Here is a 51969-nt window from a genome sequence, read left to right on the forward strand (position 1 = left end):
GTCCTCCCACCAGCTCCAAATCCTTTTTAATAAAGGATCAAGGAGGAGTTCCCGAGTGGCCAAAGGGGACGGACTGTAAATCCGTTACTTTATGTTTCGGTGGTTCAAATCCACCCTCCTCCACCAATAAAATTTACAGAATAATAAAAAAATTACCTATATGCGGGTGTAGCTCAGTGGTAGAGCCCCAGCCTTCCAAGCTGGTTGCGAGGGTTCGATTCCCTTCACCCGCTCCAATTAAGCACCTATAGCTCAGCTGGATAGAGCAACGGACTTCTAATCCGTGTGCCGGAGGTTCGAATCCCCCTAGGTGCGCCAATAATAGTGGGGTGTCGCCAAGTTGGTAAGGCACAAGACTTTGACTCTTGCATTCCACAGGTTCGAGTCCTGTCACCCCAGCCAATATGGTTCATTAGCTCAGATGGTAGAGCACCTGACTTTTAATCAGGGTGTCCCGGGTTCGAGTCCCGGATGAGCCACCAAATGTGGAGAGGTATCGAAGTGGTCATAACGAGGCGGTCTTGAAAACCGTTTGGGGGCAACCCCGCGTGGGTTCGAATCCCACCCTCTCCGCCATTTTAAATTACTTTATTTAGGAGAAATACTCAAGTGGCTGAAGAGGCTCCCCTGCTAAGGGAGTAGATCCTTAACGGGATGCGAGGGTTCAAATCCCTCTTTCTCCGCCAAGAATATAAGATTTATTCTTGGGCCTTTAGCTCAGTTGGTTAGAGCGCCCGGCTCATAACCGGTAGGTCCCGGGTTCGAGTCCCTGAAGGCCCACCAATTTATTTCTTGATTTATTCAAGAAATATTTTTTTATAATATTGAAATCATTTCCTAAATAAAGTACGTGCCCAGATAGCTCAGTCGGTAGAGCAAAGGACTGAAAATCCTTGTGTCGCTGGTTCGATTCCGGCTCTGGGCACCAAGGGGATTAGTTCAGTGGTAGAACGTCGGTCTCCAAAACCGGATGTCAGGGGTTCAAGTCCTCTATCCCCTGCCACTAAAAGTAGTAAGCGAACACGCTTTTAATGTTGATAATTCAACGTTTACTTGTGTGTTGCTTGCTACTATTTTTTTTATTAAAGTTTGGATAACTTTTTTTTGATGTTTTCTATCTTTAAACAAGTTGTTTTTATTTATATAAAAATATTCTCTTACTTCGTCAAGTGTGATGTGTTCTTTTTCAGTTATTTTTGATAGATTAAATTTGAGTTCTTGTTTTTGTTGTTCTAGTGAATTTACTTTTTCAATTATTTGATCACTTATTAATCCTTTTGCTATTGCTTTTGAGTACTGATCTATTTCTTTGGTTATTTCTTTTATTTTGTTTTCTAATACTTCTTTTTCATTGTTGTCTTCTGTAAAATCATTTATTGATTGGTATGTTGCTTGTATAAATTGTTCAATGTTATTTTTGTAGAAGATTATATCTGTTAGAAATTCACAAATTTGTTTTTCTAATTTATCTGCGCGTTCCCAAGTGTTACAGTGTTTGCACTTATAATAATAATATTTACGTCCACCTTTACCACGTCCAGATGATCCAATCATTTTATGAATTGTTCCATCTTCGCACTTGTGGTAAATAATTCCAGATAGGAGATAGTCGTAATCCGATTTTTTGCTTGATCTGATTTGTTTTACTTTCATAATTTCTTGCACCTCTTCAAATGTTTTCGCATCGATTATTGGGTCTATTACATTTTCTGCAATGAATTCTCTTTCTTTGCCTAGATTTTTAACGTAATCGCCTTTGTAAAGACGTCTTTTTAATATTGAATATATTACTGAGTTGTTTGTAAATTTGTTGCCTGTTTTTGTTCTGTATCCGTTTGTGTTTAGATATTTCATAATATCTGCATATGTGTAATGTAATAGATACATTTCAAATATCTTTTGTACGCCTTTTGCTTCTTGCTCATTTATTGTATATTGCCCGTCGACTATATCATATCCATAAGGGACGTTTCCACCTATGAATTTATAGCTACGCATGTTTTCGTCGATTCCTTTTTTTACTTCACGTGATAGGTTAGCGGAGTAGTATTCTGCCATACCTTCGAGGACTGATTCCATTATGATTGATTCAGGGGAGCCGTCGATGTTTTCTAATACGCTGAGTAGTTGTTTGCCATTCTTTTTGAGTTTTAGTTTATAGCTTGCGCTATCGTATCTATTTCTTGCAAATCTATCTAATTTGTGAACTATTACATAGTCGTATTCTTTGTATCTGCTTTCTTTAATCAGTTTCAAAAACTGTGGTCGATTATCCGTTGTAGCGCTTTTTGCGTGGTCTTCGTATGTTTTTATTAGTTTGATGTTATTTTGTATGCAATACACGTCTATTGCTCTTTTTTGTGCTTGTATTGATTCTTCTCTTTGTCCCGCGCTTGAGAATCTAACATAAGCCACTGCTGTTTTCATATTTTAACTCCTTTTTATTTTAATTAAAGAGCATACGTGATATAATAAGTTTGTGAATTGTGAGTATATCATGTATGCTCAGGTGCCCCTTACATTTATTGTGAGGGGTATTTTTTTATTTCTTCATTTAATCATTTATTAAATGCTTAAATATTGTTAGTACGAAAAAATGTAATATGGCGTAATAAGCGTTTAATTGTCTTGTATTATGTATTGAATGATGTCTTCGTTTACTTGTAGTAGTTTTGCGTATTGCTGTGCTGTGTATTGGTATATTGGATCTATTTGTTTTCCTAAGAGTTTGAATGCGAAGTAGTCGGCTTCTTTTTCTGTTTGGGTTTTGTGTGTGGTTAGTTTTGAATACTGGATTATTTCATGATCGTGTAATACTGCGTGTCCTATTTCATGGGCAAGTACGAAATCGTGTAGTTGTTCTGGGATTGTTTCAGATATGTAGATGATTTGTTTGCCGTTGTGGTTGACGTATTCTGTAGTATTACTGCGTGTGATTAGTTTGATGTCTAGGTATTCTAGTATGTCTTTGAGGTTGTTTGTTCCTACTACTTCAACTAATCCTTGTACTATGAGGTCTATGTCTTGTTTAGTCATCTTCGAAGTCTTCCTTGTATTTTATGTATAGTTGTTCTAGTTCTTCATCTGTCATGTCATAGATTGATTTCATGTCGCCATAGGCTGCACGCTGGAACTGTTTGAGGTAGCAGATCATTTCATCACGTGATATAACGGGGTATGCTTTGGAGATGTTCTTGGCTGTTGTGAGTATTATTATTTTTCCTTGTGTATTGGAGTTGTTGTAGTGTGTGATTAGTTGTTCTTGGTCTGTTGTTAGTTTGTTTGTGTTAGTTTCAATTTTATCTTCTATTAAATCTGATTTGTTAACGTTAAAATAATTAGCTAACATTTCTATCTTATCTATTCTTGGGTATGTTTTAGCGTTAATCCAATCAGAAACAGTCATGTATTTAAATCCTAAGTCATCACATAATTTATTTCTATTAATACCAAATTTATTCATGTAAAATTTTAAGTTAGAAGAAAAAACTTCTTTATTTTCTAATGATTTCATTATTGCTCCTCCTTGGTGAAAATATTATAGCACTAAATCACGATAAAAACAAGAAAATTTGAAAATATTTCAAATAATCACGGAAAAAATAAAAAAAATATTGACAACACGGTTAAACCGTGATAAAATAAAATCATCAAGTACAGGAGGTGAGAAAAAGGTGAGCGAAGAGCAAGAAAAAAAGAAGTCTGATGAAAATCTAATCAAATTGGCTTTAATAACTGCAATTATTAGTCTAGCTGAAAAGATTATAGATTTAATCATCAAACTTCTAGATATGTGGGGGAGTTAATCCTCCACAGGCTATTAGCTTATCTTTATTATATATGAGAAATAGGTATAAGGCAATAAAATACGTACTGGTAGCTATTATAATCGTGGATTTGATTTTGATAGCTTTGAAACTGGTTAGGTAGGAATGGGGGTGATGAATGTGAGTGAAGAAAAAGAGCGTACTTTTATTCTAAAAGAAATAAAAAATGAGATATCAAACTTGGTATCTATTAGTAAGTTAATGACGGTGATTTTAATCATACTATTGTCGCTGAAACTGCTAAAACTATAGGTTTTGATTGGTGGAAATTGTATGAATAGAGAGGGGTGAGATGATGGATTTAAACATTAATAAGGTTCTTCATTTCGATGAAGTTGGAGCTGAGGGTGTTTCATTAGAAGATAATGAAAGCAATTATTTAAAAGATGATGTCAAGGAAATTATTGTGGAAACTGATGAAAATGACCCTAAAACCATTGCTATAATAAGCGATGTGCTTAAACCAAGTAATGGTTATAGAGTCAGAGTCAAGTTTAAATACGATTAATGGAAATTGTATAAATAGAGAGGGGTGAGTGTATGGATAAAGAAATTATTGTCAAATTTGATTTAAAAGAGCAACTAACTCAATTCGATCTAGAACGATTAAAAACATGTTTTAGCTTGGTTGAGATGATTGAAAAAGAGTACAATGACCATTGTACTCAGATTCATATAAATATTGAAATTTAATATAGATGAACATTTTGTCCGTTTTCTTCTATATCTCCAGTACTTAACTCTGTAGCTAAAACTTTAATAAAGGTTGCTACTTTCTTTGCATATTCTTCTTCTGAAGTAGCACCATTAGCAAGTCCGTTCTGAATAGCTATGGGAGCTAATTCCTTCGCTAAGTTTAACGCAGCATTCTTATTATATGCTAACATGTTGCTCATAATTTATTCACCTCCTTTACTTATTATTATACCATATATAGTGGTAAATTCACATAAAAAGGAGATAGATATACAACATGTTGAATTTATTAATTAGATTAAGAAAAGAAAATGGATTGAGTCAATCCGATTTGGGAAAACTTGTTGGAAAGAATCAAAGAACAATTAGTAAATATGAGTTAGAAGATGGCGAACTTCCAGTCAGTGTAGCGAAAAGGATTGCGAAATTGTTTGATGTTGATTGGTGGAAGTTATATGAATAGGGAGGTGAGTGTATGAAAAAAACAGATTTAATTGAATTTTTGGAATTTAGGAGTAAATTCACAAATAGAGAATGGAATGAGATTAATAGATGTGTTGAATTTCGTGAGAGAGAAAAAGCCGCCCAAACTAAATTGGACGACTTAGATAAGAAGATCATTCTTGAAAGAATAAGATTTTAGTTTTATTCTTCAACAATTTGAATGAATATAGGGTTGATACGATAGTCTTTTCCTTTAAATTGGATATGGACGTAATCTAACTGATAGAATGTATTCGGTTCTTTTACTGATGGAGAATATATTCCTGCATTTTCTTCGTACCATTGATTTGCAGAAACGTGATCTTCTCCTATAGTGGCAGTATCATCAGTAGATAGATTAACCCAATTACCAAGTAAACAAGCATAGACGTTTTTCATAATATAATCACCTCCTTTACGGTGATTATAGCACAGATAAAGAAAGGGGTGAGGGTATGGAGAATGACTTCAAAATTACGTTGAAAGCTTTAAGAGCAAATAAAGGGGTAACATTGTCGCAAGCGGCAAAAGATTTAAATGTTTCGAAAACTACTTTATCTAGTTGGGAAAATGCGATAACTTATCCTAGAGTTAATGAATTGCCAAAGATAGAAAAATACTACAATATGAAGTATGATAAAATTAATTTTTTAATTAAAAACACGGTTAAACCGTAATAAATAAAAGGAGAAGTACTATGAATGATTTACAAATTTTTAAAAATAATGAATTTGGAGAAGTAAGAACAAAAGTAATAAACAATGAACCTTATTTTAGTCTTACTGATATTTGTAGGATTTTAGAGATTAACAATCCAAGAATGGCTAAGACTAGACTTAACGGAGACGGTGTCAGTACTACTGACATAGGGGTAGTAACTGGTAAAAAAGCAGATGGATCGGATGCTATTCAAAATGTGAAGATGAACTTCATCAACGAGTCCAACCTCTATAAATTAATATTTCAAAGTAGAAAGCCTGAAGCAGAAAAATTCAGTGATTGGGTTACATCAGAAGTACTCCCAACAATCAGAAAGCACGGGGCGTATATGAGTAGTGATGTCATCGAAAAGACTTTAAGTGATCCAGATTATCTTATACGTCTTGCTACTAACTTGAAGGAAGAAAAGGCGAAGAGGGCGTTGGCAGAGGCACAAATCGAAAAAGACAAGCCGAAGGTGTTATTTGCTGATACTGTATCTGCTAGTAATAAGTCGTGTTTGGTTGGTGAATTGGCGAAGTTGATTAGTCAAGAGGCTATCAGACGTGGTGAGATTAACAAGAAGATTGGTCAAAATAATTTGTTTGCTTGGATGCGTAGTAATGGATATTTGTGCAAGAGTGGTGAAAGAAAAAATCAACCGCTGCAACAATATGTTGAACAAGGGTTGTTTGAGCTTAAGAAGGGAACTTATGTTGATGGCAATGGTGTAAATGTTCTGACTACTACGACGAAGGTTACGGGTAAGGGGATTATTTACTTTATAAACAAATTTTTAGGAGCGTAGGTATGAACAAGGAAATAGTAATAAATGACATAAATTTGAATGAACAAGCTATTAAAGAGGTTAGCAAACTAATTGCTATTAAGTTTATGGAAGATAGGGCAGAAAAAAGAAGAGAAGAGGTAAGAAGGGAGTTAGGTTATGGAAAAGAGAGTATCAGATTTTGATGACAAAAGTTATTTTAATTTCAAAAGACCAAAAAGAGAAAAAAGAAGTATTGGAAATAGCAAAAGAACTAAGAGAAAAAGAATTGAAAAAGTAGACAAACTTGATGATATGAGAGTTCTAGGAAGTATGTGTATCATGATTTTGAAGTTTTTCGTGTTGTTGAATGTTTTAGTAATAACTTCGAGGATGTTGTAATGGTAGAAATATTTCACGATAATTTTCAGAACTTTAAAAGATACCATATACCAAAAGCACAACTTGTTATCGCTGATATTCCTTATAATTTGGGAGTTAAAGCATACGGAAGTAATCCAACTTGGTATGTTGGAGGGGACAGAAAAAACGGAGAGAGCAAGAACGCAAAATCAACGTTTTTTAATGGTGACGGACAATTCAATTTGGCAGAATACATGCACTTTTGTAACAATATGCTGATAAAAGAGCCGAAGGAAAGAGGGAAAGCACCTGCAATGATTGTGTTTTGTGCATTTGAGCAAATACCAACGATTGTACATTACGGCAAGAAGCACGGATTTAAGAATCATTATCCTATTGTGTTTATCAAAAATTATAGTCCACAAGTTTTGAAAGCAAATATGCGAATTGTCGGAGCTACTGAATACGCGGTTGTACTTTATAGAAATAAACTACCAAAATTCAACAATTACTACAACGATAAAACGAATATGATTATGAATCATTTTAATTGGGTTAGGGATAACAAAAATGTATATCCAAAAATACATCCTACTCAAAAGCCTGTTAATTTGTTGAAAGAACTAATAAAAATATTCACTGATGAAAATGATGTTGTTATTGATCCAGTCGCTGGCAGTGGTTCAACTTTAAGAGCTTGTCAAGAACTTAATCGTGTAGGTTACGGATTTGAAACTTCGTTGAAATTCTATAAGGAAGCAAAAGACAAGATGATTGTAAGTGATGAAGATTTAAAGCTTGATGATATTTTAAGCTACAAGAGACCTGAAAAGGAGTTGAAAAATGCAAGAAAACAAGGATAGGTACATGATAAATAATGAAAATGCTATGAGGACAATTATTCTTTTTAGCAATATCAATAATTGCAAGGTTGAAGACGGTTTTTATTTATGTAATACGTTGAAATATTTAATCAGATACAACGATAAAAATGGATTAGACGATTTATTAAAAGCTAAAGACTATTTAGAAATGTTGATATGCTACTTGAGCAACGCAGACGAGGTGTAAATGGCTAATTGGTTTAAATATACAGCAGAGCAAGGTCAATTTTTGGTTGACAATATAGAAGTAACAAACAAAAAATTAGCAATACTATTTGAAGAAAAATTTGGTATAAATATCACCACAAAATATTTAGCTAATTTTAAGTATAGAGTTAGCAAGAAAACTATAAATACAACTAAGTTCAATACAAAAATTGGAGAAAGTTATGTAAATAAGGATAGTAGGTTATCAGAGGAGATACCAAAAGATATAAAAGAAAATGCTAATTTATTTAGAGAAATGGCGAAAAGAGGAGTGAAGAAATGAAATTTAGGGCGACGATTGATTTTGACATTACAGATGAATGTTTAGAATACTTTTACGATAATTCAGTATATAAGCTAAAAGGAGAATTAGATGAGTATTTCAAACATAGAATTGTGATTGATTTTCAAAAGAGTGAGGGTATGCAAGGTTATTACAGAGGAACGGATATAAAAGAGTTATAAAGGCAAAATCGACTGTAAACAAGCACGAATACAGCCGATAAAAAAATATTATTCAATGTGATTATATCACGAAATTAAAGGAGTGTATATATGCTGTTAGATGAAATAAATAGAATAAGTGAAAAGATTGAGCAGTTAGCAGATAGTGAGGATTTAGAATTTCAGTTTAGCACAGGGCAGTTTCCAATTACTTGTACATTTACTAGAAAACCTAATAATCAGATGTCAATGATTGAACATGAGTTGATAGCTGGAGGACAATTAGTATTTATATTTGATGAAGAAATGCAAGTTGCTATTAAAGATGATTTTAAGATTAATGATGATAAATTGAACGCATTAAAAAATAATTGCAAGAAGTTGCATTACACGTTCTTGCAAATATATTTTATGAACAATAAAGAAAAGGAGAATTTAAATGATTAGTTCAAGGCAAGAAATAGTGTATACGTGTGCTGATGGTGAAAAGTTTTATACAAAAGAGGACGCAGTAAATCATGAAGTCAGATTACAAATAACAACGTTGTTACAAGGTAGTTTGTATCAATACGAAAACACTTTAGATAGTGTAGTAGATTTTGTTCTTAAAAATTTAGATGAAATAAATAAAATTGTGGGGTACGAGTATTAATGAATTTATTTGAACTAACTGAAAATTATGTGAAGTTCTTTACAATGCTTGAAGAAGCAGATGAAATCACCGAAGAACTAGAAGAAATGGCAAATAATCTCAACATTGCTATTGAAGAAAAAAGCGATAACTATGTGAAGATGATTAAAAACCTAGACGCTGATGTTGAAGCTTATAAAAATCAAGAAAAGATATTCAACAAGAAAAGAAAAACTGCCGAAAATAAAATAGCTTGGTTGAAGAAAAATCTACAAGCAAGCATGGAACAAACAGGGCGTAAAAGAGTTGAGACTGAATTATTCACTATTAGTATCCAAAAGAACACACCGTCGCTTGATATAACGAGCGAAGATAACATAGGTGATGAATACTATAAGGTTGAACGCACACTCAACAAAAAAGACCTCTTAAAAGACATTAAAGAGGGTTTGATTATAGACGGTGTAGGTATAAAACAAACAGAAAGTTTGAGGATACGTTAATGTCAAATTTAATACTGATATTAGGTCAATCGGGTACTGGGAAAAGTACAAGTATAAGGAATATGAATAGTGAAGACACATTCATAATTCAAGCAGTAAACAAGCCACTACCATTTAAAGGTTTTAAGAAAAACTACCCGATTATGGATAAAGACGGAAAAGGCAAAAGACTTGTTAGTGACAACTACGATAAAATTATCAGTTGTTTAAAGTATTTGAATAACAATAAAGACATCAAGAACATCATCATAGACGACTTCCAATATGTAATTAGTAATGAGTTTATGGTACGTGCAAAAGAAAAGGGATTTGATAAGTTTACAGAAATGGCACAACACTATTACATGATTATTGATGTTGCAAGCAGATTAAGGGAAGACTTAAATATCTTCTTTTTAAGTCACAATGAACAAAAAGAAGATGGAACAAGCAAGGTGAAAACTATAGGTAAATTACTTGACGAAAAAATTACCATTGAGGGATTGTTCACAATAGTATTAAACACAGTAATTCAAGATGGCAAATATTATTTTGAAACACAAAATAGCGGATTTAATACAACAAAAAGTCCGTTAGGAATGTTTGATGAAAGATTAATAGAGAATGATTTGTTGCAAGTAACAAACAAAATAAATGAATATTACGGAGGATAAAAGATGTTTACAATTAATGATGATTACAATAATGAAGAGTTGAAGTTTAGCAGCGCAATTAAAAAAAGTGGCGTATATGTGATGAAATGCACAAGAGCAAAAATATATAAGAGCGCGAATACAAATTCTGAGAGTTTGGGATTGACGTTTGAAGATAAAGATGGTCTAAAAGCGTGGTTTAACGTTTGGTACAAAAACAAAAACGGCGAAGATGTTGAGTTTGCAACACGACATATCAATCATTTGTTGGCTTTGTGTAAGATCACTAAAAATAATTTGAATTGGGACAAGGACGGCAACGTGGTAAGTCTTATAGATAAGTATGTTGGTGTTATCGTTGAGGTTGATAAGGGATTGGATTATAACGACAACTCAAAAGAGGTATACGAATATAAACTTCAAGGATTTTACGATTACAACACAAACAAGACGATTAAGGAATTGAGAGATAATGCTCCAGCTGTAATTGTCAATAAGATGATTGAAAAGTACAAGGACAGTGAAGAGGTTGTATTAAATAATTCAAATAGCAGCAGTAAACATAATGATATGGGAATGACTGAAACATTTGATAGCAATCTTCCATTCTAGGAAGTGATTAGATGGCTTACGGATGGATTAGTATTCATAGGAAGATTCAAGACAATTTAATATGGGAAGACAAACCATTTTCAAGAGGACAAGCTTGGATTGATTTGTTGTTGTTGGCTAATCATGAAGATAGGCAAGTATTATTTAACGGGAGTGCTATCCAGGTCAAGAGGGGCGAAAAAATAACGTCCCTCAGACAATTATCCGAACGCTGGGGATGGAGTATAACGAAAGTAAAAAAGTTTTTGAATTTGTTAAGTGATGAAAAAATGATTAGCTATAAAAGTGACAGTAAAAAAACGGTCTATAATATAGTAAATTACGAGGTTTATCAAGATAGCGAAAACACAAAAAGTAACACTGAAATAACACTGAAAGAAAACAAAAAGAAAACAGAAATAAATCAAAAAGAAACAAACAATAATATAAATAATTACAATAATGTTAATAATAATAACGGTGTTGATCAATCAGAATTGAATTTGGATGATCCAAAGTTGGCTGAGCTAATAAAACTGTACGAGGATTGTGGTTTTGGTTTGATATCTCCTTACAGTGCTAATATGCTTAGAGATTATATGGAAATGTATAGTTTTCAGTGGGTAAAAGAGGCAATACAGATTGCAGAGCAAAATAATATTAGAACATTAGCATATATCAATGGAATTTTGAAGAAAAAGAAAGCAGGAACGAATAAACCAAGAAACAATTATGGGAAGAAACAAACATATTATAGACCAAAGCAGGACGATGAATTATCTGAGGAATCAAGAAATTTAAACAATAAAGTTCTAAATAGTTTTATTGAGAAAATGAAAAAAGAAGAGGTAAAAAATGGCGAGACGAAACAAGTATAATGCGAAAAAGACCGTAGTTGATGGAATTGAATTTGACAGTATACGAGAATCAGAAAGATATCGTGAATTGAAGTTGTTGGAAAAAGCAAATGAAATTAGGAATCTGGAATTACAACCTAGATTCCTTTTACAAGATAAATTCAAGGATAAACAAGGGAATACACATAGAAAGATTGAGTATGTTGCAGATTTTATGTATATCGACAAGGACGATAAAAAAATCGTTGAAGATGTTAAGGGCATGATGACTGGTGTATATAAGCTGAAAAAGAAACTGTTTTTGAATTTGTACGACAGTGAATATGATTTTAGGGAGATAAGATGATGAAAAAATACATTTACGGAATGAGATTGAGAGGTTGTAGTATTGGTACACAACCAAATGGATTTGAAATTATAGAAAACACGATTGAGGACAAGTATTATGATTTGTTAGCTTATGACAGAGTATTGACCGATGAAGAACTTAAAAAATATGAACTAGACTATATTGGAGTTATGGGAAATGGCGAAATGGACTAAAGAGGAGACAAAAATTCTTGAACAAACAATTATTGAAAACGAGGGTATAGATTTCAACGGTTTTGTAGACTTGTTAGCAGAAAAAATTGATAGACCGAAAAAAAGTATAATTGCTAAAACTAACAATGATGATAAAACTAAGAGATTATTAAGGGATAATAGGATAATACGAAAAACGATAAAAAAAACTGCGAATGTAGTTGTTGCTAATGAGATTATAAAGAAATTCAAACGTGGAAACAGTTATGAGTTAAGTAATTATGGAAAAATGAAGAACATGGGACTTGATAATTGGACTAGACGTGCTAAATTGATTAGCAAAACAGATAGGTTTGGTGTATTTGATTTAGGAAGCAGAAAAGAGTGTTTTTTGTGGACTTGCTACGGAATTGACTGGAAAGTTAAGGGGATAAGATGAAAGTTAAAGACTTAATAAAAGAGCTGGAATATTTTTATTTGCAAGATGAAGACAGTGAAATATTAGCTTATTTCTATGATAAAGAAAGTGACGTAGAGTATGAATGTGACTTTAAGGTAGATGGAGACATAATTCCTTTATTGAATTTGGAAGAAATTAGGAGATATTAAGATGAGAATTAAAAGTAATAACACTTTTAGAGTAAACAGAAAAAAACTGTTGAAAAATGCTGATAATATAAGGCTTGAATTTGAAGAATGTAATCAAGGATTAAGAGCTATTCGAGGCTATGGAGATAAGGAAAGTTATAAGTTTGGAAGCAATAATTCACTAATAGCAATCTTAAATGACAATATTCTAAAATTGTTGTTATCAAGCTATGGCGATATATGTGGATTTGAATTTGAAAAAGGAGACTTGTTTGGCAAAAAGATTGAATGTTATGGCGACGTGTACGACTGTATGCTCATGATGGACGTGTTGAAACTGTTAGACGGTTGCGTTGTGGAGGCGGAAGATGAAGACTAAAGAATTTATTAAAAGAGTTGATATATTAGGATTTAAAATATACAAAAATAATTACTGTGATGGCACAAAATATTTTGTAATACAAAACTCATTTGATGTAACAATGTGCTATGTTACGATAAATAAACTTTTTGAAATGGATATTCGTTTTAGTGAATATATGAGCGAAACACTTGTTGATTTAATTGTTGAGTATGCAAAAACACCTGTAGAGGACAGAGAAGAAGAGAAGAAGTTTTATTTGAGACATAGGTTTTTAACATCATTATTAAGGGATATGAAATACTCATTTATAAATTACGACACTAAGTATAATGACATATATTTATCCAGTAACGAAGCGTTGGATTATGTAAAAACTAAATTTACCCTAAAAGAGATTGAAGAAATCAAAGAAAAATTTGATACGGATTTAAGCGATTTTGAATTGGTAGAGGTGGAAGATGAAAAAGTTTAAAATACATTTTGAGTTTGAGCCTTATGATTACTGGACTAAAAATGATGTGAAAGAGATGATTGAAACAGTCATAGACCCTATATATCATTTAGGAGATTCAAGTATCAGTGAAATAAATATAGAAGAAATCGAGGTGGAAGATGACGCTAAAACCAACTAAAGATATTAAAGAATATGAGAAATATGGATTTAAAAAGTGTAAAGGTAGTTATGGCAAAAATGGTTGCTATTACTTATGTGTAGCTAAAGGTTGCAAAATGATTTTTCTAAGTAAAGCGATGATTGATATTATAGATTGGTCCGATAGCGACCCAAGAATACACAAAAGACCGAATTGTAGATATAGCGATACAAGGACAGCTTTAGATATTGTTACAGGTCTTGCAATTGATGACATGATTACAACAGATTTTCGATTATAGAATGGAAGGTAAAAAAAATGAAAGTTTACATGGTTATTGAAATAGATGATGGTGGCTCTGGCGGTTGGGGAGAATATGTTAGATTATGTGGAATTTATACAAATGAGCATGAAGCTTATAGAAGAAAACAAGAATTAGACGCAACAATTGATGAAGAAGGATATCTAATAGAAAAAGATGAAGAGTTTCTTAACGATACAAGATATATGTATGTTGTTATCCCTGTTGAAGTTAATAAAGATATAGATGAATTGTTAGGAGGGTATGCTGAATGATGAGGGATAAACAATATCAATTTAATTTGACGGAAAAACAGGTTGATATAATAAATGAATTGATTAAGAAAGAATTCCAAAATGAATTGGTAAATAATAGAGAGGAACTTATATCTTTAGGGTGTCATCTTAATTTTGAATTAGGTTTTAATAAAGGTATTGAAGAATTTGGGAGGATAGACAATGACGACTAAAATTAAAATTGTATTTAAAGATAATCAGGAACGTGTGTTTGATGCTAATAGATTTACTTTTAATAAAGACGGATTTTGTGATTTAGAATTTTATGAAGATAATAAAAAAAGACTTGATGCTTGTGTAGCAATGGATGAAATTAAATATTTGAGGTTTGTGGAGGTGGAATAATGGCTATTTGGGTTACTTTTTACTATGGGATAGCAGCAGGCATGAAAGATTATAAGGAGCATAAAAATAAAGAGGAAGCAGAAAAGTATTTTAGGGAAACATATAGAAATTATTTTTCTTTGGATACAGGTCTTGGGAATTTAAAACCACCTTGTTCTTATGGATATCCTCATAGAAAATATTATTTAATGACTAAATATAAGTTCAATAAGTGTTTTGAGCAAAACTTCAAAAATGAGGTGCATGAATGACAATCAAAGAAGTTGAAAAATTGCTTTTAGCTTGTGAAGTTGATTTTGAGGAATTAGAACAGAATATTTTTAGAAATCAATCAGACGCTAAAAAAGACGATAGTGCAGATATAAATGCAATGTTGATAAACAGGATTAGGAAAAATATTAATTCAAGATTATACAAGATTGAAAATGGGAGATATAGATGAGTAACAGATTAAAATTCAGATTAGCTATATGTGTATTTTGGTTTATTTTGATTTTAACAGGTACAGATTATAACAGTATTATTTTATCAGTCGTGTTAGTTAGTTATATAGAATATATTTTTGATGAAGAAGAGAGGAGAAAAAACAATGAATTTTGAAGAATTAAAAACAAACGTAGAAGAATGGGCAGATGATAAGGATTTATTACACAGTGAAAACGCAGACAAACAATTTATGAAATTTATTGAGGAAGTTTTTGAATTTAAGAGCGAGATGGATATCTTAGTTAGATACAGAAACTATTACAGAGAAAATCCACAAAAGAAGATTCCGAAAGCTGAACACGAAAGAATAACAAAAAAGGCTGAGTTGGAGTTGGGCGATATTATCGTTACTTTGATTGTGTTATCTAAACAACTAAACGTAGATATTGCAGAGTGCTTGAACATGGCTTATGAGAAGATTTCGAAGCGTAAAGGTAAGACTGTTAATGGATTATTCATAAAAGAGGAAGACCTATAAACGATGACTAAGAAGGAATTGCAACGAATCTATTTATTAGATTTGAGAATTAGTGCGGATATAAAAGAGTTGGAGAAGTTGAACTCTCTTAAATATTCGATTAGATCACCTTCCGCTTTTGGAGAAAAGGTGCAATCAAGCGTAAGAGATGACAATGATTTGATTGAAAAGATTGTGGATTTGGAAAGCAAAATCAATAGAAATATTAGTGAGCTAATCAATCTGAGAGAGGATTACAAGAAAAAAATTAGCAGTGTGGATGGAGAGTTTGGGATTCTATTGAATTTGAGATACATTCAATGTTTGAAATGGCATGAGATTGCGAAGATTATGCATCGAAGTGTAGAAATGATATACAAAATGCATGGAAAGGCATTAAATATCATCAAGGATATGTAAATTGGACAGTAAATTACAGTAAATTACAGTATGAATTATGATATAGTGATATTGAAAAGAATTGAGCAAAAATAATTTTTTGTTTAGTTTCATATTCACTCCGATTTAATTTATACATAAGAAGGTCGATACGCTGGTATCGGCTTTTTTATTGGAGTTAAAGAAAATGATTTTATTTAGGATTATCTAATTGTGGATAGTCCTTTTTATTTGGAAAGCGAGGTGATGTGCTTTGAAGAAATTGACAATTAAACAGAATAAGTTTGCTGATGAGTACATCATCAGACAACGCATCTGGGCTTGCATGGAGTTAGCAAAGCGATACATGATGGGTTATGATTCAATTCCTGAAAGTTTAGCTTCAGAATGTAAAACAATTATAGCTAGCAAAGATACGAATTATATGCAAAAATTAGCCGCAAAATCAATATTACAAATAAAATATGGAAAAATTGAAACTAATAATATTATTGAAGAATATGCAATAGTAACAGACAGAAACGATTCTTTAGTTGCGAGATGGGTTAAAAAAGTAAAAAAACGTGATAAAGTATGTCAAATCTGTGGCTCAGACAAAAATTTAGTTGTACATCATATTAGCCATTGGGCAGATGACCCGATTAATAGAATAAATGTAAATAATGGTATATTGCTTTGTGCTAAATGTCATTCACTACAACACCCCGATTTACCGTTAGGTTTATTTATGGAGGTGAAAGATGAATAATAGACAACAATTGTTCTGTGAAGAATATTTGAAGGATCTTAATGCAACTAAAGCAGCCATTAGAGCTGGGTATAGCGAAAAAACGGCATACTCACAAGGACAAAGATTGTTGAAGAATGTTGAAATTAAAAATAGACTTCAAGAAATAAGAGAAAAGATACAAGACGAAAATATCGCAACAATAAAAGATATAGAGGAGTTTTTATCGCTTTCACTTAATGGTGAAATGGAAGAAGAAGTTATTTCAGTAGTTGCCGAAATAGAAGGTTCCTCAAAGGTTGTAAAAACAAAAAAACAAATATCTTTGAGAGACAGAATAAAAGCGGCGGAACTTCTTGGCAAGAGGTATGGTTTGTGGACTGAAAAACAAGAGGTCGATATTAATTTACCTACTTTTATCGATGATATTCAAGAGGCTGATTAGTTTTGGGTGCTATTCGTGTTTCAAATTTGATTGGTCAAGGATATAACGAGTTTTGGAATTGTAAGAAGTTTTATAAAGTGGTCAAAGGTAGTAGGGGTAGTAAGAAATCCGTTACTACACAGATAGAAATTATTTATAAGATGATGAAATATCCCTGGATGAATGTTATTGCTGCTAGAAGGTATCAAAATACCTTGAGAGATAGTGTGTTTGTAGGATTGAAGAGTGCCACGAATAGATTAGGAGTTCAAAATTTATGGCAATTTACGGTTAGCCCAATGGAAGCAACGTATATTCCTACTGGTCAGAAAATACTATTTCGTGGTTTTGATGATGCTTTGAAAATGACTTCAATTCAATTAGAGAAAGGATCTATCACTCATTTATGGCTAGAGGAAGCTTATGAGTTAGAGAGTAGGGATAAATTGGATACCGTTGTAGAAGGTATGAGGGGCATTTTAGAAGACAAAAATGCATACAGGCAGGTTATACTTACTTTTAATCCTTGGAGCGAAAATCATTGGTTAAAAAGCGAATTTTTTGACGCTAAAGATGATGATGTATTTACTCTAACTACTACATACAAGCTTAATGAGTGGTTAGATGAGCAAACTATAAAAAGATATGAGAAGCTCTATAAAACTAATCCTAGACGTGCAAAGATTGTGTGTGATGGCGAGTGGGGAGTGTCTGAGGGTCTTGTTTTTGAGAATGTAGAGTATAGACCGTTAGATAAGGATTTTCTAGCGAAACAAAATTACGAGCTAATAGTTGGGTTGGATTTTGGTTTTACTCATGATCCAACTGCTCTTGTGGTTTCTTGGCTTGATAGTGAAAATGGGATTTTGTATCTGATTGATGAGCATTACGAAACTGGTATGCATACTAATGAAATTGCTAGAATGATTAAATCTAAAGGGTATTCCAAATCTCTTATTATTGCTGACTGTGCCGAGGACAGATTGATTTCTGAGCTGAATAATGATTACGGTCTTCGAATAAAGAAGTCTAGGAAAGGCAAGAGCAGTGTTAACCAGGGGATTGATAAGTTACAAAGTTTGAAAATTATTTGTGATACATCCCTAGTTAGCTGCAAAGAAGAGTTTTATAGTTACTCATATAAATTTGATAAGGTTATGGGGAAATTTACTAATATTCCAGAAGATAAAAATAACCATTTAATGGATGCTTTACGATATAGTTTACAGTCTGCATCTGATAAGGTTAGTGTCCAATTGTTTAGGGGGATAATTTAATGACAACACATGTTACAGAGACTATTAATTTAGTTAACGATTCAATAGATAAGGAGTTTACTATTTCTGAGGATTCTGGAATGACTCCAGAATTGCTGGATAAATTTATTCAAAGACATAAGAATAATATAGGTCACTATCAAAAGTTAAAAAATATGTATGAGACTGTGTATCCTATTTCTTTTAAACCTAAAAAGGAGGATAGCTACAAGCCTGACAATCGACTATCAGTAAACTTCGCAAAGTATATTGTAGATACTTTTAATGGGTATTTTATTGGAAATCCTATAAAATCAACTCATGAAAACAAGAAGGTTAATGATTATTTAGATTTTTTGGATAGTTACAATAATCAAGATGATAATAATGCTGAATTGTCAAAGATTTGTAGTATATATGGACACGGATTTGAACTTATTTTTAATGATGAGAACGGAAGAATCGGATTAACATATTTGAATCCTATGCAAGCTTTTTTGGTGTTTGATGAGAGCATAAGAAGAAAAGTGCTGTATTGCGTTAGATATTATAAGAACTCTGATGGAAAGATTGAGGGTACTTTTTCTGATGATAAGAAGATTACTCATTTTATGTACACAGATCATGGGTTAAAGTTTATTTCAGAAGAAGAACATTATTTTAATGATGTGCCAGTTGTTGAATATGTTGAGAATGCAGAGCGTAAGGGGATTTTTGAGAGTGTTGAGAGTCTTATTAACGCTTTTAATAAATCAATTAGTGAAAAAGCTAATGACGTGGACTATTATGCTGATGCGTATATGAAAATATTAGGTGAAAAGTTAGATGAAGATGTTATCAAGAATTTAAGAGACTATCGAATTATTAATGTTAGCGGAGAAAATTCTGAGAAAGTGGTAGTTGATTTCTTAGCAAAACCTAATAGTGACACTACTCAAGAAAATCTATTGAATAGACTAGAGCGTTTGATATTTCAAATTTCAATGGTGGCTAATATTTCTGATGAAAACTTTGCTCAATCAACTGGAGTGTCTTTAAAATACAAATTACAAGCTATGGACAATTTAGCAAGAACTAAAGAGCGTAAATTTACAGCTGGACTTAACAGGAGATATAAGATAATTTCCAATTATCCTGGTAGTCCTTTGGATGGTGATGATTGGGTTAAGATTAGGTATAAATTTACTAGGAATGTTCCATCTAACTTATTAGAAGAAACAGAAATAGCACGTAATTTAAGTGGTATTGTATCGGAAGAAACTCAAGTCAATGTTTTAAGCATTGTGGATAATGCAAAAGATGAGATTGAAAATAAGAGAAAAGACATTGAAGGTTCTGATGGTTTTATGAGGGTAGTAAATGAAGAACCTAAACCAGTATAATGAATACTCAAGTAAAAGACAAAAAGAGTTATGGGATAATTTGGAAAAAGATGAGGCTAAGTTAATCGAAAAACTTACTCAATTTTACAAGGAAGAATCTCATAAGCTTGGCAAAGAAATTGCAGAATATTTTGCCAGGTATGGTAAGGATAATGTTATTGAATACAGATCACTCTTAGCTAGACTAAGTAGTGTTGACAGAAAATTATTATATGAAAGATTTGATGATTTTATTGAAAAATACCCACAATACAAGCACTTAACTGATGTAAGAAAGTCTATTTATAAGTTGACAAGGCTAGAAGGACTTAATGAGTCTATAAAGTTGCAGCAATTAGAAATTGGTGCTAAAGAAGTTGATAGATTACATGATTATTTGGTGGATTTATACGGAGATACTTATTATGAGATGGCGGATAGTATGGGATTTGGAAGAACTATGCTTAGTTTTGATAAAGAGAGTGCTGAGCTATTAATTAATAAGAAATGGACTCAACAAAAAGATTACAGTGATAGAATATGGGAAAATAAAAATAAGCTTATTAGTTACTTAACTAATGATTTTAAGACGTCTATTATAAGAGGTGACAGTTTCAATAGAGTTGTAAAACAAATGTCTGAGAGGTTTGTTGATCGCTCAAGAGCAGATATTAAGAGAATTGTACGAACAGAAGGTACAAGAATCAATAATGAAGCTATGATGAAGACATTTGATGATTCTAAACTATATGATGAGTATGAGTATGTAGCAGTTATAGATAGAAAAACAAGTGATGTGTGCAAGGATTTGGACGGGGAGATATTTAAGCTCAAGGATCGTGAGGTCGGGATAAACTTTCCGCCAATGCATGTTAACTGCCGTAGTAGTTTTAGCGTGGTTATACCAGATGATTATGTAGATAGGTATGAGAAACTGTATGGCGATTATTTTGAATCAACTGAGATAGCAGAAAATGAAATTAATAAATTGAAACCTTATGAGAAAAACATTACATCTATACTTAAATCAATAGAACATGATAATAGATCAAAATTAGTAGGTTTAGATTTTAGGTTTAAAAGCATAGAAAGCTTATCCCGTAAGATAATCGCAGATTCAAAAGAAAAAGAAATTTCTTTGGAAGATGCAGCAAAAGGAATCAATGATAAATTAAGATATACTTTTGTTAGTAAGGAGAAAGATTTTACTAATAATTATTTCAAAACTGTTGGAACACTAAGGAATAAAGGGTATAATATAGTTAGAGTAAAAAACACTTTTGAACAAAATGTTGTTTATAAAGGAGTTAATACTTTAGTCGAAGATAACAACGGGGTAATATTTGAATTACAGTATCATACTGATAAGTCTTATTTTGTAAAAGAACACGGATTACATGAAATATATGAGCAACAAAGAGTGTTAGACAGAAATAAGAATAATATGAAATGGGATAATTTAACCAAAGAAATGATAAAAATTAGTAATAAAATTCCAATACCCAAGTATGTAGAAAGGATTAAATGATTATGAAGTTTAAAACGCCAACTGTATATTATTATTGTCCAGACTATAAAAAGTATGTTAAACGTGAAGGTGGCATGTATTATTGCATAAAAGATGGTAAGGAAGTATTTAATGATTTCTATTCTAAAATTGATTTGGGGTCGATATATACAGAAGATATAACAAAGGAAGAATATTATGCTCAACTATCTTAGAGCCTTTTTTATTATGTTGAATGCACATAAAGGTCAAAAAGATAAAGGCGGACACGCATACTTTTTACATCCTTTAAGAGTTTCTAAGAAAATAAGTGACAGGCGATATAAGATAGTTGCACTGTTGCACGATGTTTTAGAAGATTCTGACAAATACACAATTAATGATTTTGACTTTCTTGACTCTGAACAAAAAGATGCTTTGATTAAACTTACGCATCCAGAAAATGTAGCATACATGGATTATGTAAAAAATATAAAAAGTAACAGCATTGCAAGAAAAGTAAAACTAATGGATTTAGAAGATAATATGAATTTAAACAGACTGAAATGTCTTACAGAAAAAGACTTTAAAAGAGTTGAAAAATACAAGAAAGCTAGAGGTTATCTTTTAGCATAAAATTAATAGCACACTAACTAATTACAGCTGTAATGGGTTAGATGTGCTTTTTTAGTACAAATTTTTAGGAGTAAAAAATGAAAAGTGTAAAAATAGGCTGGAAAGAGTATGAAATAGTAGAAGCAGAAATAAATACTGCCATGATAGAGAATCCTAAAGAATGCTATGGTGAAATAGATTACAACAAATGTAAGATATATTTAAATGCAAATTACGGTGACGATATAAAGCAAGAAACACTACTGCATGAGATTCTTCATGGAATATCTGATATGTATGATTTAGATATGAGCGAAAATTTTGTAACTAGATTATCAAATGCAATATTTACAATGATTAAAGACAATAATTTAAGCATATAATTAGGTGAATGCTATAAAAAAAGATTTTTAAATAAAATAAAAAATAAAGTCAGACAAGAAATATCACATTCTTTATGACTAGACCTAGATAAGTCTATAAACTGTCTATTTTTTAATGCACTCAACTAGCTGAGGTTAAAGCTAGAACATATATAAATTCATGAACTTACATGTAAAAAAGGAGAAGAAAATGGAAGACATAAGAAAAATACCTTTGAATTTGCAACTATTTGCAGATGAAGAGGCAGAAACAGAAGTGGATCAAGCAAATGTTGATGCTGAAAAAGAAACTGAAAAGACTTTTACACAAGATGAGGTTAACAAGATTGTTCAAGACAGATTAGCTAAGGAAAAAGCTAAGAACGAGAAAGCACAGGAAGAAGCTAAAAAGCTTGCAAAGATGAATGCGGAGCAAAAAAACCAATATATGGTGGAACAACTTCAAAAAGAGTTAGAAGAATACAAGAATAAAGAAGCTAAAAACGACATGATAAAGGAAGCTAACTCTATGCTTAAAGACAATGATATAACCTTGCCTGATGAGGTTGTGGCTATGCTTATCGGCGATAATGCAGAGGACACTAAGGTTTGTGTGGATAGTTTTTCTAAGGCTTTTAAAACGGCTGTGGAGAGGGCTGTGAATGAAAAGCTAAAAGGAAAGACTCCTAAGCAAAAATCTGTTGCTGGTTTAACGAGAGAGGATATTTTATCGGTGAAGGATAGGCAAGAACGTCAACGTTTGATTAAAGAAAACGAAGAATTATTTATGTAAAAAGGAGAATTTTAAAATGGCAGATGCAAATTTAATTAAAAAACAAGATTTAAAATACCCTATTACGGTTGATGTTACTAATACATTTCAAGAAAATGTAAGCAAAATGTTGGAGTTATTAGGGGTTACTAGAAGAATATCATTGACAAATGGTTCTACTATTAGAATTTATGATAAATACGATGTTACTTTGGCGGATGGAAATGTAGCAGAGGGTGAAACTATTCCTTTGTCTAAGGTTACTAGAAAAGAAAAGACTACAAAAGAGATTACACTAAAGAAATACAGAAAGGCAACTACTGCGGAAGCTGTTCAAATGTATGGATCTAATGAAGCGGTAACAAATACTGATGATGCACTTGTACAAAAGTTACAAAAAGAAATTAGAAAAGACTTTGTTACTCTTTTAAAAACTGGTTCTACTACTCAAAAAGCTTTGGGAAATGGACTTCAAGGTGCGGTTGCTAGTGCTTGGGGTAAGTTACAAGCACTGTTTGAAGATTTTGGATCACAAAGATGCATTATATTTGCAAATCCATTGGACATTGCAAAATATTTGGGTAACGCTAATATTACTACTCAAACTGCATTTGGTATGACTTTTATCAATGCATTTACGGACACAACTATTATTTCTACTACTGATATTGCAGAAGGCGAAATTTGGGCTACTGTTCCTGAAAACATTGTATTAGCATATATCAACGCTACTAATTCAGAAATGGCTAGAGAGTTCGGCTTAAATGGTGTTGGATTGGGTTATATAGGTATGACTCATTTCTTGGATCATACGTCTGCTACTACTCAAACATTATTAATGAGTGGAATGTTAATGTATGTTGAGAGATTGGACGGTATTGTAAAGGTTAAAATAACAGAACCTGCTCCAGCAACTGTAGGAGCGTAGATAGCATATGGGAGCAATAACAGAAGACAATTTAAAAGAGTTGTTAGAGAGAGTGCAAACAAGAATTAAGCCTTACAATGTTGTTGCTACTGATGACAATTTGAAAGAATTAATCACTACTATCGCTGACCGAATTTGTTTGCGTGTTGGCGATAGTGTATTAAGTGGTTTATTGTATTCAATAGCAGTCGATGCAACTGTGAAAATGGTTAGAAGGATTAACTACGAAGGTATTAATTCTGAGAGTGTGGATACTATCTCCACATCATTTGTCAGTGATGTATTGAGTGAATATGATGATGAGTTTAGATCATATATTTATATGAACTCTAAAGATGATAGTAAGGGTAAAAGGATGATTCGCTTTTTATGATGTATTTAAGGCTGTACCCTATTTTCAAAATTCAAAATGGGCAAGACGAATTAAAAAATAAGATGTATGAGGATAAGGTAAGTGAAAACTATTATCCTTGTAGAATTACTAACTGGACTAGAGATGATATTGAAATTTTCGGACGTGATGTTACCAAGAATTCAAGAAAAATGTTTTGCAATGGCTTTGATATTAGCTTTGCCAAGAGTTTGGAGAAGGTGAAAATCGAAGACGAGGTTTATAAGGTAATTGAAGTCAAGGACATCGGAAGATGGATATTTTTTATCATAGAAAGGGTAGGTAAATGAAATATTCGTTAAAGGGCGATAAAAGACTTGAACAAGCTCTTTATAAAAAGAGTAAGGCTAGGTTTTATGGTGTTGCTAATAAGAGTTTAGTGGAAATATTTAACAGAGCAAAAAGACCTCCTGGAACTCCGAGAGATAACGGAGATTTGATTAAAAGCCGTAGGTTAAGAGAAGCTATTCCAAGTACAAGATTTAAAGGTATTTTTTATTATACTGAAGAGTACGCACCACATGTAGAATATGGACATGATGTTGGTAAAAATGGACACGTTGATGGTCAAAGATATCTTAAACGAAATGTTAGTAAACAGGGGAGAATATATATGAATGATTTGATAAAGGAACTGAAAAAATGATTAAAAAAGTTGGTATTGTAGACTTTATTAAGATAGTTCAGGATTTAATTGAAAAGAATACTCTATTAAGGGCTTACGACTATGTTCCAGTGGATGAAAAGCCTCCGTTTGCTTATGTGGAATTGTACGATAAGAGGGCAGAAAACACGAAATCAATGTGGGGCGAAGTATTCAATATATTGGTTCATATCGTTGCTGAAAAATCTAATAGCAAAGTCGAAATGTACAAGCTTATTACAGAGATTGAAGAGGCTTTTACAGAAGAATTGAGGTTTGAAGATAACAATATTTCTGTTATTAGGCAAGACGAAATCGGATTACAATCGTTGGAACAAGAAGAAACAGGTTCATGGCATGCTATTTTAGAGTTTGAGATTAAGCTTTGTTATGGATTTAAGGTCAAAATTTAAAAAAGGAGATTATTATGGGAGATTTAACAAAAGCGTTTGAAAATAACTTATATTGTGATTTTACTAGCTCTGCTTCAAAAGCTGTAGCTGGAAAAGATATTTTGTTGGCTATATTTAGTGCTGATGGTCAAAAACTATTGGGAATAAGTGGTCAACAAGGTTTAAAGATTAATAGAACGAGTGATTCTATTGAGGTATCTAGTAAGGATACTGTTGGTGGATGGAAATCAAAGATCGCAGGTATGAAAGAGTGGTCTATTGATAATGATGGCTTATTTGTACCTAGTGATGAGGCACATAAAGCTTTATCCAAAGCGTTTGAGGATTCAGACCTTGTTTGTATTAAGGTTGTGAATGTTAAAGAGAAAAAAGGAATGTTCGGAGGTCTTGCGGCGGTAACGGATTATTCTATAGAAGCTCCATTTGATGATGCTATGACTTATTCTATTTCACTTGAAGGTAATGGGGCGTTAGTTGATTTAACTAGTGGTGATAAGAGTGCTAATGCAATGCCTGGGGATAAAGTAGGTGTATAAGATGAGTGATAAAGCGATAATAAACTTAAACGAAAAGAAGTATGAGTTAAAGTTCAATTTAAAAGCGTTAGAAAACATTGAAAGAGCTATTGGAAGTTCTTTGATGGGAGAATTGTCAAAGTATAATGCTATGCTACCATTAACGACTTTGAGAGTTCTTTTTTCTCATTCTTTATATCAAATAGATGCAGGTAAGATTGCTATTGAGCAGGCATCAGATCTGTTTGATAAATTGATTAATGAAAAGGGATTGATTTTTGTTAACATGTTGGTTGTGAATGAAATTAAGATTGACTGTCCTTTTTTCTTCCAAGGCGTTTAATTGAATTAGAATATTTTGAAACAGATAATAGCGAAATCGATGAGGAGTATGTGAGGTTAACTACTGAATATGCTGATGATATTGATTTCGCTTTTTATGTTGTAAATTTTGGGTATTCAAGAGAAGATTACGAACAATTAACGCCAAGAGACGTTGCATTTATTCGAAAAGCGTATGAGACAAAAACTGTGCAAGAAACAACACAACTTAGAAATGCAGTGTTGAATGCGGTTAGTAATGCACTTAGAAAGAAAAACGCTAGGTTTCAAAAATTATGGAAGAAAGTTCAAAAGCCTCTGGATAAGGAAAAGGCAAGAAATGATGCTGAAGTAATCTTTGAGACTGAAGAAAAAGAGGGTAAATCTTGGGTTGATAAAATTTACGAAGTCAATGGATTGAGGAGGTGAGATTATGGCGGCTGACTATACTTTAAGCGTTGAAATTAATGGCGATGCTAGTAGTATGGAAAAGGCATTTAAAAAGGTTAGTGGCGCTTTAGAGGATACGAAAAATAAGATCAACGAAGCTAGTTCAGGAGCGGTTCCTGGAATCGGACAAATGGCTAAATCATTTGGTATTGCACAATTAGCTGTAAAGGGTTTTTCAATGGCTATGGGAGCTATTAGTGGAGCTGTTGACGGGGCTGTGTCAAGGGTGGATACTCTTAATCAGTTTCCGAAGGTATTGGAACAAATGGGATATAAGAGTGAAGAAGCAAAAGCATCTATTAAAAGCCTATCCAATGGTATCCAAGGACTCCCTACGACGTTAGATGGCATTGCTAGTACAACTCAGCGTATGACAACTATTATGGGCGATGTTCCCAAGGCAACTGATGCTACTTTAGCGTTGAATGATGCTTTTTTAGCAAGTGGTGCAAGTAGTGAATCAGCAGGTCGTGGTTTGGAACAGTATATGCAAATGTTGTCTGCTGGAAAGGTTGATATGCAAAGCTGGAGAACACTTCAAGAGACTATGCCATATGCGTTGGATAAAACTGCGAGAGCGTTTGGGTTTACTGGTAAGAGTGCAACTAATGATTTTTATGAAGCTCTTAAAAAAGGCAAAATCACTATGGATCAGGTTACTGGTAAGTTTGTTGAGTTAAACAAAGGTGCTGATAGTTGGCATAACACAGCATTAGAAGCGACTAAAGGTATTGGAACATCGATGCAAAACTTACAAACAGCTATTAAAAATGGTGTTGCTAATGTTATTCAAAGCTTTAATGAGTGGGCAGAGTCGGAAGGTTTTGGAACTATATCAGATAATATCAATAAGATTAAACAAAAAGTTGGTGAGGCTTTTGGATATATTTCAGATCACATTCCAGATATTATGGATAAAGTTAAAGAAGTTGCAGGAGAATTTCAAAAATGGTATGAAAGACTTAGACCTTTAGCTCCAGTTATTTTGGCTGTTCTTGCTCCTCTTTTGGCTTTCAAAGGTATTGTGTCAATTGCACAAGGTGTTACTGATGGCGTAAACAAGATAACGGGTGCTATTAATGGATTAGGTCAAGGTGTTGAAATTATAAAGGGCGTTCCTGGTGCTTTTAGTAACCTTGGAACTAGCTTGTCAGGTGTTGCTAGTGGCATAAAAGGTGGAATAAGTGCAATTGGTGGAGCGTTTCAAGGATTATGGGCTACATTAATGGCTAATCCTATAATCTTAATTATAGCTGGAATTGTAGCTGTGGTAGGAGTATTAATTTATTGTTATAAGCATTTCGAGGGATTTAGAAATTTTGTAAATAATGTTGCTAGTTCGATTAAAGACTTTTTCGTTAATGCATGGAATAGTATCAAAGAAACTACGGTAGAAATCTGGACTGGTATAAAGGATTTCTTCAGTGGAATTTGGGATGGTATAACATCAACTGTTACTAGTGTTTGGGATGGAGTTTCAGGTTATTTAACAGGAATATGGAATGGAATAGTATCTATTGCTAAGGGGTTATGGGAAGGTATTAAACTTGTTATTATGACTCCAATTTTACTGGTTATAGATTTGGTAACGGGGAATTTCACACAATTACAATCAGATTTACAACTTATTTGGGATAAAATCAAAGAGACTGCTGGATTATTGTGGGAAGGTATTAAGACTGTTATTACAACAGTTGTCACTACAATCAAAGACGGTGTTATTGCAGGATTTGAGTTACTTAAAACTACTCTATCAAATATTATAGCTGGAATACAAAATGTATTTTCAAGTGTGTGGAATGCAATAAAAAATTCAGTAATAAACATAGCTACTGGTTTAGTAAATGGAGCTATATCTGTGTTTAACGGATTAAAGACGGGCGTTCAAAATATAATCAATAAAGTCAAGGATATCTTTAATTCATTGAAAAGTATTAGCTTGATAGATATTGGTAAAAAGATTATGAATGGTTTTTTAAACGGCTTGAAATCGGCGTATAAAAAGGTTCAGGACTTTATCGGGGGCATTGGAAATTGGATAAGAGAGCATAAAGGACCGATACAGGTGGATAGAAAGCTTTTGATTCCTGCTGGTAATGCTATAATGCTTGGCTTGAATAGTGGGTTAAATAGTGGGTTTGATGATGTGAAGTCAAATGTTAATTCTATGGGAAACACAATATCAAGCATTATAGGTACTGATAATAATCTTGGATTTGAGTTTGATCTTGATGATAGCGGATTCGTAAGGACGATTGATAACGCTAGAAATATTATTCAAGATTTTAAAGAATATGCTGAAAAAGGATTTGGATTAAATATGAGAAATAACGTATCTAATACTTCTGAAATGAAAAGAGTAGTATTAGGAGGAACGGGAGTGTTTAATCAAGATTCTAATGTCGAAAATACTGGCAAAGCTATTAGCACAAACGGTGTTCAATCACTTGTTGTAAGAGAGTTAGGAGATTTGAATTTAACTGTAACTAGTGAGATGGATTCTAGAGAAGTTGCAAGAGGAACATATAAGTTTACAGATGAGTTCTTAAAGAGAAATCAAAAAATCAGAGAAAGAAGAAGAGGAGAGTTGTATTAATGAATGATATTTTAAAATTTGTTAAAGTTGACAAAGAAAAAAAGTTCGGATTTTTCTTCAATGGTACTGATTTTAGGGATTTACTAACTGTAGAAGAAATCAACAGACCTATTGCTTCAAATATTAGCAATAGGTTGAATGATTATATAAGTTTTAATGGTGCTGATTTGATAAGTACAAGAAGAGATCCGTTGTATTTCAAGATTAAATACAATACTGTAAAACAAAACAAAAACGCGATTAGAAATTTATTTGCTAATCTTTTAGTAACTGAGGAGTTATCAGAATTGTTCTTTTATGATAATCCTGATGTTATTTACTATGCTAAATTAGACGGAACTACAGAAATTGAAGAAGGATATAATTACACAAAGGGCGAGTTAACTTTTATCATTCCATCTGCTTGTGGGTATAAGAGAGAGCCTGTGGAACTGTCACAGGCTAATGCTAAAAGTATTATGTGTGAAAACAAGGGTACGGATAAGACGTATCCTATTTTTGATTTCACTTGTCATGGCAAGGTTACAATGATTGGCGTGACTAGTAAGCACGGTAGTTTCCAATTTGGGGATAGCAAGGAGTTTGCACCGATTAAGCAGATGAAGATACACAAGGAACAAACTAGTAGCTTGTTCAAGAGTGGTAAAGGAACGTTAACTATTCTTGATAGGGTTATGAAAACCAGCGATGGTTGGGATATTGTGGATGCATCTAAACTTATAGCTGATAGTGATTTTGATGGGAAGGTATCTAATACGACTACATCTAGTCCAAAGACTCCTAACGGGACTGTTACTGTGTCAAAGAACGCAAGGTATTGGGACAATGGTGTTAGGATTGCTAACTGGGTTAAAGGTAAGTCTTTTAAATTCGATAAGACGAAGGTTGTGAATAAATCAAAATCAAAGAAGGCATATAGGCTAATTGATAAGCAAGGTTACCTTGGTTGGTTACTTGAAGAGGACATTCAAGGTCAAAGTCAAAGCACTGTGACTGGTGTGTATCCTTTTTGGAATAGTTCAAGTTTAAAGACATTCTCGACATTACCTTTGCATCGCAAGGTGACTAACAATGCGACTGATTGGGAGATGACTTTTAAGTTTAATTACAAGGCTAATCCTGGACAATTTGGTTTTCTGACTTTTGGTATTACTGATAAAGACCAAAATATGATTGGAGGCATGAGGATTGAAACTATAAATGGCGATGGAAGAATGGCAATGGTGTGCTTGTGTGGTAGTGATGGTAAACTTCACACTGGATACAACAAAGCCGACTGGACAGGTGCTGTAACTATTACTAAAAGAGGTGCTATGGTTACATACTACATGTATAATCAGCTAAATGGTAAAAGCTACACTTATAGGCTAATGAATGCTGAGATTGATGATGTAGTGGCTAGTGATGTGTATGTGTTATGCACTAAGAAGAACAACTACGACTTTATCCAAGCTTGTAATCCAATGCATATGACCATTACAGGGTATGATGCAGATATTTATGTTGAAAGTAAAAGCAAGGAAGAGTTTTCTATGATTAATGTAGCTATTCCACGTTTTAACTTCAATGACGGAGATACAGTGAGAATTGATATGAACACTGGTTTTTGTTACCACAACGGACACAGATGCTTGATGCCAATTGCATTTGGCTCAAAACCGACTCCCATTTACCCAGGGACAGAGGAAATAGCGATAACTACGGAGGGAGAATTTGGCTCTTATGTTGATTGTGATGTTAGTTATAGAGAGGTATTCAAATGTTAATAGTAACAGATAGAAATTTACAAACATTGACAATAGCTAGTAATGATTATCCTGATGGCGTGCATTTTCAAGATGATAAGTTCAACGAAAACCTGGAAACTGGAACTTGTATGTTAACTTGCAGTATCGATAAGGTCGTTGAAAAAGATGTTGAATTAATCGAAGCAGGTTGTTTGATTGTTGCTACTGGATATAAGAAAAAGCCTGTACTTTTAGAGGTTACTGAGGTTGTTGAAACAAGATATTCAAAGGAGATAGTCGCAGAAGATTGCGGACTTGATTTACTTAATGAAGATATCGCAGAACAAGATTTCAAAGGAACACTTGCAGAATGGGTTAACAATACTCTTGGTGAAAAATCAGACTGGGTTGTTGGAATTAATGAAGCTAAGGATAAAAACTTAGCTTTTAAATTTGATGGAACAACGACTAAGACTAAGAGACTTGCTATGATTGCGGGTCGTTTCGGTTGTGAGATTAGCTATGATGTTAAATTAAATGGTAACGCAATTGATAAAAAGGTTATTAATTTTTATAAGAAACGTGGAAAAGAGACTGGATACAGGCTTGAGTTTGGTCGTGATGTTAGCGATGTTAAGCGTACTGTGTCAATTGCGGACTTGTGTACTGCTGTAAGACCTGTGGGTAAACCTCACAAAGAGCAAATCAGAGAAGTAAAACAAGTTGAAATCGAAGAAGATAACAAGAAACCTGCTCCAAATAGCAAGATTGAGTTATTTGTTAAGTGGATGAAATCACGTGAAGGAAAAGTTAGATATTCACAAGCAAGACGTGAAGGTCCTAATTATTACGATTGTTCAAGTTCTGTTAGTAGCGCTGCAAAATTTGCAGGACTTTTCCCAAAGTCTGTGGGACTTCCAACTACGGAGACATTATGGGCTTTGGGAAATGCTGGAACGTACTTTCATCAAATCAAACAATCAGAAATTCAATATGGGGATATATTCGTATCGAGATACAACAACAAGGGTCATACGGGTGTAATCTTAGATAAAAACACGATTATACATTGTACGCTATACGGATCAATCAATGGGATTGTAACAACTAAGCTTCGAGGCTGGACTGGTCCAAATGTTAGGTTCTATCGTTGGAATGAGAACAAAGGTGGAACTATAATTGATGCTACTAAAAAGACATATTGGACTAATTCTGATGTTACAAAACACGATTTAGGCAAGAGACTAAGTAATATAACAGCGACTCAAATTAATAACTGGATAAGGGCGAAGGCTCCTAATAGTCCTTTTAATGGACAAGGTCAAGTGTTCATAGAAGCACAGAAACAGTCCGGATTAGATGCAAGATATATATTAGCTCATGCAGCATTAGAAAGTGCGTGGGGCAGCAGTAGGATTGCAAGAACATATCACAATTATTTTGGTATTAATGCGTATGATAGTAATCCTGATAACGCTAAAAAAAGCAGTAACAGGAGTTTACAAGCAGGCATTATCAATGGTGCTGTGTGGATAAAAGAACACTATTATAACCGTGGACAAAAGACGTTGTATGCAATGAACCACGATAAAAATGGTCACAACTATGCTAGTGATAAAGCGTGGGGAGATAAGATTGCAAATATCATGAAAGGTTCTGAACGATATACTAATGCCGGTGCTACTGCTTCTAGCACAGAACAAGTATCGTACAAAGAACACGAAGTTAACACAGACTTGGTGGGATACAAGTATGATGATGGAAGATTCTATGTTACTGATGATGGTCTTATTTGCGATAGAGAAGCATCTAAGAAGTGGACTAGATTTAATAAAACAGGTCAAAAATATTTCATAAGAATGTACGACAGCGAGGCTACTAGTCAAAAGACATTGTTCGATGAGGGATTGAGGTTCTTAAAAAACAACAATGAGGCAAAAATTAGCTATGAGGTATCACTAAGACAACTTCCAAGTGAGCTAGAAATTGGGGACTACATCAGAATTATAGACCACGGATTTAAACCTGCGTTGTACTTATCGGCTAGACTTGTGGATATCACAAGGAGCTTATGTGATGAGCTTAGCAACTCTGCTGTATTTGCTAACTTTGAAGAACAAAAAGCAGGGATTTCTGAAAGACTTTTGAGTTTGGAAAAATCTGTGTATAGTAGTAGATTCAATTGGCAAAATGTACCATTTGAGATGCAGCTAACATCAAGTCAAGGTAATGTGTTCAAAGATGGTGTGCTGTCAACGGAAATCACAGCTATTGTTACTAAAGCAGGTGTGGATCAAACTGCTACTATTGATAAGTTTGTATGGGAAAGAGTGTCCGAATACCAGGACAAGATTACTACAAGTGATGAAAACTGGAACAAATCTAAAGAAGGCTCAACTGGTAATATACTTGGGATAAATAACACTGATGTGGATTTACAAGCTACTTTTACATGTTCTGCAATGCTTAATGATGTTGCTGTAGCCACAAGCTTTATAACCATAAAGGACTTGACTATTGGCATATATAAGCAAGAAAAAGAGCCTGATAGATCTAGTTTGAGTTGGGGCGATGTGTGGCAGTGGGACGATGGTAAAGGTACCCATTTCAAGAGATTGTGGAAGGGTGATAGGTGGGAAGATACTATCACAAAAAGAGACTTGGAGATATTGGAGCTTACTCCAGGACCTCCAGGAGCCGACGGTGAAAATGGTATGCCGGGTAAAGACGGCAAGGACGGAAGAACCTCGTATGTTCACTTCGCTTATGCCGATAGTGCAGACGGGACTGTTGGATTCACAAGAACTGCTACAGCGAACAAAAAGTACATCGGATTCTACACAGACTTTGAAAAAGCTGACTCAACAGATCCAAAAAGTTATGAATGGTCGTTATTCAAAGGTGACGATGGTAAAGATGGGGTTGCAGGTAAAAACGGTGTTGGATTAAAATCCACGGATATTTCCTACGGCTTGTCTGATTCTGAAACAAAGGAGCCTACTAGTTGGACTAAAACAGTACCTGGTTTATCGAAAGGTAAATATTTATGGACAAAAACTGTGTGGGCATACACGGATAATACTTCAGAAACTGGGTATACGAAGACTTATATCGCTAAAGATGGTAACACTGGTAAAGATGGTATTGCTGGCAAAGACGGCGTAGGTATTAAGACTACTACTATAACTTATGCTAAATCGACAAGTGGTACTTCTGCACCTACTAGTGGGTGGACTAGTGGTATACCAAGCACAAGTCCTGGTGATTTTCTGTGGACGAAAACAGTGTGGAATTATACTGATAACACTTCTGAAACTGGATATTCTGTGAGTAAAATAGGCAAAGACGGCTCTGATGGAATACCTGGAAAGGCGGGAGCTGATGGCAAAACACCTTATTTTCACACAGCGTGGTCAAATAGCGCAGACGGGACTAAGGATTTCAGCACAAGTCAAGCAGGAGAAAAGGCATACATTGGAACTTACACAGACTATGTTAAGGCAGACTCAACAGATCCCAAAAAATATACATGGATGTTGGTTAAAGGGAATAAAGGTAAAGATGGTGCTGATGGTGCTAACGGAAGTAACTTCACGTGGAATATGCTTTTAAAATCGAATGTAGGTGTAGAAAATGACAAGTACAATATAAGTAACTATGACTTATCGGGAGATTTTGTAGTTGGAGAAGATTATACACTAACTATTTGGGGAAAACTCGGAGAAGATAGGACACGATTTGATTTTTATAATAGTGAGTCTTATGTAAGGCTAGAAGGTGCAACAGAAATCCGCCAAGGTGTGTATAGTGTAAGTTTTAAGTGGAAAGATACACGTGAATACAACGGTGTTGTACACAAGGGCGATAATTCAAAGTTATTGGTATATGCTTATCCTAGTGATGGTAAATCAACTTCAAGAATTGACAAGATAAAGCTAGAAAAAGGAATAAACACTAATCCTGTATGGTCACCGCATATATCGGAAATCAACGGTAAAGACGGTGTTGACGGAAAAGACGGAACTTTTACTGGAGAAATTGGCGGTAGAAACTTAATTAGAAATTCAGATAAAATCACTGGCTGGACAAAATATGATGGTGGTAATCACTTAATCACAGATGAATATATGAAAGAATTTAATGTTCAAGGTCAACGAATAAAATCAGATGCCGCAAATGCGACAGATTTTATTAAAACATATGTCAATTTTGATGTAGATGATTTAGTGCCGGGAAAGAATTATACATTTTCTGTTTATGTGAAAAATAATCGTGATGTGCCAGCACAACTTAGAGTAAACGGGTTCAACTGGAACTTCGCTTATGAATTAAATGCAAATGAATGCAAGAGGTTTGTTGTAACTGGCAAAAGAGACAAAATGGACGGTTATTGGGAAAATCGAATTCAATTTCAATTAAGAAGTGCAAATAAGGGTCAATTTGTTGATATGACTGTTGCACGTCCACAATTGGAAGAGGGCGATGTTGCGACTTCGTGGGGCAAAAATCCTAGTGATTTCGAAGATGAGCTTGAAAAGAAAGCCGACTCACAAACTGTTACAGATATTGAGTCAAGGCAACAAGCTGTTGAGGTTCTTATAAAACAAATGCCTAACAAGAATGATGTTCAAAAATCATTTGTAGAAGTCGAAAAGGCAAAAGCGTATGCAGATACTGTGAAAAAAGCGTTGGAAAATGAGAGCTTATCACTTAAAGACAGGATCAAGATTATTGAGGAGAATGTCGGAGCTGGTAAGCACACAATAGAAGCGATAACAACTTTCTTTGACTTCGGTGAGGAAGGTATTCTCATTGGTAAAAAAGACGAAGCGGTGAAGATGATTCTTAAAAACAATGCACTAGAAATTATAGATGGTACTAAGACTGTGGCAAGATTTGCCAATTCACAAGTACAAGTACCGAATTTAAAGGTTGACGGTGTATTAGAATTCGGATATCACATGGTAACAAAGCACGATAATGATGTAAATAAATACACGATTATTAAACCGATTTAGGAGGAATAAATGGCAACATATACTGGTACAGCGCCACAAAGCCTGTATGCGTATTTTAAATTAGATATGTCAGTTATCAGTCAATCAGAGGCTGATAACACATCAAGAATTAGATACAGATTATATCTTGAAAGTAGAGGCGGAGGAAGTGGCTATTCTCAAACAAAGAGACCCACTTCTTTAATTTGTAATAATCAAACGATAGAAAACACTACAACAACTTATAGTTTTGACAGGGGTGGAAGTTCAACTCTTTGTAGTGGGACTTTTACAATCACTCACAATTCGGATGGAACAATGTCGTTTCCAATTCAAGCAAGTGTTGGGACACATAGAGGTAATTGTTCTTTAAGTGCTACTATGACTTTGCCGACGATTGCTAGAAAAAAAACTATGAGTATGAGTATAGTCGATTCTGTGGCAGATACTGTGTACTATGCAAACATAGGCGATTCTGTGACTATTAATGTGACGAATATTGATGGAAGAAGTGGAAGTATTAGATGGGAGACGGACAACTATAGTGGATATGTTGGTAGTCTTGCAAGTAGTACACATTTTACCTTTAGTTCAAGTACTTTTTCTGATGTGTTCGGTAGTGAGTCAAGTGGATATGTGACTTTTACTGCTAGTGCTGATGATGGCACGACTGCTTCAAAGACGATTAACCTACGAGTTTTTGAGATAAAAAAGCCTAGCATAAGCTATGTGTCAGTTAGTGAAAATAATTCACAGGTTAAGAGCGTATTCGGAAGTGACTACTTCTATACAAATATAAGTGATGTTAGTGCTTATGTCTCTGCTGAAGCGTATAATGGTGCAAGTATTGAAAAGTACCTGGCGACATTAGATGGATACACTACTTACTCAGATAGTTCTACTATCGACATTGGTAGTGTAACAAGAGCTGGAGAAAGAAACATCACTTTTGAGGTTGTGGATAGTAGAAATCAAAGAAAATCTTATGGTCAGAATATAAGGGTTAAAGAGTACAATCCACCAACTGCTGAATGTAGTGTTACAAGACAAGGAGAAGGGTTGAATGCTTCTGTTAAGGTACAGCACACTGTGTCTAGTAGTACTGATAATAATACTTGTAATGTAACTGTTGATGTGAGGGAATTGCCGTACGGAAGTTTCTCAACGAAATACAGTGCAAATATTAATATTGCATCTACTACTCAATCGGTGAGTTTGGGAAGTGGATACAAGGAGTTTGCATCGTATGAGGTTAGAGTAACTGCAACGGATAAGTTCAGAAGTTATACTGCGTTGGTTACGGTGCCAACACAATCAATAGGAATTGCCATAAATCCAAAGAATAACAGTGTTGGTATAGGGAAGTTTCCTGATGATAAACTTGTAGGAAATGATAACCTAGAAGTAAAGGGAGATATTTTCGCACAAGGTATTGAGGCGGATTTGACTTTAAAAGCCTGGAAGGCAGATATAGATTATCTTAATATTAAAAAAGAGTTAAAGATAGATGGTAAAGAGATAAATTTAGAGCCGCCCAAGCCTTTTGCATCGTACAATACCGCTAAAAGACTTGATACTGAAAGTACTAGGGATATTTACGGGATTGTTGATTTGGGAGAGATTACGTATCCAAGATCGGTCGGAAGTGGTGGATATTCTGATATTATTACCATTAACTATTCACCTAGTATTAATGTTGAGTATATTGGCGCAACTATTGTCAAATGTGGAGGATTAGGAATGGTACTACACGTTACTGATTATGGAAGTGATTATTTCAAAGTTAGGATTCATAACTGTTTCAACAAAACTACTACTCCGAATTTATCTATTTCATATCACATAAGGGGGTCAATTTAATGATAAATATTTATATAAACGAAAATAATACAAGATTTGAGTATTTGAGGGAAGACGGAGCTATGATAACTGGCAATGTGGATAAGCTAGATGATAAGTTGTCGGATATCGTGGCTGAGATTAAGAAAAAGAAAACAAATGATGAAATTGAAGCAGAAGAAAAGAAGTTGAAAGAAGCAGAAGCAATGACTGAGATTTTTGACAAGATGATGGAGCTTGAAGAGACTATGAAGTCAATTCAAGAGTCGATAAACAAAGATAAAGGGGGTGAAATAGATGGCTGATATGTATGCATATTTGATTATGAGAGGCAGAAGAACATACAAGAGTGTTCCAAATTGCTTAAAAGAACGTGTTAAAAAGATACTTGTTGAATTAGGACTTGAAGAATTAGCAACTGAGGAGGAATAGATGGAGCAATTTCTAAAATTATTAGATACTGGATTTACCTTCGCATTTGCGGCTGGAGTGTGCGTGTTTGTATTTAAATACGCACCTCTTTTTTTGAATGCGTGGATGAATTTCAACAAGTCGATTGATAGAAATACTGAGATTACGAACAGGCATTATGACGAGACTGTAGATTTTAAAAGACAGTTATTAGACTTAAAAGAAAAGCTAGAGCATCACAATGTTAACGCATTAGATTTACAAAGAGATCATGATGAAATTTTAAAGAACCAAGAAGAAATATTGAAGATTCTTGGAGAAATGAAGCAGATTGTACTGGGAGGAGGTAGACGATATGACGACTAGAAAATTCGGAGTTGATATTTCAAAAAACAACGGAAATGTCAATATGAAATTAGCTAAACAAAGTGGAGTTGAGTTCGTAATACTGAAAGCAGGATCTGGAGCGAGAGGCGAGGATCCTTATTTTCAAACTAATTACAAAAATGCAAAAGCGGCAGGAATGCCTGTTGGTGCATATTGGTATAGTTATGCTATGAATGTCAATGAGGCGAAGGGCGAAGCTAAAAGATTTATGAAATTGCTAGATGATAAACAGTTTGAGTATCCTGTGTATTTGGATTTCGAAGATCCATCTCAAAGAAATATAAGCAGGTCAACAAAAACGGATATGGCTATTGCTTTTATGGATATTCTTGAAAAGAATGGATACTACACTGGTTTGTACAGTTCGGGAGATTGGATCAATAACAAATTCGATAGAGCAAGAATGAAGAATTACGATGTGTGGATTGCGCATTGGTATGTAAATACGCCAAGATGCTATAGAAGTTATGGTATGTGGCAATATACTAATAAAAAGCAAGTACCAGGAGTGCCAAGTACTGGAGAAGGTGGAGTGGATGCAAACTACGCTTTTATCGATTATCCAATCATCATTAAAAATGCTGGTCTTAATGGATTTAAAAAGACTATTCAAAAAACTGAAGTGAAAGGATTATCAAAAATGGAAGAAAAAAAATTACTGGATCAAATTAAACAAACGGTAGTAACTTATGAAGCAAAGGACTACGAACTAGCTGTGAAGATTGCTAAACAGCACAAGGCTATATTAGTTCCTGCGGAGCTAAACATGGATTTCGGAAAAATGAAGAGATCGAAAGATACGATAATTGGAATTGGGAGTTCTACAGGTAAAATTAGCGGAAAAGATTACGGAATCACTGGATATTGCGATTATTTGGTATCTAGTGATAAAGTGGATGAGTTTCTGAAAGATAGATCAAAATTTTTGAGGAGGAAATAGATGAAATTAGATAACAAGACTTATGATGTGTTGAAATGGATTGCTATTATCTTTTTGCCTGCTTTGACTACCCTTGTAGGTGGTATTGGCGGTAAATTAGGATACGAGCATATTGATTTAGTTGTGTATTGTATGGCTGCTGTGGATACATTTTTAGGTACTATATTAGGCATAAGTACAATCAATTATAATAAAGAAAAGTAAAAGTTGAGTAAAGTTGAGTAAAGTTGAGTAACTTCTAATTGATTTTAGAAGTGGTATGTACTAAGAAGATTAGCCATATAATATAATAAAAATATTATATATGCTTGTAGGAATGTTGGAAAAAGAAAATATAAAATCGTGAAAAAATTTATAGTATATTGATTAAATCATTTTGTAACTTATTTTTACTACACATGAGGGTAGACTTTTATGTCTACCCTATTTTTTATTGCTTAAAATTAGATTTTGTTAAAAAACAACTTCATCAGACGAAATATACAAAGAGTTTTTGATAATAGTAGTATAATCACATGGCTAAAGTTTAAAAAGCTTGTAAAATGGATTTAAATGGGTATATAATAAAACCATAAATATTTAGCTTGCTTTTATCACAAATTCATTATCAGAAATATAAATAAACAAATGTTCGTTTGATGTTTTTAGTAGCCTGCCACAACTTAACGGCTTGGTTCTATGTGTTATTAGACATTGAATCAAGCCGTTTTTATGTTTTATATATTTAATCTACGATTATAAAACGTAACAATTAACGTAACAATTTTTTTTGAGATTATGTATTTTCAGTGTAAGTAAAATTTATAACACGTAAATTTTGTATTGTTTTATAAAAAAACTATAATGTAAATTATAATCATAAATGATAGCATATAGAGATTTAGTTTAATTGGTAAAATGTCAGACTCCGAATCTGAGTGATGAAGGTTCGATTCCTTCAATCTCTGCCATATAAAAAAGATAGCTAGTTTTAGCTATCTTTTTTATTTAAATTACAAAATTAAAAAAAACATATTAAATACAATCAGGCTCTAGTTGCGTTGTTTAAGTAAAAATTTTATTCTAATTAGTTTTGTTTTTATTTGAAATTAAATTGAAATTTTTATCAATTTCCCCAGGAATTATAATTTCTTTTTCTTTATCAAATTTATATACTTCAGTACTTAATTTTTTTGCCACTGCATCTGGAACTTTTGGTACAGTCTTGATATAGTTTCCCTTTAAATCATCTATTTTTTCAGGTAATTTACCATTATTATCTTGCCTGTAGCTTTCCACAGCTGTTTCCAAGACTCTTACGTTTGCGTTGTGGGCTGTTATGGCCGCTTTTTCTTTTTGGTTTTTGTAGACAGGGACTGCTATTGCTATAAGTATTGCAAGTATTGCGAGTACAACTAATAATTCAAGTAATGTGAATCCTTTTTTCTTATTTTTAAGTGCGAGTAGTTTCATTTTTTCCTCCGGTTATTAAAAATTTGTATCTACTTTTATTATAAACAAACCAAAAATTAATTCAATACAAGTTTAAAAATATTTTTTATCTGTTTTTAAATATTAATTTTTCTGATAAATTTCTGTAAAATACGATTAGTGGACCCGAGAAGAAACCTAAAAATATTGTACCAATCCCAATTTGTTGACCGAAAGCTATACCAACTAGAATAGTTATGATATCTAATACAATTCTAGTATATTTATATGAGAAATCTTTTTTTAGTACACTGTTTACGACAAACGGCATGGAGTCATATGCACTTGCGCCTAGGTCTGCTTCTAGGTACATTCCAGCTCCAAAGCACATTATATTTATTCCGATTAACAAGAAAATGGAATTTATCCAAAATTTGTCTGTATTCATAAATTTTATTAGCATATATACAAAATCTGCTGTATAACCAACTGTTGCCATACTTATGACCGTTCCTAGTCCTATAGATTTTCTGTGGCAGAAGAATACGATAACAAGCATAATCATATTGCACACTGTGATTACAGTTCCAAAATCTTTATTCAAAAAACTTGAAAAACCACTATTCATAAAACTTAGTGGATCTAGACCTGATTTTGACAATTTTAGAATTCCGATGCTGCATCCTATCAGTAAATTACCTATAATCGAACATAAAATTCTTTTTGTTTTGTTATTCATTAAAAATCTCCGTTAGTGTGTATTTTACTAATTCTTTAATATTTTCATAGATAAATTCATCATTTATTACTAAAGGATAGTAATTGCTTACCAAATTATAATTGTTTTTCATACTTGTCATTATACATTCTACAAAATCTTTATCAATGTATCCTTCATGTAAGCTCAAACTCAATGTTAAGAACATGTCTTGTGATTGTACTTGAGTTGATTCATACATTGCATCAATTTCAATTTTATTATCTGTAATCAAAATAATTTCTAAGTTGTTTTTTATTTTTTTAATACTATACAACAAGTATCTGATATTAGTTGAACAAATTTCAAATGTATCAAAGTTTTTTTCGAAGTATTGTATCATATATTCGTAAAGTTTCAATTTGAATGCCAATGATGTTTTGGCAAATTCGATTAATTCATCAGAAATATGTTTTGATTTTGAAAATCTTTTGTAAATTTTTACTGATTTTGATTTTTCATCTATATTAATGTCGAATAATTTAGCTGCCAAATCTTTTGCTTTTAGGGAAGTGAACGAGTTTTTGTAGTAATTTCTAATTAATTTCTGTAAATAAATGTAATTATTAACGGCATCAAATTCTGTATATTTTATTATCTTAGCATTGATAAATTTTATATCAAACTCACTAAAACAAATAATTTGTTTGTCATGTATAATTTTATAAGCTGATTTTATGATTTTTTCTTCACTTTCATTGTTTATCGAGTAAAAATTATAGTGTCTATCATTTGTAAATATATTTATAAGATAGATATGGTTTTTGTGAGGATCAATTCCCGTTGTTTCTATATTTAAAATTAGCTGATTTTCATTCATTTTATCACCATTTCCATTATACTATGATTTTGGTAAATTTTCTCTACATGTTATAATATTAATATGATTTAAAATAGGAATGAAGGGATATAATGATATATTTAGATAATGCTGCAACTACGAAAGTATCTGAAAATGCAGTAAAAGAAATGGTTAATGCAATGACTGTTGATTTTGGTAATCCTTCCAGCTTATACGATTTTGGGATGAAAGCTGAAAAACTTGTTACGGATTCCAGAAATTCAATTGCAAACTTATTAAATGTAAAGCCAGAAAAAGTGTTTTTTACATCTTGTGGAACTGAAGGTAATAATATTTCAATAAACGGAAGTGTTACAAATGATAAAAAAGAAGAATTCATAACTACAAGCATTGAACATTCTTCTGTGTTTAAGACTTATAATAAATTGAAGGAAAATAGAACTGTTCATTTTGTAAATGTAGGTGATGATTTTAAAGTTGATGATATTATTGATTTGATAAATGACAAGACTCGTTTAATTTCAGTTATGCATGTCAATAATGAAACAGGGAAAATTCTACCAATTACAGAATTAGGAAAGAAAATCAAAGCAAAAAATCCTAATACTTTGTTTCACGTTGATGGTATTCAAGGTTTTGGCAAAATTAAATTGGATTTAAATGAAGCTAAGGTTGATTTCTACACAATTAGCGGTCACAAGATTCACGCTCCAAAAGGAATTGGTGCGATTTTCATTAGAAATCCTGAAAGAGTAAAGCCTATTATAACAGGAGGATCACAAGAATCTGGGATTTCACCAGGAACAGAAAATGTTGCAGGGATTGTAGCTTTGAAATGTGCGAGTGAAGAAGTTTTTTCAAAAATTGATGAAACTTACGACAGATTATACAAGATGAAATCATATTTGATGGATGAATTATCCAAGATTGATGGTGTGTATTTTAATTCCAAACTAGAAGGATACAGTCCATACATTACAAATGTGTGTTTTAATTACATTAAGAGCGAAGTGTTGCTACACTATTTGGAACAAGATGGAATTTATATTTCTACAGGAAGTGCATGTAATGGTTCCAAAAAATCAAGAATTATTCAAAGCATCAATACACCAGATGAATTTTCAGATGGATGTATAAGAATTTCATTTACAGATGACACACCTGAAGATGTTTTGGATGTATTTGTTGAGAAATTAAAGCTTAGATTAGAAGATATTAGAGATATTATGAGGAGATAAATGTTAGATTGGTATATATCTGTTAGTTTTGGTGAACTAACATTAAAAGGAAAGAATAGACACACTTTTGAAAAGCGTGCGATAAGCAAAATATTGGATGCGATTTCTGATTATAAAATTGAAGAATATTATCAAGAGCAAGGAAAATTATACATCAAAGCCGATGTAAATGATTTTGATGAAATTATAGATCATATTAAGAAAGTTTTTGGAATTGTGTACATTAGTCCTTGCGTTAAATGTGAAAAAACGGTTGAAAGTATGCAAGACGGGGTATTAAAGATAATAGAAGGTAAAATTATCAAAGATAAACTTCAAACTTTCAAAGTTGATGTTCATAGAGTTGACAAGAAATTTGAACCTAAATCGCCTGAGTTAAATCCACTTTTAGGTGGCACTATATTAAAAAAATATGGAAATTACGTTAAGGTTGACATCAAGAATCCTGATTTTTTCATTTATGTAGACATTAAGGATAATTGTTATGTTTACACTGATAGAATAAAAGGATGGGGAGGACTTCCAATTGGAAGTTCCGGAAGAGGTTTGTTGTTATTATCTGGTGGTATAGACAGTCCGGTAGCTGCTTTTTTGATGGCGAAAAGAGGAGTGCGTGTAGATTGTTTGCATTTCCACAGTTATCCATTCACAAGTCAAAGAGGATTTGAGAAGGTTAAGCAGTTAGCAGAAGAAGTTTCATATTACACTGGCAATATTAACTTTTATTCTGTGAATTTGCTTCCTGTTTACAAAGCTATTACTAAAAACTGCAAAGAAAGAATGATGACTATTATTTCTAGAAGATTCATGATGAGAATTGCAGAAAGAATTGCAAATGAAAACAAAATAGACGCTTTGATTACAGGAGAAAGCTTGGGACAAGTTGCAAGTCAAACTATTCAAGGTGTTTCAGTTATTAATGAAGTTACAAGTCTTCCTATTTTAAGGCCTTTAATTGCAAGTGATAAAACTGAAATCATAGAGATTGCAAGGGAAATTGGAACATATGAAACATCGATTTTGCCTTTTGAAGATTGTTGCACGGTGTTTACACCGAAAAGACCAGTCACTAAACCAAGAATTTACGATGTCAAAAGAGAAGAAGAAAATTTAGATATTGAAGCCTTGGTTCAAGAGTGTATTGATAATATGGAATTGATTAAGATTAGACAATAGGAGGAAATATGAAAAAAGCAGGAGTTATTATAGGTATTATTGTAGTATTAGCATTATTGTTAATACCACAATACAATGGATTAGTTCAGTCAAAAGAAAATGTGAATGAGGCTTATGCACAAGTCCAAAACGTTGTTCAAAGGAGAGCGGATTTAATTCCAAACTTGGTTAACACAGCAAAAGGATTTGCAAAACACGAAGAAGATGTGTTCATCAAAGTTTCTGAAGCTAGAAGCGGCGTAAAGAATGCGAAAGACCCACAAGAATTAGCTAAAGCAAATGATGAGTTGACAAGTGCATTAAATGGAATGAATGTTGTTGTAGAAAGATATCCAGAATTAAAATCAGATACACATTTCACACAACTTATGGATGAATTAGCAGGATCTGAAAATAGAATAGCTACAGAAAGAAAGAATTACAATACAGTTGTAAAAACATACAATCAAAAAGTTAAGAGATTCCCAACAGTAATATTTGCTAGATTAATGGGATTCAGTTCTGAAAAATACTTTGAAGCTGATGCTTCAGCACAAAAAGCGCCACAAGTTAATTTTGAATAGGACAAATAAATAATGAGAAAGCAATGTAGATGGATATTCTCATTTGTTTTAGCTTTTTTATTAATTTTTAATGTAAATGCTTTTGCCCAAGATTTACCGAAATCACCGGATACTTTTTATCTTGATGAGATGGGTGTGATTAGCCAGGAAGTTAAAGATAAAATAGTTAAGACGAATGTAGAACTTGAGCAAAAAACAGGCTCACAAGTGCTTGTCGTGACAATAAAAGATTTGAAAGGAAGAGATCCTGTTGATTATGGCGTTGATTTGTTTAATAAATGGAAAATCGGAGATGCCACTAAGAAAAATGGTGTTCTGATTTTATTATCGCAAGATTTAAATGAACCTAAGGGTCGTAATCGTCACATCAATATCATAACAGGTTATGGAATTGAAGGAAGACTTAACGACGGTAAAGTTGGTAGAATTATCGATGAATATATGCTTGATGATTTAAAGAATGGAAATTATTCTAACGCTATACAAGAAGGATTCAATGCGGTTGTCAGTGAAGTCGCTGCTGAATATAACGTAGAATTAAATGGCGATTTTGACAAATATCAGGAAAATTTAAGTAGAAATACACAGCCACCACTTTTTAATACTATATTAAGAATAATAATATTTCTGATTATTTTGTATTTTATTTCTAGGAATAATCGTAGAAATCGTCGATACGGAGGTAGAAGACGAGGTGGTACAATATTCTTCCCGGGTTTTGGTGGAGGATTCGATGACGATGACTTCGGTGGATTCGGCGGAGGATTTGGAGGAGGTTCTTCTGGAGGCTGGGGAGGATTCTCTGGCGGAGGAGGCTCATCCGGAGGTGGAGGAGCTGGAAGAAGCTTTTAATTAGATTTATGAAATACTCTCAATTAATTTTGGGAGTATTTTTTAGTGAAAATTCAGTAAAATATTTTTAACATTTTGTTTAATTTTGTGTGTCTTTATGTTATAATACTTTTGGTTTAATATTTTAAGTAAGGAGATAATAATGGAAATAGGAGATAAAATAAGATCTTTAAGATTAAAACTTGGTTTGACCCAAGAAGAATTGGCAGAAAGATCGGATTTAACAAAAGGTTTTATATCCCAATTAGAAAGAGATTTGACAAGTCCTTCTGTGGATTCACTTAATTACGTGTTGAATGCTTTGGGAACTGACATGGCTACTTTTTTTGCAGATGATCTTTCTGTAAAAGAAATTTTCACAAAAGAAGATTATCAATCTAGCGAAGATGTTAGCATGAAATCTTCTATTACATGGCTTGTTCCAAAATCTCAGGTAAACACTATGGAGCCTGTTCTTATTACACTTAAGAGCAAGGGAGAAACTAAAGAGTACAATCCTTTTGAAGGTGAAGAGTTTGGATATGTTTTGGAAGGAAGTTGTAACATTTATCTTGACAATGAAAAATATAAATTAAAAAAGGGTGATTGTTTTTACACAAAGTGCAATAAAACTAGAATGTTAGAAAATAATGGCACAAAAATCTGCAAGGTGATATGGGTTATGTCACCACCAAATTTTTAGGGGGAATATTTCATGGATAATATCATTGAATTAATCGGTATTAATAAGTCTTTTGAAGATGAACACATTTTAAAAGATTTGAATCTTTACATTAGAAATAAGGAGTTTTTGACATTATTGGGACCATCAGGTTGCGGTAAAACTACAACGTTGAGATTGATTGCTGGATTTGAAACTCCAGATACGGGAAAAATTATGTTTGAAGGAAAAGACATCAGTAATATTGCACCTTATAAGAGAAATGTGAACACGGTTTTTCAAAAATACGCTTTATTTCCTAATATGAATGTATTCGAAAATATCGCTTTTGGTTTGAGAATCAAAAAAATGAATGAAAAATTAATCAGAGAAAAAGTAACAGAAGTTTTGAAGCTTGTGAATTTATCCGGTTTTGAAAAAAGAAAGATAAATAATTTGAGTGGAGGTCAACAACAAAGAATTGCTATAGCAAGAGCGTTGGTCAATGAACCAAGCGTTTTGTTGTTGGATGAACCATTGGGCGCTTTGGATTTGAAGTTGAGAAAAGGAATGCAAAACGAACTCAAAAATATTCAAGAAAGAATCGGCATTACTTTTGTTTATGTAACTCATGATCAAGAAGAAGCTTTGACTATGAGTGATACTATCGTTGTTATGGAAAATGGAATTATTCAACAAATTGGAACTCCAGAAGATATTTACAACGAACCTAAGAATGAGTTTGTAGCTAAATTTATCGGCGAAAGCAACATAATCGATGGGGTGTTTTTAGAAGATTGCATGGTGGAATTTTCTAATCATAAATGGAAGTGCGTTGATAAAGGATTTGCAAAAAATGAAAATGTCCAAGTTGTTATAAGGCCCGAAGATGTGGAGATAGTTGCCCCAGAAAAGGGACAAATCAAAGGTACAGTTATAAGTGACAGATTCAAAGGAATTCACTATGAAATGTTTGTAGATACTGGTGATTTCAAGTATAAGGCTCAATCAACAATTAATAAGCCTCAAGGAAGTATGGTAGGAATTAACATTGATCCAGATAATATTCATATAATGAAGAGGTGTGACGATGAAGCTTAAGAAATTATCCATTCCTTACGCTATTTGGATATTGTTTTTCATTGTATTTCCATTGTTTCTTATTGTTAATTATTCAGTTACAACTGGATTATTGAGAGATTTTTCCAATCCACAATTTTCACTTGAATATTTTTACAGATTTTTTACATCGAAATATGTAAAAGTTCTTTTGAACTCTATTAGATTAGCATTTATAAGTACAGTAATTTGTTTGTTGATTGGATATCCGACAGCTTATTTTATCAGTAAAGTAGACAAAAAATACAAGGCTGTGTTGATGCTTATGATAGTTATTCCGATGTGGATGAACTTTTTATTGAGAACTTATGCATGGATTATTTTAACTGGTAAAAACGGAATAATTAACAGTGTGTTAATTCATTTTGGTTTTTCTCCAATTAAAATGCTTTACACAGAAGGAGCTATTTTAATGGGGATGGTTTACAATTTCCTACCTTTTATGATACTTCCTATTTTCTCGATTTTGGATAAATCAGATTATTCATTAGTAGAAGCAAGTTATGATTTGGGAGCATCTAAGTTACAAACTTTTTTACGAGTTGTATTTCCAATGAGTTTACCAGGGGTAATTACAGGAATTACTATGGTATTTATTCCAGCGATATCTACATTCGAAATATCTGCATTGCTTGGTGGAAACAAATACAATTTGATAGGAAATATAATTGAGCATCAATTCAGAATAGCTGGAAATTGGCATTACGGTAGTGCAATTTCTGTAGTACTTATAATTATGATTTTAATTTCATTAGCTTTTACGAATGAGAAGGGAGAATAAAATGAAAGAATTTTTCAAGAAATTTTATTTAGCATTGGTATTTTTATTCCTTTACGGACCAATTGCTGTTTTGATGGTATTTTCATTTAACGATTCTCGTTTGAAAGGAAGCTGGGTTGGATTTACTTTCAAATGGTACAAGGAATTATTGCACAATGAAGAAATCTTGTCATCATTTAAAACGACTATTTTGATTGCCATACTAGCAACAATAATCGCTACAATTTTGGGAACGATAGCTGCAATAGGAATTTATTATTTAAGAGGATACAAAAAATCTTTGCTTTTAAATATGAATTATCTTCCGGTTTTAAATCCTGATATCGTGACAGCGGTTGGCCTAATGGTAATATTTAACTTGATGAATTTTCCATTTGGATTTTTTACAATGTTGTTGTCACATATAACATTTACAACACCTTATGTAATACTTGCTGTGTTGCCGAAATTAGCACAAATGAATAAATTTTTACCAGAAGCTGCGATGGATATGGGAGCAACTCCTTTTTATACATTAAGAAAAGTTGTATTGCCAGAAATTAAAACAGGAGTTTTTTCGGGAAGTTTGTTGGCATTTACACTTAGCATAGATGATTTTGTAATCAGTTTCTTCACGACAGGTCACGGCGTATCCAATCTTTCAGTTACAGTGTACTCTATGGCGAAAAAAGGTGTTAATCCAGCAATTAATGCTTTAAGCACAATTATGTTTTTGGTAATGGTTATTCTATTGTTGATTCTTCACAAAAGAACAAATCTATTGGAGGAGTTATAATATGAAGAAAATTTTATTATTTTTATTAACTATAATGGTTTTAACGTCTTGCTCCAAGGATGAATCGAATGTCTTGTATGTGTACAATTGGGGAGAGTACATTGAACCAGCTTTACTAGATAAGTTTGAAAAAGAAACGGGAATTAAAGTAATCTATGATACTTTTGAACAAAACGAAGATATGTATATGAAAGTAAAGGAAGGAGGAAGCAATTACGATGTTGTTGTTCCTTCTGACTACATGGCTGAAAAAATGATAAAGCAAGGTATGCTTGAAAAAATTGATTACAGTAAAATTCCAAACTTCAAATACATCGATCAAAGATTTAGAAATTTAGATTATGATCCTAAAAATGAATATACAGTTCCATATATGTGGGGAACTGTTGGAATTCTTTATAATAAAAACAAAGTAAAAGAAAAAGTCGACAGCTGGAATATTTTGTGGGATGAAAAGTACAAGGACAACATCATAATGATGAACTCCACAAGAGATACTCTAGGAGTAGCATTGAAAAGATTAGGATATTCGATGAATTCAAGAAATGAGGCTGAGTTAGAGAAAGCAAAACAGTCATTAATAAAACAAAAAGATTTGGTACTTGCTTATCTTGTAGATGAAACTAAAACTCAAATGGTCAATGAAGAAGCAGATCTCGCAGTAATGTATTCAGGGGATGCAATTGTTTCTAAAGGGGAAAATGAAAATTTGGAATATGTAATTCCAAAAGAAGGATCAAATTTGTGGTTTGATACATTGGCTATTTTGAAAAACGCAAAAAATAAGGAAAACGCCGAAAAATTTATCAATTTTATGACAAATCCTGAAAATGCAAAATTAAATGCAGAATACATTGGTTATTCTCTTCCATCTACTCAAGCAAGAAAACTTTTGGATAAAGAAATCCAAGAAGATAAAACAGCTTATCCTGATTTATCAAAGCATAAAAACATGGAAATATTCAAGGATCCATCAGATTTTGTAGAAAAATACGATGATATATGGGCTGATATAAAAGCAAATTAATTTGAAAAAGTGCAAGAGATTTTCTTTTGTACTTTTTTAGTTTGAGATTGAATAATAGACGAAATTTTCATATAATATGATTAGTTAAGAAATTGGAGGAAATATGTTTATAGAAATATTAAAAGTTATTCTTTTGGGAATTATTGAAGGAGTAACAGAGTGGTTGCCAGTTAGCTCAACTGGTCATATTTTATTACTGGACGAATTTATCAAATTGAACATGTCAGATGCTTTCAAATCTATGTTTACGGTTGTAATTCAATTGGGGGCAATCTTGGCTGTTGTTGTAATTTATTGGAACAAAGTGTGGCCATTTAAAAAAGGTCAAAGTCATTTGATATCAATTAGTAAAAGTAAAATGATAATGTGGGCAAAAATAATTGTAGCGTGTATTCCAGCAGCTATTATAGGAATTAAATTCGATGATTATATTGAAGAACATTTTTATAATTATTTTGTAATTTCATTAGCATTAATAATTTTCGGTATTCTTTTTATTATTATTGAAAACAGAAACAAAGAATCACACAAAAAACTTGTAGATAGTATCGATAAAATTACTTACAAGCAAGCTTTTATCGTAGGACTATTTCAAGTGATAGCAGCAGTATTTCCAGGAACATCACGTTCGGGAGCTACGATTTTGGGAGGTATTGCTATAGGATTATCCAGAACAATTGCAGCTGAATTTACATTTTTCTTGGCAATTCCAACAATGTTTGGTGCAAGCTTACTAAAACTTGTAAAATTTGGATTTAGTTTCACAGCAATGGAAGCATTCGTGTTATTATTAGGAACTGCAGTAAGCTTTGTTGTATCTGTTATTACAATTAAATTCTTAATGAATTACATCAAAAACAATGATTTCAAAGTGTTTGGTTATTACAGAATAGCTCTTGGTGTTTTGGTTCTAATTTATTTCGAACTAATCAGATAGTTGTGATATAATAGAGTCGTGGAGTGATTGTAATTAATCTTAGAAGAACATTAGAAAACATATACGAATATATATTTAAAAAATAAGTTGTAGCGACTTATTTTTTTATTGATACATAAGGAGTTATGATGAATTTAGATAATTTAAATGATAGACAGAGAGAAGCCGTCGAAAATACAGATGGTCCTATGTTGATATTGGCAGGAGCTGGAAGTGGTAAAACAAAAGTGTTGACCACTAAAATAGCATATTGTTTGGAGAAAGGATTGTGTTCAAAATACGAAATTTTGGCAATTACTTTTACAAACAAAGCTGCCAAAGAAATGAAAGAAAGGGTCGAAAATATTCTGCAAGAAAACGTCGATAGTATGTGGATAGGAACTTTCCATGCTATTTG

80 protein-coding genes and 11 tRNA genes (1 of these 91 only partly in view) are annotated in these 51969 nt (G+C 32.9%); 83 read left to right on the forward strand and 8 right to left on the reverse strand.

What is annotated here, in order from left to right; all coding sequences use genetic code 11:
* Positions 1-41: 41 nt before the first annotated feature.
* The 10 genes from ACU68Y_RS00005 to ACU68Y_RS00050 all read left to right on the forward strand — a co-directional run bounded on the left by ACU68Y_RS00005 (position 42) and on the right by ACU68Y_RS00050 (position 1003).
* Positions 42-126, forward strand: a tRNA-Tyr gene (locus ACU68Y_RS00005).
* Between the two features lie 36 nt (positions 127-162).
* Positions 163-236: transfer RNA gene (locus ACU68Y_RS00010), tRNA-Gly, on the forward strand.
* 5 nt (positions 237-241) lie between these two features.
* Positions 242-318, forward strand: a tRNA-Arg gene (locus ACU68Y_RS00015).
* A 7-nt stretch (positions 319-325) separates the two neighbouring features.
* Positions 326-402: transfer RNA gene (locus ACU68Y_RS00020), tRNA-Gln, on the forward strand.
* A 4-nt stretch (positions 403-406) separates the two neighbouring features.
* Positions 407-482 (forward strand) — tRNA-Lys (locus ACU68Y_RS00025).
* Between the two features lie 5 nt (positions 483-487).
* Positions 488-576: transfer RNA gene (locus ACU68Y_RS00030), tRNA-Ser, on the forward strand.
* A gap of 19 nt (positions 577-595) precedes the next feature.
* Positions 596-686, forward strand: a tRNA-Ser gene (locus tag ACU68Y_RS00035).
* Between the two features lie 20 nt (positions 687-706).
* Positions 707-783: transfer RNA gene (locus tag ACU68Y_RS00040), tRNA-Ile, on the forward strand.
* Between the two features lie 69 nt (positions 784-852).
* Positions 853-928: transfer RNA gene (locus ACU68Y_RS00045), tRNA-Phe, on the forward strand.
* Positions 929-1003: transfer RNA gene (locus tag ACU68Y_RS00050), tRNA-Trp, on the forward strand.
* Here the strand turns inward: ACU68Y_RS00050 and ACU68Y_RS00055 are convergent.
* The 3 genes from ACU68Y_RS00055 to ACU68Y_RS00065 all read right to left on the reverse strand — a co-directional run bounded on the left by ACU68Y_RS00055 (position 991) and on the right by ACU68Y_RS00065 (position 3514).
* Complete coding sequence (locus ACU68Y_RS00055) at positions 991-2427, reverse strand: recombinase family protein (RefSeq protein WP_316532301.1); 1437 nt, start codon at positions 2425-2427, stop codon at positions 991-993. The genes ACU68Y_RS00050 and ACU68Y_RS00055 overlap by 13 nt on opposite strands.
* Positions 2428-2619: 192 nt before the next feature.
* Positions 2620-3036: an ImmA/IrrE family metallo-endopeptidase gene (locus ACU68Y_RS00060; RefSeq protein WP_446755137.1), complete on the reverse strand. Its 417-nt coding sequence runs from the start codon at positions 3034-3036 to the stop codon at positions 2620-2622.
* Positions 3029-3514, reverse strand: a complete 486-nt coding sequence (locus ACU68Y_RS00065; RefSeq protein WP_446755138.1) for a helix-turn-helix domain-containing protein — start codon at positions 3512-3514, stop codon at positions 3029-3031. Before ACU68Y_RS00065 ends, ACU68Y_RS00060 begins: the two co-directional genes overlap by 8 nt.
* Positions 3515-3674: 160 nt before the next feature.
* Between ACU68Y_RS00065 and ACU68Y_RS00070 the strand changes: the two genes are divergently transcribed.
* From ACU68Y_RS00070 to ACU68Y_RS00080, 3 genes are all read left to right on the forward strand, one after another.
* The gene (locus ACU68Y_RS00070) at positions 3675-3806 is read left to right on the forward strand and encodes a hypothetical protein (RefSeq protein WP_002839278.1); all 132 of its coding nucleotides are present in this window, start codon (positions 3675-3677) and stop codon (positions 3804-3806) included.
* A 313-nt stretch (positions 3807-4119) separates the two neighbouring features.
* Positions 4120-4335, forward strand: a complete 216-nt coding sequence (locus ACU68Y_RS00075) for a hypothetical protein (RefSeq protein WP_446765314.1) — start codon at positions 4120-4122, stop codon at positions 4333-4335.
* A gap of 32 nt (positions 4336-4367) precedes the next feature.
* The gene (locus ACU68Y_RS00080; protein ID WP_446755139.1) at positions 4368-4520 is read left to right on the forward strand and encodes a hypothetical protein; all 153 of its coding nucleotides are present in this window, start codon (positions 4368-4370) and stop codon (positions 4518-4520) included.
* On the opposite strand, the gene ACU68Y_RS00085 is transcribed toward ACU68Y_RS00080, so the two are convergent.
* Positions 4517-4723: a hypothetical protein gene (locus ACU68Y_RS00085; protein ID WP_316531820.1), complete on the reverse strand. Its 207-nt coding sequence runs from the start codon at positions 4721-4723 to the stop codon at positions 4517-4519. The genes ACU68Y_RS00080 and ACU68Y_RS00085 overlap by 4 nt on opposite strands.
* 77 nt (positions 4724-4800) lie before the next feature.
* Here ACU68Y_RS00085 and ACU68Y_RS00090 point away from each other — a divergent pair, with 77 nt between their 5' ends.
* Together ACU68Y_RS00090 and ACU68Y_RS00095 are read left to right on the forward strand one after the other, a co-directional pair.
* Positions 4801-4986 (forward strand): helix-turn-helix transcriptional regulator, encoded by a 186-nt coding sequence (locus ACU68Y_RS00090; protein WP_316531819.1) that lies wholly within the window; start codon positions 4801-4803, stop codon positions 4984-4986.
* Positions 4987-4998: 12 nt separating this feature from the next.
* Positions 4999-5166, forward strand: a complete 168-nt coding sequence (locus tag ACU68Y_RS00095; protein ID WP_308578015.1) for a hypothetical protein — start codon at positions 4999-5001, stop codon at positions 5164-5166.
* 2 nt (positions 5167-5168) lie between these two features.
* Here the strand turns inward: ACU68Y_RS00095 and ACU68Y_RS00100 are convergent, their stop codons facing one another.
* Entirely contained in the window at positions 5169-5405 is a 237-nt protein-coding gene (locus tag ACU68Y_RS00100; protein ID WP_002839253.1) for a hypothetical protein, read from the reverse strand.
* Positions 5406-5461: 56 nt separating this feature from the next.
* Between ACU68Y_RS00100 and ACU68Y_RS00105 the strand changes: the two genes are divergently transcribed.
* The 57 genes from ACU68Y_RS00105 (at position 5462) to ACU68Y_RS00385 (ending at position 40445) form a co-directional block, all read left to right on the forward strand.
* Complete coding sequence (locus tag ACU68Y_RS00105) at positions 5462-5683, forward strand: helix-turn-helix transcriptional regulator (RefSeq protein WP_308611079.1); 222 nt, start codon at positions 5462-5464, stop codon at positions 5681-5683.
* 20 nt (positions 5684-5703) lie between these two features.
* Positions 5704-6513 (forward strand): phage antirepressor KilAC domain-containing protein, encoded by an 810-nt coding sequence (locus tag ACU68Y_RS00110; RefSeq protein ID WP_446755140.1) that lies wholly within the window; start codon positions 5704-5706, stop codon positions 6511-6513.
* Between the two features lie 2 nt (positions 6514-6515).
* A complete protein-coding gene (locus ACU68Y_RS00115; RefSeq protein WP_446755141.1) occupies positions 6516-6677 on the forward strand; it encodes a hypothetical protein in 162 nt (53 codons plus the stop codon).
* The gene (locus ACU68Y_RS00120; protein WP_446755142.1) at positions 6652-6873 is read left to right on the forward strand and encodes a hypothetical protein; all 222 of its coding nucleotides are present in this window, start codon (positions 6652-6654) and stop codon (positions 6871-6873) included. The genes ACU68Y_RS00115 and ACU68Y_RS00120 overlap by 26 nt, the downstream gene beginning before the upstream one ends.
* On the forward strand, positions 6873-7697 hold the full coding sequence (locus tag ACU68Y_RS00125) for a DNA-methyltransferase (protein WP_446755143.1): 825 nt from the start codon (positions 6873-6875) through the stop codon (positions 7695-7697). Before ACU68Y_RS00120 ends, ACU68Y_RS00125 begins: the two co-directional genes overlap by 1 nt.
* Complete coding sequence (locus ACU68Y_RS00130; RefSeq protein WP_446755144.1) at positions 7678-7905, forward strand: DUF3310 domain-containing protein; 228 nt, start codon at positions 7678-7680, stop codon at positions 7903-7905. The genes ACU68Y_RS00125 and ACU68Y_RS00130 overlap by 20 nt, the downstream gene beginning before the upstream one ends.
* The gene (locus ACU68Y_RS00135) at positions 7906-8208 is read left to right on the forward strand and encodes a hypothetical protein (RefSeq protein WP_446755145.1); all 303 of its coding nucleotides are present in this window, start codon (positions 7906-7908) and stop codon (positions 8206-8208) included.
* The gene (locus ACU68Y_RS00140) at positions 8205-8390 is read left to right on the forward strand and encodes a hypothetical protein (protein WP_446755146.1); all 186 of its coding nucleotides are present in this window, start codon (positions 8205-8207) and stop codon (positions 8388-8390) included. Before ACU68Y_RS00135 ends, ACU68Y_RS00140 begins: the two co-directional genes overlap by 4 nt.
* Positions 8391-8480: 90 nt before the next feature.
* A complete protein-coding gene (locus tag ACU68Y_RS00145) occupies positions 8481-8816 on the forward strand; it encodes a hypothetical protein (RefSeq protein ID WP_446755147.1) in 336 nt (111 codons plus the stop codon).
* Positions 8809-9021 carry a hypothetical protein gene (locus tag ACU68Y_RS00150; protein ID WP_316094911.1) on the forward strand — a complete coding sequence of 71 codons (213 nt, stop codon included), beginning with the start codon at positions 8809-8811 and terminating at the stop codon, positions 9019-9021. Before ACU68Y_RS00145 ends, ACU68Y_RS00150 begins: the two co-directional genes overlap by 8 nt.
* Positions 9021-9503 carry a siphovirus Gp157 family protein gene (locus ACU68Y_RS00155; RefSeq protein ID WP_446755148.1) on the forward strand — a complete coding sequence of 161 codons (483 nt, stop codon included), beginning with the start codon at positions 9021-9023 and terminating at the stop codon, positions 9501-9503. Before ACU68Y_RS00150 ends, ACU68Y_RS00155 begins: the two co-directional genes overlap by 1 nt.
* A complete protein-coding gene (locus ACU68Y_RS00160; protein ID WP_446755149.1) occupies positions 9503-10156 on the forward strand; it encodes an AAA family ATPase in 654 nt (217 codons plus the stop codon). The genes ACU68Y_RS00155 and ACU68Y_RS00160 overlap by 1 nt, the downstream gene beginning before the upstream one ends.
* A 3-nt stretch (positions 10157-10159) precedes the next feature.
* The gene (locus ACU68Y_RS00165) at positions 10160-10747 is read left to right on the forward strand and encodes a hypothetical protein (protein WP_446755150.1); all 588 of its coding nucleotides are present in this window, start codon (positions 10160-10162) and stop codon (positions 10745-10747) included.
* A gap of 11 nt (positions 10748-10758) precedes the next feature.
* Positions 10759-11604, forward strand: coding sequence for a DnaD domain protein (locus tag ACU68Y_RS00170; protein ID WP_446755151.1), 846 nt, complete (start codon positions 10759-10761; stop codon positions 11602-11604).
* Positions 11582-11929: a DUF1064 domain-containing protein gene (locus ACU68Y_RS00175; protein WP_446755152.1), complete on the forward strand. Its 348-nt coding sequence runs from the start codon at positions 11582-11584 to the stop codon at positions 11927-11929. The genes ACU68Y_RS00170 and ACU68Y_RS00175 overlap by 23 nt, the downstream gene beginning before the upstream one ends.
* Positions 11929-12126 carry a defense against restriction DarA-related protein gene (locus tag ACU68Y_RS00180; RefSeq protein WP_446755153.1) on the forward strand — a complete coding sequence of 66 codons (198 nt, stop codon included), beginning with the start codon at positions 11929-11931 and terminating at the stop codon, positions 12124-12126. The genes ACU68Y_RS00175 and ACU68Y_RS00180 overlap by 1 nt, the downstream gene beginning before the upstream one ends.
* Positions 12110-12544, forward strand: a complete 435-nt coding sequence (locus ACU68Y_RS00185) for a hypothetical protein (RefSeq protein ID WP_446755154.1) — start codon at positions 12110-12112, stop codon at positions 12542-12544. Before ACU68Y_RS00180 ends, ACU68Y_RS00185 begins: the two co-directional genes overlap by 17 nt.
* Positions 12541-12714 (forward strand): hypothetical protein, encoded by a 174-nt coding sequence (locus ACU68Y_RS00190; RefSeq protein ID WP_316517832.1) that lies wholly within the window; start codon positions 12541-12543, stop codon positions 12712-12714. Before ACU68Y_RS00185 ends, ACU68Y_RS00190 begins: the two co-directional genes overlap by 4 nt.
* Position 12715: 1 nt before the next feature.
* Complete coding sequence (locus ACU68Y_RS00195; RefSeq protein ID WP_446755155.1) at positions 12716-13072, forward strand: hypothetical protein; 357 nt, start codon at positions 12716-12718, stop codon at positions 13070-13072.
* A complete protein-coding gene (locus tag ACU68Y_RS00200; protein WP_446755156.1) occupies positions 13062-13529 on the forward strand; it encodes a hypothetical protein in 468 nt (155 codons plus the stop codon). Before ACU68Y_RS00195 ends, ACU68Y_RS00200 begins: the two co-directional genes overlap by 11 nt.
* Positions 13516-13689: a hypothetical protein gene (locus ACU68Y_RS00205; RefSeq protein WP_446755157.1), complete on the forward strand. Its 174-nt coding sequence runs from the start codon at positions 13516-13518 to the stop codon at positions 13687-13689. Before ACU68Y_RS00200 ends, ACU68Y_RS00205 begins: the two co-directional genes overlap by 14 nt.
* On the forward strand, positions 13670-13951 hold the full coding sequence (locus ACU68Y_RS00210) for a hypothetical protein (RefSeq protein ID WP_446755158.1): 282 nt from the start codon (positions 13670-13672) through the stop codon (positions 13949-13951). The genes ACU68Y_RS00205 and ACU68Y_RS00210 overlap by 20 nt, the downstream gene beginning before the upstream one ends.
* Before the next feature lie 17 nt (positions 13952-13968).
* The gene (locus ACU68Y_RS00215) at positions 13969-14226 is read left to right on the forward strand and encodes a hypothetical protein (RefSeq protein WP_446755159.1); all 258 of its coding nucleotides are present in this window, start codon (positions 13969-13971) and stop codon (positions 14224-14226) included.
* Positions 14223-14420: a hypothetical protein gene (locus tag ACU68Y_RS00220; protein WP_446755160.1), complete on the forward strand. Its 198-nt coding sequence runs from the start codon at positions 14223-14225 to the stop codon at positions 14418-14420. Before ACU68Y_RS00215 ends, ACU68Y_RS00220 begins: the two co-directional genes overlap by 4 nt.
* Positions 14410-14592 carry a hypothetical protein gene (locus ACU68Y_RS00225; protein WP_446755161.1) on the forward strand — a complete coding sequence of 61 codons (183 nt, stop codon included), beginning with the start codon at positions 14410-14412 and terminating at the stop codon, positions 14590-14592. The genes ACU68Y_RS00220 and ACU68Y_RS00225 overlap by 11 nt, the downstream gene beginning before the upstream one ends.
* Positions 14592-14843, forward strand: coding sequence for a hypothetical protein (locus ACU68Y_RS00230; RefSeq protein WP_446755162.1), 252 nt, complete (start codon positions 14592-14594; stop codon positions 14841-14843). Before ACU68Y_RS00225 ends, ACU68Y_RS00230 begins: the two co-directional genes overlap by 1 nt.
* Positions 14840-15034 (forward strand): hypothetical protein, encoded by a 195-nt coding sequence (locus ACU68Y_RS00235; RefSeq protein WP_446755163.1) that lies wholly within the window; start codon positions 14840-14842, stop codon positions 15032-15034. The genes ACU68Y_RS00230 and ACU68Y_RS00235 overlap by 4 nt, the downstream gene beginning before the upstream one ends.
* Positions 15031-15192, forward strand: a complete 162-nt coding sequence (locus ACU68Y_RS00240; RefSeq protein ID WP_446755164.1) for a hypothetical protein — start codon at positions 15031-15033, stop codon at positions 15190-15192. Before ACU68Y_RS00235 ends, ACU68Y_RS00240 begins: the two co-directional genes overlap by 4 nt.
* On the forward strand, positions 15182-15556 hold the full coding sequence (locus tag ACU68Y_RS00245) for a hypothetical protein (protein WP_446755165.1): 375 nt from the start codon (positions 15182-15184) through the stop codon (positions 15554-15556). The genes ACU68Y_RS00240 and ACU68Y_RS00245 overlap by 11 nt, the downstream gene beginning before the upstream one ends.
* A 3-nt stretch (positions 15557-15559) precedes the next feature.
* Positions 15560-15955 carry a hypothetical protein gene (locus ACU68Y_RS00250; RefSeq protein WP_446755166.1) on the forward strand — a complete coding sequence of 132 codons (396 nt, stop codon included), beginning with the start codon at positions 15560-15562 and terminating at the stop codon, positions 15953-15955.
* A gap of 232 nt (positions 15956-16187) precedes the next feature.
* A complete protein-coding gene (locus tag ACU68Y_RS00255; protein WP_446755167.1) occupies positions 16188-16682 on the forward strand; it encodes an HNH endonuclease in 495 nt (164 codons plus the stop codon).
* The gene (locus ACU68Y_RS00260; protein WP_446755168.1) at positions 16675-17106 is read left to right on the forward strand and encodes a terminase small subunit; all 432 of its coding nucleotides are present in this window, start codon (positions 16675-16677) and stop codon (positions 17104-17106) included. Before ACU68Y_RS00255 ends, ACU68Y_RS00260 begins: the two co-directional genes overlap by 8 nt.
* Positions 17107-17132: 26 nt before the next feature.
* Entirely contained in the window at positions 17133-18362 is a 1230-nt protein-coding gene (locus ACU68Y_RS00265) for a PBSX family phage terminase large subunit (protein WP_446755169.1), read from the forward strand.
* Positions 18362-19723 carry a phage portal protein gene (locus ACU68Y_RS00270; RefSeq protein ID WP_446755170.1) on the forward strand — a complete coding sequence of 454 codons (1362 nt, stop codon included), beginning with the start codon at positions 18362-18364 and terminating at the stop codon, positions 19721-19723. The genes ACU68Y_RS00265 and ACU68Y_RS00270 overlap by 1 nt, the downstream gene beginning before the upstream one ends.
* On the forward strand, positions 19701-21230 hold the full coding sequence (locus tag ACU68Y_RS00275) for a minor capsid protein (RefSeq protein WP_446755171.1): 1530 nt from the start codon (positions 19701-19703) through the stop codon (positions 21228-21230). The genes ACU68Y_RS00270 and ACU68Y_RS00275 overlap by 23 nt, the downstream gene beginning before the upstream one ends.
* Before the next feature lie 2 nt (positions 21231-21232).
* Complete coding sequence (locus tag ACU68Y_RS00280) at positions 21233-21424, forward strand: hypothetical protein (RefSeq protein ID WP_094224053.1); 192 nt, start codon at positions 21233-21235, stop codon at positions 21422-21424.
* 13 nt (positions 21425-21437) lie between these two features.
* Complete coding sequence (locus tag ACU68Y_RS00285) at positions 21438-21824, forward strand: GTP pyrophosphokinase (protein WP_446755172.1); 387 nt, start codon at positions 21438-21440, stop codon at positions 21822-21824.
* 77 nt (positions 21825-21901) lie between these two features.
* Positions 21902-22186: a hypothetical protein gene (locus ACU68Y_RS00290; protein WP_446755173.1), complete on the forward strand. Its 285-nt coding sequence runs from the start codon at positions 21902-21904 to the stop codon at positions 22184-22186.
* Positions 22187-22376: 190 nt separating this feature from the next.
* Positions 22377-22958 (forward strand): DUF4355 domain-containing protein, encoded by a 582-nt coding sequence (locus ACU68Y_RS00295; protein ID WP_446755174.1) that lies wholly within the window; start codon positions 22377-22379, stop codon positions 22956-22958.
* Between the two features lie 16 nt (positions 22959-22974).
* Positions 22975-23865 (forward strand): hypothetical protein, encoded by an 891-nt coding sequence (locus ACU68Y_RS00300; RefSeq protein WP_446755175.1) that lies wholly within the window; start codon positions 22975-22977, stop codon positions 23863-23865.
* Positions 23866-23872: 7 nt separating this feature from the next.
* Positions 23873-24238, forward strand: a complete 366-nt coding sequence (locus tag ACU68Y_RS00305; RefSeq protein WP_316531798.1) for a hypothetical protein — start codon at positions 23873-23875, stop codon at positions 24236-24238.
* Positions 24235-24546 (forward strand): hypothetical protein, encoded by a 312-nt coding sequence (locus tag ACU68Y_RS00310; protein WP_316449298.1) that lies wholly within the window; start codon positions 24235-24237, stop codon positions 24544-24546. The genes ACU68Y_RS00305 and ACU68Y_RS00310 overlap by 4 nt, the downstream gene beginning before the upstream one ends.
* The gene (locus ACU68Y_RS00315) at positions 24543-24902 is read left to right on the forward strand and encodes a hypothetical protein (RefSeq protein ID WP_316449299.1); all 360 of its coding nucleotides are present in this window, start codon (positions 24543-24545) and stop codon (positions 24900-24902) included. The genes ACU68Y_RS00310 and ACU68Y_RS00315 overlap by 4 nt, the downstream gene beginning before the upstream one ends.
* Entirely contained in the window at positions 24899-25312 is a 414-nt protein-coding gene (locus ACU68Y_RS00320) for a DUF5072 family protein (RefSeq protein WP_316449300.1), read from the forward strand. Before ACU68Y_RS00315 ends, ACU68Y_RS00320 begins: the two co-directional genes overlap by 4 nt.
* Before the next feature lie 14 nt (positions 25313-25326).
* On the forward strand, positions 25327-25848 hold the full coding sequence (locus ACU68Y_RS00325; RefSeq protein ID WP_102163782.1) for a phage major tail protein, TP901-1 family: 522 nt from the start codon (positions 25327-25329) through the stop codon (positions 25846-25848).
* 1 nt (position 25849) lies between these two features.
* A complete protein-coding gene (locus ACU68Y_RS00330; protein ID WP_102163780.1) occupies positions 25850-26170 on the forward strand; it encodes a hypothetical protein in 321 nt (106 codons plus the stop codon).
* A gap of 50 nt (positions 26171-26220) precedes the next feature.
* Positions 26221-26577: a hypothetical protein gene (locus tag ACU68Y_RS00335; protein ID WP_446755176.1), complete on the forward strand. Its 357-nt coding sequence runs from the start codon at positions 26221-26223 to the stop codon at positions 26575-26577.
* A 4-nt stretch (positions 26578-26581) separates the two neighbouring features.
* Positions 26582-29194, forward strand: coding sequence for a phage tail protein (locus ACU68Y_RS00340; protein ID WP_316531797.1), 2613 nt, complete (start codon positions 26582-26584; stop codon positions 29192-29194).
* Entirely contained in the window at positions 29194-30960 is a 1767-nt protein-coding gene (locus ACU68Y_RS00345) for a distal tail protein Dit (protein WP_446755177.1), read from the forward strand. The genes ACU68Y_RS00340 and ACU68Y_RS00345 overlap by 1 nt, the downstream gene beginning before the upstream one ends.
* Positions 30954-35939, forward strand: a complete 4986-nt coding sequence (locus ACU68Y_RS00350; RefSeq protein ID WP_446755178.1) for a phage tail spike protein — start codon at positions 30954-30956, stop codon at positions 35937-35939. Before ACU68Y_RS00345 ends, ACU68Y_RS00350 begins: the two co-directional genes overlap by 7 nt.
* A 9-nt stretch (positions 35940-35948) precedes the next feature.
* The gene (locus ACU68Y_RS00355) at positions 35949-37778 is read left to right on the forward strand and encodes a DUF859 family phage minor structural protein (protein WP_446755179.1); all 1830 of its coding nucleotides are present in this window, start codon (positions 35949-35951) and stop codon (positions 37776-37778) included.
* Positions 37778-38062, forward strand: a complete 285-nt coding sequence (locus ACU68Y_RS00360; RefSeq protein WP_446755180.1) for a hypothetical protein — start codon at positions 37778-37780, stop codon at positions 38060-38062. Before ACU68Y_RS00355 ends, ACU68Y_RS00360 begins: the two co-directional genes overlap by 1 nt.
* The gene (locus ACU68Y_RS00365; RefSeq protein WP_265583509.1) at positions 38055-38189 is read left to right on the forward strand and encodes a CD1375 family protein; all 135 of its coding nucleotides are present in this window, start codon (positions 38055-38057) and stop codon (positions 38187-38189) included. The genes ACU68Y_RS00360 and ACU68Y_RS00365 overlap by 8 nt, the downstream gene beginning before the upstream one ends.
* A complete protein-coding gene (locus ACU68Y_RS00370; RefSeq protein WP_446755181.1) occupies positions 38190-38534 on the forward strand; it encodes a hypothetical protein in 345 nt (114 codons plus the stop codon).
* Positions 38524-39495: a glycoside hydrolase family 25 protein gene (locus ACU68Y_RS00375; RefSeq protein ID WP_446755182.1), complete on the forward strand. Its 972-nt coding sequence runs from the start codon at positions 38524-38526 to the stop codon at positions 39493-39495. Before ACU68Y_RS00370 ends, ACU68Y_RS00375 begins: the two co-directional genes overlap by 11 nt.
* Positions 39496-39699 carry a phage holin gene (locus tag ACU68Y_RS00380; RefSeq protein WP_446755183.1) on the forward strand — a complete coding sequence of 68 codons (204 nt, stop codon included), beginning with the start codon at positions 39496-39498 and terminating at the stop codon, positions 39697-39699.
* Between the two features lie 670 nt (positions 39700-40369).
* Positions 40370-40445, forward strand: a tRNA-Arg gene (locus ACU68Y_RS00385).
* Positions 40446-40557: 112 nt separating this feature from the next.
* On the opposite strand, the gene ACU68Y_RS00390 is transcribed toward ACU68Y_RS00385, so the two are convergent.
* The 3 genes from ACU68Y_RS00390 to ACU68Y_RS00400 all read right to left on the reverse strand — a co-directional run bounded on the left by ACU68Y_RS00390 (position 40558) and on the right by ACU68Y_RS00400 (position 42482).
* Positions 40558-40947 carry a type II secretion system protein gene (locus ACU68Y_RS00390; protein WP_446755184.1) on the reverse strand — a complete coding sequence of 130 codons (390 nt, stop codon included), beginning with the start codon at positions 40945-40947 and terminating at the stop codon, positions 40558-40560.
* An 85-nt stretch (positions 40948-41032) separates the two neighbouring features.
* Positions 41033-41644: a YczE/YyaS/YitT family protein gene (locus tag ACU68Y_RS00395; protein WP_446755185.1), complete on the reverse strand. Its 612-nt coding sequence runs from the start codon at positions 41642-41644 to the stop codon at positions 41033-41035.
* Positions 41637-42482, reverse strand: a complete 846-nt coding sequence (locus ACU68Y_RS00400; RefSeq protein ID WP_446755186.1) for a ribonuclease H-like domain-containing protein — start codon at positions 42480-42482, stop codon at positions 41637-41639. The genes ACU68Y_RS00395 and ACU68Y_RS00400 overlap by 8 nt, the downstream gene beginning before the upstream one ends.
* A 92-nt stretch (positions 42483-42574) precedes the next feature.
* Here ACU68Y_RS00400 and ACU68Y_RS00405 point away from each other — a divergent pair, with 92 nt between their 5' ends.
* The 11 genes from ACU68Y_RS00405 to ACU68Y_RS00455 form a co-directional block, all read left to right on the forward strand.
* Positions 42575-43702 (forward strand): cysteine desulfurase family protein, encoded by a 1128-nt coding sequence (locus ACU68Y_RS00405; protein ID WP_446755187.1) that lies wholly within the window; start codon positions 42575-42577, stop codon positions 43700-43702.
* A complete protein-coding gene (thiI, locus tag ACU68Y_RS00410) occupies positions 43703-44878 on the forward strand; it encodes a tRNA uracil 4-sulfurtransferase ThiI (RefSeq protein ID WP_446755188.1) in 1176 nt (391 codons plus the stop codon).
* 8 nt (positions 44879-44886) lie between these two features.
* Complete coding sequence (locus ACU68Y_RS00415; RefSeq protein ID WP_002838305.1) at positions 44887-45441, forward strand: LemA family protein; 555 nt, start codon at positions 44887-44889, stop codon at positions 45439-45441.
* A gap of 12 nt (positions 45442-45453) precedes the next feature.
* Positions 45454-46293, forward strand: a complete 840-nt coding sequence (locus ACU68Y_RS00420) for a TPM domain-containing protein (protein ID WP_304141130.1) — start codon at positions 45454-45456, stop codon at positions 46291-46293.
* Between the two features lie 142 nt (positions 46294-46435).
* The gene (locus ACU68Y_RS00425) at positions 46436-46975 is read left to right on the forward strand and encodes a helix-turn-helix domain-containing protein (RefSeq protein ID WP_002838194.1); all 540 of its coding nucleotides are present in this window, start codon (positions 46436-46438) and stop codon (positions 46973-46975) included.
* 12 nt (positions 46976-46987) lie between these two features.
* Positions 46988-48034 carry a spermidine/putrescine ABC transporter ATP-binding protein gene (potA, locus tag ACU68Y_RS00430; protein WP_002838108.1) on the forward strand — a complete coding sequence of 349 codons (1047 nt, stop codon included), beginning with the start codon at positions 46988-46990 and terminating at the stop codon, positions 48032-48034.
* A complete protein-coding gene (locus tag ACU68Y_RS00435) occupies positions 48024-48833 on the forward strand; it encodes an ABC transporter permease (protein WP_446765315.1) in 810 nt (269 codons plus the stop codon). Before potA ends, ACU68Y_RS00435 begins: the two co-directional genes overlap by 11 nt.
* Position 48834: 1 nt before the next feature.
* Positions 48835-49608 (forward strand): ABC transporter permease, encoded by a 774-nt coding sequence (locus ACU68Y_RS00440; protein ID WP_002838250.1) that lies wholly within the window; start codon positions 48835-48837, stop codon positions 49606-49608.
* Between the two features lies 1 nt (position 49609).
* The gene (locus ACU68Y_RS00445; RefSeq protein WP_446755190.1) at positions 49610-50635 is read left to right on the forward strand and encodes an ABC transporter substrate-binding protein; all 1026 of its coding nucleotides are present in this window, start codon (positions 49610-49612) and stop codon (positions 50633-50635) included.
* Positions 50636-50738: 103 nt separating this feature from the next.
* Positions 50739-51572 (forward strand): undecaprenyl-diphosphate phosphatase, encoded by an 834-nt coding sequence (locus ACU68Y_RS00450; RefSeq protein ID WP_446755191.1) that lies wholly within the window; start codon positions 50739-50741, stop codon positions 51570-51572.
* 128 nt (positions 51573-51700) lie between these two features.
* Positions 51701-51969 carry the start of an ATP-dependent helicase gene (locus ACU68Y_RS00455; RefSeq protein ID WP_446755192.1) on the forward strand. 1906 nt of this gene lie beyond the right edge of the window, so the window shows 269 of its 2175 coding nt (coding positions 1-269); it begins with the start codon at positions 51701-51703; its stop codon lies beyond the right edge, outside the window.

The sequence above is a fragment of the Finegoldia sp. P1-F-LS genome (genome assembly GCF_052932205.1).

Excerpts from the sequence above, each read along its gene's own strand:
- ACU68Y_RS00400 (WP_446755186.1), bottom strand. The coding sequence starts at position 42,482 with ATGAATGAAAATCAGCTAATTTTAAATATAGAAACAACGGGAATTGAT.
- ACU68Y_RS00425 (WP_002838194.1), top strand. The coding sequence starts at position 46,436 with ATGGAAATAGGAGATAAAATAAGATCTTTAAGATTAAAACTTGGTTTG.
- ACU68Y_RS00415 (WP_002838305.1), top strand. The coding sequence starts at position 44,887 with ATGAAAAAAGCAGGAGTTATTATAGGTATTATTGTAGTATTAGCATTA.
- ACU68Y_RS00110 (WP_446755140.1), top strand. The coding sequence starts at position 5,704 with ATGAATGATTTACAAATTTTTAAAAATAATGAATTTGGAGAAGTAAGA.
- ACU68Y_RS00150 (WP_316094911.1), top strand. The coding sequence starts at position 8,809 with ATGATTAGTTCAAGGCAAGAAATAGTGTATACGTGTGCTGATGGTGAA.
- ACU68Y_RS00170 (WP_446755151.1), top strand. The coding sequence starts at position 10,759 with ATGGCTTACGGATGGATTAGTATTCATAGGAAGATTCAAGACAATTTA.
- ACU68Y_RS00390 (WP_446755184.1), bottom strand. The coding sequence starts at position 40,947 with ATGAAACTACTCGCACTTAAAAATAAGAAAAAAGGATTCACATTACTT.
- ACU68Y_RS00085 (WP_316531820.1), bottom strand. The coding sequence starts at position 4,723 with ATGAGCAACATGTTAGCATATAATAAGAATGCTGCGTTAAACTTAGCG.
- ACU68Y_RS00245 (WP_446755165.1), top strand. The coding sequence starts at position 15,182 with ATGAATTTTGAAGAATTAAAAACAAACGTAGAAGAATGGGCAGATGAT.
- ACU68Y_RS00215 (WP_446755159.1), top strand. The coding sequence starts at position 13,969 with ATGAAAGTTTACATGGTTATTGAAATAGATGATGGTGGCTCTGGCGGT.
- ACU68Y_RS00295 (WP_446755174.1), top strand. The coding sequence starts at position 22,377 with ATGGAAGACATAAGAAAAATACCTTTGAATTTGCAACTATTTGCAGAT.
- ACU68Y_RS00355 (WP_446755179.1), top strand. The coding sequence starts at position 35,949 with ATGGCAACATATACTGGTACAGCGCCACAAAGCCTGTATGCGTATTTT.
- ACU68Y_RS00375 (WP_446755182.1), top strand. The coding sequence starts at position 38,524 with ATGACGACTAGAAAATTCGGAGTTGATATTTCAAAAAACAACGGAAAT.
- potA (WP_002838108.1), top strand. The coding sequence starts at position 46,988 with ATGGATAATATCATTGAATTAATCGGTATTAATAAGTCTTTTGAAGAT.
- ACU68Y_RS00155 (WP_446755148.1), top strand. The coding sequence starts at position 9,021 with ATGAATTTATTTGAACTAACTGAAAATTATGTGAAGTTCTTTACAATG.
- ACU68Y_RS00225 (WP_446755161.1), top strand. The coding sequence starts at position 14,410 with ATGACGACTAAAATTAAAATTGTATTTAAAGATAATCAGGAACGTGTG.
- ACU68Y_RS00230 (WP_446755162.1), top strand. The coding sequence starts at position 14,592 with ATGGCTATTTGGGTTACTTTTTACTATGGGATAGCAGCAGGCATGAAA.
- ACU68Y_RS00380 (WP_446755183.1), top strand. The coding sequence starts at position 39,496 with ATGAAATTAGATAACAAGACTTATGATGTGTTGAAATGGATTGCTATT.
- ACU68Y_RS00365 (WP_265583509.1), top strand. The coding sequence starts at position 38,055 with ATGGCTGATATGTATGCATATTTGATTATGAGAGGCAGAAGAACATAC.
- ACU68Y_RS00345 (WP_446755177.1), top strand. The coding sequence starts at position 29,194 with ATGAATGATATTTTAAAATTTGTTAAAGTTGACAAAGAAAAAAAGTTC.
- ACU68Y_RS00205 (WP_446755157.1), top strand. The coding sequence starts at position 13,516 with ATGAAAAAGTTTAAAATACATTTTGAGTTTGAGCCTTATGATTACTGG.
- ACU68Y_RS00300 (WP_446755175.1), top strand. The coding sequence starts at position 22,975 with ATGGCAGATGCAAATTTAATTAAAAAACAAGATTTAAAATACCCTATT.
- ACU68Y_RS00180 (WP_446755153.1), top strand. The coding sequence starts at position 11,929 with ATGAAAAAATACATTTACGGAATGAGATTGAGAGGTTGTAGTATTGGT.
- ACU68Y_RS00185 (WP_446755154.1), top strand. The coding sequence starts at position 12,110 with ATGGCGAAATGGACTAAAGAGGAGACAAAAATTCTTGAACAAACAATT.
- ACU68Y_RS00275 (WP_446755171.1), top strand. The coding sequence starts at position 19,701 with ATGAAGAACCTAAACCAGTATAATGAATACTCAAGTAAAAGACAAAAA.
- ACU68Y_RS00145 (WP_446755147.1), top strand. The coding sequence starts at position 8,481 with ATGCTGTTAGATGAAATAAATAGAATAAGTGAAAAGATTGAGCAGTTA.
- ACU68Y_RS00395 (WP_446755185.1), bottom strand. The coding sequence starts at position 41,644 with ATGAATAACAAAACAAAAAGAATTTTATGTTCGATTATAGGTAATTTA.
- ACU68Y_RS00100 (WP_002839253.1), bottom strand. The coding sequence starts at position 5,405 with ATGAAAAACGTCTATGCTTGTTTACTTGGTAATTGGGTTAATCTATCT.
- ACU68Y_RS00260 (WP_446755168.1), top strand. The coding sequence starts at position 16,675 with ATGAATAATAGACAACAATTGTTCTGTGAAGAATATTTGAAGGATCTT.
- ACU68Y_RS00120 (WP_446755142.1), top strand. The coding sequence starts at position 6,652 with ATGGAAAAGAGAGTATCAGATTTTGATGACAAAAGTTATTTTAATTTC.
- ACU68Y_RS00360 (WP_446755180.1), top strand. The coding sequence starts at position 37,778 with ATGATAAATATTTATATAAACGAAAATAATACAAGATTTGAGTATTTG.
- ACU68Y_RS00220 (WP_446755160.1), top strand. The coding sequence starts at position 14,223 with ATGATGAGGGATAAACAATATCAATTTAATTTGACGGAAAAACAGGTT.
- ACU68Y_RS00280 (WP_094224053.1), top strand. The coding sequence starts at position 21,233 with ATGAAGTTTAAAACGCCAACTGTATATTATTATTGTCCAGACTATAAA.
- ACU68Y_RS00270 (WP_446755170.1), top strand. The coding sequence starts at position 18,362 with ATGACAACACATGTTACAGAGACTATTAATTTAGTTAACGATTCAATA.
- ACU68Y_RS00330 (WP_102163780.1), top strand. The coding sequence starts at position 25,850 with ATGAGTGATAAAGCGATAATAAACTTAAACGAAAAGAAGTATGAGTTA.
- ACU68Y_RS00160 (WP_446755149.1), top strand. The coding sequence starts at position 9,503 with ATGTCAAATTTAATACTGATATTAGGTCAATCGGGTACTGGGAAAAGT.
- ACU68Y_RS00320 (WP_316449300.1), top strand. The coding sequence starts at position 24,899 with ATGATTAAAAAAGTTGGTATTGTAGACTTTATTAAGATAGTTCAGGAT.
- ACU68Y_RS00115 (WP_446755141.1), top strand. The coding sequence starts at position 6,516 with ATGAACAAGGAAATAGTAATAAATGACATAAATTTGAATGAACAAGCT.
- ACU68Y_RS00140 (WP_446755146.1), top strand. The coding sequence starts at position 8,205 with ATGAAATTTAGGGCGACGATTGATTTTGACATTACAGATGAATGTTTA.
- ACU68Y_RS00310 (WP_316449298.1), top strand. The coding sequence starts at position 24,235 with ATGATGTATTTAAGGCTGTACCCTATTTTCAAAATTCAAAATGGGCAA.
- ACU68Y_RS00445 (WP_446755190.1), top strand. The coding sequence starts at position 49,610 with ATGAAGAAAATTTTATTATTTTTATTAACTATAATGGTTTTAACGTCT.
- ACU68Y_RS00090 (WP_316531819.1), top strand. The coding sequence starts at position 4,801 with ATGTTGAATTTATTAATTAGATTAAGAAAAGAAAATGGATTGAGTCAA.
- ACU68Y_RS00240 (WP_446755164.1), top strand. The coding sequence starts at position 15,031 with ATGAGTAACAGATTAAAATTCAGATTAGCTATATGTGTATTTTGGTTT.
- ACU68Y_RS00055 (WP_316532301.1), bottom strand. The coding sequence starts at position 2,427 with ATGAAAACAGCAGTGGCTTATGTTAGATTCTCAAGCGCGGGACAAAGA.
- thiI (WP_446755188.1), top strand. The coding sequence starts at position 43,703 with ATGTTAGATTGGTATATATCTGTTAGTTTTGGTGAACTAACATTAAAA.
- ACU68Y_RS00200 (WP_446755156.1), top strand. The coding sequence starts at position 13,062 with ATGAAGACTAAAGAATTTATTAAAAGAGTTGATATATTAGGATTTAAA.
- ACU68Y_RS00075 (WP_446765314.1), top strand. The coding sequence starts at position 4,120 with ATGATGGATTTAAACATTAATAAGGTTCTTCATTTCGATGAAGTTGGA.
- ACU68Y_RS00405 (WP_446755187.1), top strand. The coding sequence starts at position 42,575 with ATGATATATTTAGATAATGCTGCAACTACGAAAGTATCTGAAAATGCA.
- ACU68Y_RS00135 (WP_446755145.1), top strand. The coding sequence starts at position 7,906 with ATGGCTAATTGGTTTAAATATACAGCAGAGCAAGGTCAATTTTTGGTT.
- ACU68Y_RS00420 (WP_304141130.1), top strand. The coding sequence starts at position 45,454 with ATGAGAAAGCAATGTAGATGGATATTCTCATTTGTTTTAGCTTTTTTA.
- ACU68Y_RS00435 (WP_446765315.1), top strand. The coding sequence starts at position 48,024 with ATGAAGCTTAAGAAATTATCCATTCCTTACGCTATTTGGATATTGTTT.
- ACU68Y_RS00350 (WP_446755178.1), top strand. The coding sequence starts at position 30,954 with ATGTTAATAGTAACAGATAGAAATTTACAAACATTGACAATAGCTAGT.
- ACU68Y_RS00190 (WP_316517832.1), top strand. The coding sequence starts at position 12,541 with ATGAAAGTTAAAGACTTAATAAAAGAGCTGGAATATTTTTATTTGCAA.
- ACU68Y_RS00235 (WP_446755163.1), top strand. The coding sequence starts at position 14,840 with ATGACAATCAAAGAAGTTGAAAAATTGCTTTTAGCTTGTGAAGTTGAT.
- ACU68Y_RS00285 (WP_446755172.1), top strand. The coding sequence starts at position 21,438 with ATGTTGAATGCACATAAAGGTCAAAAAGATAAAGGCGGACACGCATAC.
- ACU68Y_RS00340 (WP_316531797.1), top strand. The coding sequence starts at position 26,582 with ATGGCGGCTGACTATACTTTAAGCGTTGAAATTAATGGCGATGCTAGT.
- ACU68Y_RS00250 (WP_446755166.1), top strand. The coding sequence starts at position 15,560 with ATGACTAAGAAGGAATTGCAACGAATCTATTTATTAGATTTGAGAATT.
- ACU68Y_RS00450 (WP_446755191.1), top strand. The coding sequence starts at position 50,739 with ATGTTTATAGAAATATTAAAAGTTATTCTTTTGGGAATTATTGAAGGA.
- ACU68Y_RS00105 (WP_308611079.1), top strand. The coding sequence starts at position 5,462 with ATGGAGAATGACTTCAAAATTACGTTGAAAGCTTTAAGAGCAAATAAA.
- ACU68Y_RS00325 (WP_102163782.1), top strand. The coding sequence starts at position 25,327 with ATGGGAGATTTAACAAAAGCGTTTGAAAATAACTTATATTGTGATTTT.
- ACU68Y_RS00195 (WP_446755155.1), top strand. The coding sequence starts at position 12,716 with ATGAGAATTAAAAGTAATAACACTTTTAGAGTAAACAGAAAAAAACTG.
- ACU68Y_RS00440 (WP_002838250.1), top strand. The coding sequence starts at position 48,835 with ATGAAAGAATTTTTCAAGAAATTTTATTTAGCATTGGTATTTTTATTC.
- ACU68Y_RS00305 (WP_316531798.1), top strand. The coding sequence starts at position 23,873 with ATGGGAGCAATAACAGAAGACAATTTAAAAGAGTTGTTAGAGAGAGTG.
- ACU68Y_RS00290 (WP_446755173.1), top strand. The coding sequence starts at position 21,902 with ATGAAAAGTGTAAAAATAGGCTGGAAAGAGTATGAAATAGTAGAAGCA.
- ACU68Y_RS00370 (WP_446755181.1), top strand. The coding sequence starts at position 38,190 with ATGGAGCAATTTCTAAAATTATTAGATACTGGATTTACCTTCGCATTT.
- ACU68Y_RS00175 (WP_446755152.1), top strand. The coding sequence starts at position 11,582 with ATGGCGAGACGAAACAAGTATAATGCGAAAAAGACCGTAGTTGATGGA.
- ACU68Y_RS00125 (WP_446755143.1), top strand. The coding sequence starts at position 6,873 with ATGGTAGAAATATTTCACGATAATTTTCAGAACTTTAAAAGATACCAT.
- ACU68Y_RS00130 (WP_446755144.1), top strand. The coding sequence starts at position 7,678 with ATGCAAGAAAACAAGGATAGGTACATGATAAATAATGAAAATGCTATG.
- ACU68Y_RS00210 (WP_446755158.1), top strand. The coding sequence starts at position 13,670 with ATGACGCTAAAACCAACTAAAGATATTAAAGAATATGAGAAATATGGA.
- ACU68Y_RS00095 (WP_308578015.1), top strand. The coding sequence starts at position 4,999 with ATGAAAAAAACAGATTTAATTGAATTTTTGGAATTTAGGAGTAAATTC.
- ACU68Y_RS00315 (WP_316449299.1), top strand. The coding sequence starts at position 24,543 with ATGAAATATTCGTTAAAGGGCGATAAAAGACTTGAACAAGCTCTTTAT.
- ACU68Y_RS00165 (WP_446755150.1), top strand. The coding sequence starts at position 10,160 with ATGTTTACAATTAATGATGATTACAATAATGAAGAGTTGAAGTTTAGC.
- ACU68Y_RS00080 (WP_446755139.1), top strand. The coding sequence starts at position 4,368 with ATGGATAAAGAAATTATTGTCAAATTTGATTTAAAAGAGCAACTAACT.
- ACU68Y_RS00060 (WP_446755137.1), bottom strand. The coding sequence starts at position 3,036 with ATGACTAAACAAGACATAGACCTCATAGTACAAGGATTAGTTGAAGTA.
- ACU68Y_RS00065 (WP_446755138.1), bottom strand. The coding sequence starts at position 3,514 with ATGAAATCATTAGAAAATAAAGAAGTTTTTTCTTCTAACTTAAAATTT.